This window comes from Alteribacillus iranensis (assembly GCF_900113025.1).
In the GTDB taxonomy this organism is placed as follows: Bacteria; Bacillota; Bacilli; order Bacillales; family Marinococcaceae; genus Alteribacillus_A; species Alteribacillus_A iranensis.
Genome location: NZ_FONT01000009.1, coordinates 1 through 56,607, shown reverse-complemented (window position 1 = coordinate 56,607; position 56,607 = coordinate 1). Strand labels below are relative to the sequence as shown.

Genomic DNA, 56,607 nt, shown 5'->3' with positions numbered 1-56,607 from the left:
TTAAAAGACCCGAAACGTCCAATAGGCTCCTTCATATTCCTCGGCCCTACTGGAGTAGGGAAAACGGAATTGGCAAGAGCAGTATCGGAAACATTGTTTGGTGATGAAGATTCTGTCATTCGTATAGATATGTCTGAGTATATGGAGAAGCATGCTACGAGTCGTCTTGTTGGTTCACCTCCAGGATATGTTGGATATGAGGAAGGCGGCCAATTAACGGAAAAAGTTCGCCGGAACCCGTATTCAGTCATATTGCTGGATGAGGTAGAAAAAGCACATCCGGAAGTATTTAATATTTTACTTCAAGTATTAGAAGATGGTTTCCTTACTGACTCAAAAGGACGTCGAGTAGATTTTCGAAATACGGCAATCATCATGACTTCTAATGTGGGGGCAAGCCTCTTAAGAAGAAGTAAGTCTGTTGGTTTCGCTACCCAAAACGAGGAAGAGAATTTCCAAGATATGCGTGACAAAGTGATGGGTGAACTGAAGAATACATTCCGCCCTGAATTTTTAAACCGGGTAGACGAGATTATTGTCTTCCACAGCCTAGAGAAGAAGCATATTAAAGAAATCGTTTCTTTAATGGCAGAAGAATTGAGAAAGCGTCTATCGGAACAAGGTATTGACTTTGAATTAACAGAGGAAGCGAAAGAAAAAATTTCGGATGAAGGCTTTGACCCTGAATATGGAGCTCGTCCACTGCGTCGCGCGTTGCAGCGCCATGTCGAGGATCGTCTTTCGGAAGAATTGCTCCGTGGAAGTATTCAAAAAGGAGACACAGCTATCATTGATACCGAAAATGGTGAATTTGTCGTCCGCGCAAAATCAGGAGCCAATGCTTAATTAAAACAATCAAGCAGGAGATTCTGTAACTACGTACAAGTGCTGTCCGAGTGGAAGAATACATCTTCTTGGACAGCTTCTTGTGCATAGGATGGAATTCGACAGTTTTCGCCAGCGTGAGTGAAGAGAGCGGCTATTATTATATCTCATTCGACAATCTTCCGTGCTTTTGTTTACAGATAAGGTAAATAAACATTTTTAGCGGTCGTTATCTAGCCTCAGTGCCCAGCCGCACAGGAGGATCAGAGGTGATTGATCTTTTGCTGAAATTGACACGTTATGTGTGTGAGGCAATAGTCATCATAACTTGTGCAAGTTAGGGCGCTTGCGTTTTTCCTGTGGTCAACTTTGAATGTAGTTTGCATAAGGTAGAGAGAGGGAAAATTTATGGCGAAGCAAAAAACAAAATTTGTCTGCCAGGAATGTGGTTATGAATCGAGAAAGTGGATGGGACGATGTCCTGGCTGCCAAGCGTGGAATACAATGGTGGAAGAATTAGAAACATCCTCTAAACCGAAGAAGGGTGCTGTAGCAGCTGCACGTTCTTTTGGTGAACCTGGGGCGAGAAAACCTCAATCGATCACAAAAGTTACCGGGGGCGAGGAACCGAGAATCGATACCTCTCTTCCAGAATTAAATCGGGTACTAGGAGGAGGAATGGTTCCAGGATCACTTGTATTAGTGGGAGGGGATCCAGGAATTGGTAAATCGACGCTGCTTCTTCAAGCGTCTGCCTTATTAGCCTCAAAATACCATAATGTGCTTTATATATCTGGTGAGGAATCATTAAAACAGACAAAACTCCGTGCGGACCGAATGAATATTAATGAAGAAAGTCTTTACCTCCTCGCTGAAACAAATATGGCACTTATTGAACGAGCCATTGAAGAAATGAGCCCGTCTTTGGTAGTGATCGATTCTATTCAAACGGTACATCATGACGACATAACGTCAGCTCCCGGCAGTGTTGCTCAAGTGAGGGAATCCACATCTATGTTCATGAAATTGGCTAAAAGTCGCGGGATCGCTATATTTATAGTTGGTCACGTGACGAAACAAGGTTCAATTGCTGGTCCAAAAATGCTCGAACATATGGTGGACTCGGTTTTATACTTTGAGGGAGAACGTCATCATACTTATCGGATTCTAAGAGCTGTAAAAAACCGTTTTGGTTCAACAAACGAAATAGGAATCTTTGAAATGAAAGAGTACGGTTTGCAGGAAGTAAAAAATCCTTCGGAAATTTTTTTAGAAGATCGCACAAAAGGTACCTCCGGATCTATTGTGGTGGCATCGATTGAAGGGACCAGGCCGGTTCTTGTAGAAGTGCAAGCATTAATAGCCCCCACGAGCTATGCTAATCCAAGGAGGACCGCAACAGGGATTGATCATAATCGTATTGCCTTGCTTATGGCTGTTTTGGAAAAACGGTTAGGCATGCTGCTTCAAAATCAAGATGCTTATTTAAATGTAGCTGGAGGTGTGAAGCTAGATGAGCCTGCGATAGATTTAGGTCTAGCTGTAAGTATCGCATCCAGTTTTCGGAACTACACAACCGACCCAGGGGATGTCGTTATTGGGGAAGTCGGACTTACGGGGGAAATTAGGCGTGTAGCACGAATAGAAGAGAGAATTCAAGAGGCAGCAAAGCTTGGTTTTACTCGAGCCATCATACCAGCTAAGAATTTAGAGGGATGGACACCTCCGGGGGAAATAAAAGTAATTGGCGTAACGGAGCTGGAGGAAGCATTAGAGGTCGTTCTTCAAGGACGGGTCGCACCTGATAATTGGTAAAATGTTACAAATAGTTCACGAATTGATAAAAAAATCATTAAAACTATGACTTTTTGTAAATACTTTGCTACATTTGTTTTACGGTGAGGACTTAACAATTGTTTAAGGTAATATAGGGTTTTTAATTAACAGGAGATGTCTATACTGGAGAAAGGAGGTGCTGACGCGTGTTAAAAAGGATTGTTCAATTATTTTTTATATTGGCTGGAACAACACTAGGATTCATCTTTATACCGGAATTTATATCATTATTTAATTTTAATTCAGTTCCAGGATGGCTGGGCAGCCCATATATAGGGGCCATTCTTGGCGCAGCTTTGATGTACTTTGCTACGTTCTGGCTAGCAGATTACATTGTAAATGGAATGAAGCTAATGGAAGAAACAATTGTTAAGGCACCAGTAGCAGATGTTTTGTTTGGTACTCTTGGATTAGTTGCTGGTTTAGTGGTTGCATTTTTAATAAGTATTCCTCTTAATTCAGTGAGCTTTCCTGTCATCAGTTCTGTTTTACCGATATTCGTAACATTTTTTCTTGGCTATTTCGGTTTTCAGATTGGATTTAAAAAACGAGATGAGTTAATGAATTTATTTCCAGCAAGCCGGGCAGCGATGAAAAAGAAAGAAGAGACCACCCCTACTTCAGAACGTCCAAAAGTTAAAATTCTTGATACAAGCGTGATCATTGATGGACGTATTGCCGACATTTGTCAAACAGGGTTTATCGAAGGAACTCTTGTCATTCCAGGATTTGTACTCGAGGAACTACAGCATATTGCTGATTCATCGGATGTGCTGAAACGTAACCGCGGCCGTCGTGGGCTTGATATCTTGAAACGTATCCAAAAAGAATTGCCGATTAAGGTAGAAATATACGAAGGCGATTTCGAAGATATTCAAGAGGTAGATAGTAAGCTTGTTAAGTTGGCAAAAATCCAAAACGGGATGGTTGTCACCAATGATTTTAATTTAAATAAAGTATGTGACTTGCAAGGGGTGGATGTTTTAAATATTAATGACCTTGCAAATGCCGTGAAGCCTGTAGTCCTCCCTGGAGAAGAGATGAACGTTCAGGTCATCAAAGATGGGAAAGAACAAAACCAAGGCGTCGCTTACCTGGATGATGGAACGATGATCGTAGTGGAAGGCGGTCGAAGTCATATCGGCAAAACAATAGATGTAGTAGTAACAAGTGTGCTGCAAACGAGTGCAGGCCGAATGATATTTGCAAAACCAAAACTAATGGAGAAGGCATTGTAATGGTAACAAACCCCTGCCGGTGATAACATCCCACTGACCAGGGGTTTCTTTCTTTTCTGAGAGAAACTCTTCCAAACGTTGCCTCTGTATAGGGATAACGTGTATGATAAAAGAGCTTACGATAAATATAAAGGATAAGGATTTGAATGATGGAGTATAGTGTGATTATTCCAGCAGCCGGCCAAGGCAAGAGAATGAAAGCAGGAAAAAATAAACAATTTCTTACCATAGAAGGACAACCGCTTATTGTCCATACTGTAGCCATTTTTGCGAATGATCCTGTTTGTAAACAGATCGTAGTTGTTGCAAGTCCATCCGACCTTGCCGATATGGAAGATTTGCTTGATAAGTGGAGGCTAAAGAGTGATAAGGTTACCATTGCCTTAGGAGGAGCAGAGCGGCAGGATAGCGTATATTCCGGCTTAAAAAAACTAGCCACTCCTACTACTGTCATTCTCGTCCATGATGGGGCGCGCCCTTTTGTTACGAGAAAAGATATCTACAAGCTGACCGAAACTGCTTACGAAAACGGAGCCGCGGTACTAGGCGTTCCCGTAAAAGATACTATAAAAACAGTAAGCGATGGGATGATACAACAGACGCTGGATCGTAATACATTATGGGCGATTCAAACACCGCAAGCATTTCATTATGACATGTTGGTAAAGGCTTATGAAGAAGCCAATAACACTTCTTTCTATGGTACTGACGATGCAAGTCTGGTAGAACGGCTAGGCAGTAGAATACATATCACAGAAGGAAGCTATGATAACATTAAGATTACAACTCCAGAAGATATACCGGTAGCGAAGGCAATATTAAACAAACGGAAAGAGGAACAAAAAAATGAGGATAGGACATGGATTTGATGTACATCAACTGACAGAAAACCGTCCATTGATAATTGGCGGGATCAAAATAGATCATCCGAAAGGCTTAATGGGTCATTCTGATGCCGACGTCTTACTTCACGCTGCATCCGATGCCTTATTGGGAGCTGTCGGCAAAGGGGACATTGGGAAGCATTTCCCAGACACCGATCCAGCATACAAAGGTGCTGATTCTGCACAACTGATGAGAGAAGTTTTTACAATGGTGAAGAAAGAAGGATGGCAGCTAGGTAATATGGATTGCACTATATTAGCCGAAAAGCCTAAAATGGCACCATACATTCACGATATACGTCAATCGATAGCTAGTATCCTAGACGCAGACCTTACGCAAATTAATGTGAAAGCAACCACTACTGAAAAATTAGGATTTACTGGGAGAGAAGAAGGAATCGCCGCGCATGCGGTAGTACTGCTGCTCCCTAAAGAAGAATAGATAAATAAATGGAAGGTGTTATCATGAGTGAAGAAGTAAGGGTTCGGTTTGCTCCTAGTCCGACAGGACATTTACATATAGGAGGAGCGCGGTCAGCATTATTTAACTATCTGTTTGCAAGAAGCCAAGGCGGCAAGTTTATCATTCGTATTGAGGATACAGACCAAGCAAGAAACATCGAAGAAGCGACAGATAAGCTGCTTGACAGTTTGAAATGGTTAGGTATTGATTGGGATGAAAGCATCGATATCGGAGGGCCTCACGAGCCGTACCGTTGCATGGAACGTATCGATATCTACAAAGAATACTTACAGAAGCTATTGGATTCAGGAAAAGCATATTATGATTACATGACGGAAGAAGAGCTTGAAAAAGAAAGACAAGAACAACTTGCCCGTGGAGAAGCTCCTAAATACAGCGGGCGAGACCGTGATCTCACAGAAGAACAAAGACGAGAATATGAACAGCAAGGAATTAAACCGGTCGTTCGATTTCGTGTACCGGAAGGGCAGAGTGTCTTAATTGAAGATGCCATACGTGGGGATGTTACGTTTGATACCGATGATATAGGTGATTTTGTCATTGCGCGTAAAGATGGCATTCCTACTTATAATTTCGCTGTAGTAGTAGATGATCATCTAATGGGAATTTCTCACGTCATTCGGGGAGAAGAGCACCTTTCAAACGCTCCGCGACAGGCTTTGGTGTTTGAAGCATTTGGCTGGGAAAAGCCGATGTTTGCACATGCTTCTCTTATTTTAAACCCGGATAGGCAAAAAATGAGTAAGCGAGATGAATCCATTATTCAATTCGTCGAGCAATATAAAGAACTCGGTTACTTACCAGAAGCGTTAGTTAACTTTCTTGCCCTTCTAGGGTGGTCTCCAGTGGGGGAAGAAGAGATTTTTTCTATCAAGGAATTAGAAGAGCAATTCTCGCTAGAAAGAGTGTCGAAAGCACCGGCTATTTTTGATACAGACAAGCTTGCATGGATGAATAACCAGTATGTCAAAGAAGCAGATGCAGAGAGGTTAACGAATCTAGCTATTCCGCATCTTCAAAAAGAAGGCCGTCTTCCGGAAGAGTTAACCGAGGAACAATATGAGTGGACGAAAAAGCTTGTTAGCCTCTATCAAGAGCAAATGCACTACGCGGCAGAAATTACTGAATTAACATCATTGTTCTTTAAAACGGAAATAGATTATAATGAAGAGGCGAAAGAAGTATTGAGCGGTGAACAAGTACAAGAAGTGCTGGAACACTTCTCAAAAGAGCTGGAAGAACTTTCAGCATTTGAGCCTGCTGAAATAAAAGCAGCTACCAAAGCTACGCAAAAAGCGACAGGCCAAAAAGGGAAAAAGTTATTTATGCCTATACGCGTAGCAGTCACCGGGCAAACGCATGGCCCGGAACTGCCGCATGCTATCTCTCTTTTAGGAAAAGAAGTAGTACAGACACGCTTAAGACAGGCAGTAAATCAATCATAATTATTAACATGATAAGTACAAATCATAGAAGGGAAAAAGTAGGGATACGATTCCTGTACAGAGAGAACCACGGATGCTGAGAGTGGTTTCTGGACACGTATTCTGAACATGCCTCCCTGAGTTCCCTGTTGAACGAGTGAGTAGGCAGGGGCGGTTGGCAGCCGTTATCTGTCAGGAGAGAAAAGGGGAATTGTCTATACCGATAGCCCTTTTAAACAGAGTGGAACCGCGCCTATAAAGCGTCTCTGTGCACAGATCGTGCATGGGGCGCTTTTTTTATACGTGAAGAAATAGAGACAGATCCTTCAAAAAGAAAATATGTACGTATATTTGTTTTCAGTGACGTGTGAAAGGGAGAGGAGTGAGTAGAGTGTGGAAGACATTTAAAAATGATATCAACGTTGTATTTGAAAGGGACCCGGCGGCAAGAAGCAAGTTTGAAGTCATTACGACCTATTCAGGCGTTCACGCGATATGGGCACATCGTATCGCTCATTGGATGTGGAAGAGAAAAATGTATTTTCTCGCTCGGCTGCTTTCACAAATCAGTCGTTTTTTTACAGGTATCGAAATCCATCCGGGAGCGGTGATAGGTCAACGGTTATTTATCGACCACGGGATGGGTGTAGTAATTGGAGAAACATGTGAAATTGGAGACGATGTGACAATTTATCAAGGAGTAACGTTAGGTGGGACGGGAAAAGAGAAAGGGAAGCGCCATCCAACGATTGAAGATAACGTGTTAATTGCCTCTGGAGCTAAAATCCTCGGTTCTATGACCATCGGAGCCCATTCACGTATTGGAGCAGGGTCGGTCGTATTAAAAGAGGTACCTCCAAATTCTACCGTAGTCGGTATTCCTGGAAAAATTGTCGTTCAAGACGGGGTAAAAGTGAAACAGGACTCCCTTGCTCACCATATGTTACCGGATCCAGTTAATGATAAATTTAATGAATTAGAAAAAGAAATAGCCTCACTAAAAAGGGAGCTCGAAGCATACAAAAATAATATCAAGCATGAGGAAAGGATAGATAAACGATGAGTATTCATCTCTATAACTCATTGACTCGTAAAAAAGAAAAGCTTGTCCCCCTGCAGGAAGGAAAAATTAAAATGTATGTGTGCGGTCCCACAGTTTACAATAATATTCACATTGGGAATGCACGGCCAGCCATCGTATTTGACATGGTCAGGCGTTATCTGGAGTACCGAGGCTATGATGTATTTTTTGTTTCTAACTTCACAGATGTCGATGACAAAATTATTAAAGCAGCGAGGGAGCTGAAAGAAGAAGTTCCCAAAGTAGCAGAGAGATTTATCCATGCTTATTTCCAGGATACAGAAGCATTAGGAGTGAAAAAGGCGGACCTGCATCCACGGGTGACAGAGACGATGCCAGATATCATTCAATTTATTGAAGCTCTTATCCAAAAAGGATATGCATACGAGGCAGAAGGAGATGTCTATTTCTCTACTAAGTCCTTCAAAGAGTACGGAAAATTATCATCGCAATCCATCCATGAATTGCTTTCGGGGGCGAGGGTGGAAATAGGCGAAAAGAAACAAGATCCTTTGGATTTTGCGCTCTGGAAACAAGCAAAAGAAGGTGAAATTTCTTGGGATAGCCCTTGGGGGAAAGGTCGGCCAGGATGGCACATAGAGTGCTCCGCTATGGTGAAAAAGTACCTGGGAGACACAATCGACATACACGCTGGAGGACAAGACCTTGCATTCCCTCACCACGAGAACGAAATTGCCCAATCGGAGGCGCTAAATGGCCAGGAAATGGCAAAATACTGGATGCATAATGGCTATATACAAATTAATAACGAAAAGATGTCGAAGTCACTAGGTAACTTTGTATTGGTTAAGGATATAATAAAAAAACACCGGCCGGAAGTCGTTCGTTTTTTCATGCTTCAAGCTCATTATCGGAGCCCCTTAAATTTTAATGAGGAATTATTAGAAAGTGCGAAGAATGGCCTTGAACGTATTCAGAGTACGACTGATAATTTGAAACACCGCTTAGCACATAGTGCCGATTTAGGGGGAGAAAAAGAAGAATGGGCAGAGAAAGTAAAAGAGCATAAAGCTGACTTCATCAAAGAAATGGACGATGATTTTAACAGTGCGAATGGAATTAGTGTTCTGTTTGACCTTGTGAAAGAGGCAAACAAATATTTACAAGAACAACAGTCTTCTAAAGAAGTGTTACAGTTTTTTATTCATACTATTCGTGATATCGGAGCAGTACTGGATATTCCAATTGAGACAGAAGAAGAAATAATGGATGCAGAAATAGAAACACTGATTCAAGAGAGAATCGAAGCGCGAAAAAATAGAAACTTTTCTCGAGCGGACGAGATAAGAGACATGTTAAAAGAGAAAGGGATCATTCTTGAGGATACTCCACAGGGAACCAGGTGGAAAAGGGAGCAGTAATCATGATTAGCAAACAATCGTACGGTAAAGTAGATGTTAAGCAGCTTAACGCTCTTGCTTTAGCATATATGGGGGACTCTGTGTATGATTTGTATATCCGCCAGCATCTCATCTTATCGGGCAGAGTTCGCCCTCACCTCCTTCATCGCAGTGCAGTTACGTTTGTCTCTGCTTATGCCCAAGCAAAGGTGTTACATACATTAATCGAAGAAAATTGGCTGACGGAAGAAGAAGAAGCAGTGATGAGGCGTGGGAGAAATGCCAAATCAGGCACTATTCCCAAAAACACCGACCAGGGAACATACAGGTATAGTACTGCATTTGAAGCCGTGATAGGATATTTGTATCTCTTAAATAAAGAGAAACGTCTGGAAGAGATGATTTCTTATGCAATTGACATCATAGAGAGGAATGAGAAGAATGAGTGAAGAATGGATATCCGGTAAAAATCCTGTGCTTGAAGCGATGCGTTCTGGCAGGTCAATCAATAAGATTTGGGTAGCAGAGGGAGCAAGCAAAGGACAGATGAAGCAGGTATATCAGCTGGCAAAAGAAAATGGAATTATCATACAGCAAGCTCCCCGTAAAAAACTGGATGAACTCTCTAATTCTCAACATCATCAAGGAGTGGTTGCTTCTGTTGCTGCTTATCAATATGCAAACATTGAAGATATGTTAGAAGCGGCTGCTAGGAAAAAGGAAGACCCTTTTATCATTTTGCTAGATGAAATTGCCGACCCCCATAACCTTGGTTCTATTTTACGGACTGCTGATGCTGCTGGTGTTCATGGAGTAATTATTCCAAAAAGACGGGCAGTGGGTCTTACTCAGACGGTAGCGAAAGCTTCTACTGGGGCCATCGAGCATGTCCCGGTGGCTCGGGTGACTAATATAGCCAGGACGATGGATGAACTGAAAAAACAAGGGCTCTGGTTTGTTGGAACCGATGCCTCTGCTGATGATGATTTTAGATCGTGGTCGGCGGACATGCCGATAGGGCTGGTGATCGGCAGTGAAGGCAAAGGGGTGAGCCGACTAGTTAAAGAAAAGTGCGACATACTGTTAAATATACCCATGGTCGGCAAGGTAACATCTTTAAATGCTTCTGTTGCCGCTAGTTTGTTAATGTATGAAGTTTACAGGAAGCGCCACCCTTTAGGAAGTGAATAATATGAAAGATATATTGCTAGTTGACGGATACAATATGATCGGCGATTGGCCAGAGTTAAAAAAAATAAAAGACCATGATCTAGCTGAGGCTCGTGATCTGTTAATCGAAAAGATGGCAGAGTATCAAGCATTCAAAGGCTGGGAGGTGAAGGTAGTTTTTGACGCCCACATGGTCCCGGGTCTTGGTAAAAACTATAATAATCATTTAGTAGATATTATCTATACCCGGGAGAATGAAACGGCAGATGAAAGGATTGAGAAACTGGTAGGGGAGCTAAAAAACATTGAGACCCGAATCCATGTAGCTACTTCTGATTATGCTGAACAGACATTAACGTTTGGAAGTGGAGCTTTGCGTAAATCAGCTCGGGAGCTTCGGATTGAGATGCAAGTAGTCGAAAAAAACATAGCGAAAGAAGTAGAACAACAAAGTGCGCAAGAAAAGTTGTCAAACTTTCCCCTTTCAGAGGAAATGGCTGAAATTTTTGACAAATGGCGTCGAGGCCACCGTTGAGCGGTTGACGCTTCTATAAGCGGTGCTATATAATGTAATTACCAACATATTACAACGCAATTATAATCGTACAATCAGTCGAGGGCGGAGGGATTGTATTGAGTCTAGACCTCAAAGAAACAGAGCATCAGTACTTAGATAAAGCCGAAGACGAAATTCTTGTAGAAAAGGTACGTTCCGGTGACAGCGCTTCTTTGGAATTTTTGATTAACAAGTACAAGAACTTTGTCCGGGCCAAAGCAAAATCATATTTTTTAATTGGCGGGGATCATGAAGATATTGTACAGGAAGGAATGATAGGACTCTATAAGGCAATTAGAGACTATCGGGGGGACAAGCTTTCGTCATTCAGAGCTTTTGCCGAGCTATGTATAACCAGGCAGATCATTACCGCAATTAAGACAGCTACGAGACAAAAGCATATGCCTTTAAATTCTTACATATCTTTGGACAAGCCTCTCTATGATGAAGAGTCCGAACGTACATTATTAGATGTACTTTGTGGTTCCAGAGTGAGTGATCCTGAAGAGCTGTTTATTAATCAAGAACAAGTGGATGACATTGAAGGGAAAATTAGAGAGATACTAAGTGAACTTGAACAGAAAGTGCTGATGTTATACTTGGACGGGAGGTCTTACCAAGAAATATCCGGTGAGCTAAACCGCCATGTAAAATCGATCGACAACGCTTTACAACGTGTCAAGAGGAAATTAGAAAGGCACGTTGAAGTGCGAAGTATCGTGTCTTAATTGTTGTCTTAATATTTCAAATTGAGAAGCATCCTTCGCGTGAGAGGGTGCTTTTCTGTGGATATAAAGCATTTTTTCGGCGTATAGTGTGAAATTGACACCTTTTTTTCATTGTGATAAGGTAAGGAAGCGTATGCAGAGACATATTTTACTGCAGGAGGTACTCGATGCGGAGTAAAGTAATTATGGCATGTTCCATATGCCATTCACGAAATTATACAACTGAAAAAAATAAACAAACTGTAACAGACCGCATTGAGATGAAGAAGTTTTGCAAACACTGCAACACTCACACCCTTCATCGTGAAACAAAATAAGCGGTTGTTTTTTTATTAGATAAGAAAGTACATTGCGGAGTGTTAGTTTCGGCGTCTGGCCGTTCGAAGGCTCATTAGAAGGAAGAATCTTTTGCTAAGGATGCCATGTCCTGCGTATAACATAAACGTTTTTCACTTGAGGTGGGGCGTGTTGGGATAAGGTCTTTTTCTTTTGTTGCTTTCTATTCTCCTCTTCATTTCCGGCCAACAGGGTGAGGGAGAAACTAGTCGCGGCTCAGCAAGATGCTTTCCGCTTTTCGTATAATGGAAATTTGAGAGATGGTGTAAAGCCACGGTCGTAAAAAATCGTAGGTTTCTCAAAGTGTACTCGTTTCAAATGGAGGAAGAGAAAGTCGTTTATTGTGTAATGGCTAAATGGAGGTGGCCTGGTATGGCTGAAGGTACAAAGAATCCTGCAAGGTTTCTTCGAGACGTAGGAAAAGAATTAAAACGGGTAAGTTGGCCAAACCGTAAGGAGTTAACGAAATATACGATTGTAGTTATTATTACGATCATATTTTTTGTTGTCTTTTTTGGCGTAGTGGATCTCTTGCTATCAGAACTTGTTAGGATCTTCCTTGATTAGGAAGCGTTAAGGCTCGAACAGGAGGAGGGAAGGACGTATAGTCCGGACAATAATGGAAAAGAATTGGTTTGTGGTTCACACATACTCCGGTTATGAGAACAAAGTAAAGACAAACCTCGAAAAGCGTGTAGAATCGATGGAGATGACGGATAAGATCTTTCGTGTACTAGTCCCTGTCGAAGAAGAAACTGAGGTAAAAAATGGCAAGAGCAAATCGGTTACAAGAAAGGTATTTCCTGGATATGTCATCGTACAAATGATTATGACAGACGATTCTTGGTATGTCGTTCGAAACACCCCGGGTGTAACCGGATTTGTAGGTTCATCTGGTGCAGGTTCAAAACCGACCCCTCTTTTACCAGATGAAGTGGATAATATTCTAGAAAAGATGGGAGAGGGAGAGCCGGTACCTCAAGTCGACTTGCACCTCAAGGAATCAGTCAAAGTAAAAGAAGGCCCGTTTGCTGATTTCACAGGAACCATTGAGGATATCAATGCAGAGAAACAAAAAGTGAAAGTGCATGTCAATATGTTTGGTAGAGAAACTCCTGTCGAACTGGAATTTCATCAAGTTGAAAAAATTTAATTAGTGAAGCATGTGTGTTTCAATCAATACTTGCAGATCCTTTAGGAAAATGATAAGATTTTAATGTTTGTTACTCAGAAACAAATGCAGAGGGGTATACCCTTTTTAATGAGTGGGAGGACGACATGTCCGACGAACCACATCACGGACTAAGGAGGTGTGTCGCGTGGCTAAAAAAGTCGAGAAAGTAGTAAAACTTCAAATCCCTGCTGGAAAAGCAAACCCAGCACCGCCAGTTGGTCCGGCTCTCGGACAAGCAGGTGTGAATATCATGGGATTCTGTAAAGAATTTAACGCTCGTACTTCCGATCAAGCAGGCATGATTATTCCTGTAGAGATCAATGTATATGAAGACCGTTCCTTTGATTTTATTACGAAGACACCGCCAGCTGCCGTTCTATTGAAAAAAGCAGCAGGAATAGACAGCGGTTCTGGTGAACCCAACCGTAATAAAGTTGCAACGGTAAAACAGGACCAAGTACGTGAAATTGCAGAAACGAAAATGCAGGACTTGAACGCTGCTGACGTGGAAGCTGCAATGCGTATGGTCGAAGGTACTGCACGCAGCATGGGTATCACGATAGAAGAATAATGATGTTTGTTTTGAGGTTGCGACTTCCGCTTCGTAAGAACGGTTGATATATTCGCAACCTTTTAATAGTGGGAGGTCTGACCGCTAAAACCACAACCGAGGAGGAAATGAAATTGGCTAAAAGAGGTAAAAAATATCAAGATGCTGTTAAGCTTATTGATGCTGAACAACAATATAACGCTGAAGAAGCGATAGAGCTCGTAAAGAAAACGTCCATTGCTAACTTTGACGAAACAGTTGAAGTAGCTGCGCGTCTTGGCGTTGACCCTCGTAAAAATGACCAGCAGATTCGCGGAGCTGTAGTTCTTCCGCATGGAACTGGTAAGACACAACGTGTTCTTGTTTTTGCAAAAGGGGATAAAGCGAAGGAAGCAGAAGCGGCTGGAGCTGACTACGTTGGCGAAGAAGACCTAGTCAACAAGGTTCAGCAGGGCTGGTTTGACTTTGATGTTGTCGTTGCCACTCCTGATATGATGGCGCAAGTTGGTAAGCTGGGTAAAACGCTTGGACCAAAAGGTCTCATGCCGAACCCTAAAACAGGTACAGTTACAATGGATGTTACAAAAGCCGTTGAAGAAATCAAAGCAGGTAAAGTAGAATACCGGGTTGACAAGGCTGGTAACATTCATGCGGCCATCGGGAAAGTCTCTTTCGACACAGATAAGTTGGTAGAGAACTTTAATACAATTATCGACACATTAGTGAAGGCTAAACCATCAGCTGCGAAAGGCACGTACATGAAGAATGTAGCTGTCTCTTCCACAATGGGGCCTGGCGTTAAAGTTAGCACAGCAACTCTGAATTTAAAATAAATGTTTGACGAATTGTTTAAGAGACGCTATACTAGATAGCGGTGCTTAACGTTCCTAATAAGTAAATAGATGACGTATACCGCAGACAGCAGGTGCGCCATGCGCTTAATTTCCTGCCGAGGTAGTTTTCGATAAACTCCTTTTATTAAAGGGGTACTTGTGCGAGAACAAAACCTTCGTGTCTGGGGACATGAAGGTTTTTTTATGAGGATGAGAACTTCCGTCCTGTTTGCGGCATGCCAGATATCAGAGCAGGAGGTGTGATAATGAGCAAAGTAATCGAACAGAAAGAACAAGTAGTACAAGAGATTGCGGAAAAACTAGAAAATAGTGTTTCTACTGTCGTAGTAGATTACCGTGGTCTTGATGTATCTGAAGCTACTGAGCTTCGTAAGCAGCTCCGTGAAGCTGGTGTCGATTTCAAAGTGTATAAAAACACAATGGTTCGACGAGCTACTGAAAAAACGAATCTTACAGATCTAGATGAATATCTCGTGGGACCGACTGCCGTGGCTACTAGCACGGAAGATGTGGTGGCGCCGGCGAAAGTGTTGAATAACTTCGCTAAAGACCATGAGGCTTTAGAGATCAAAACAGGTGTTATCGAAGGGCGCGTTGCCTCTCTTGAAGAGATTAAAGAACTCGCTTCTCTTCCGTCTCACGATGGATTGGTTTCCATGCTTCTCAGTGTTCTTCAAGCTCCTATCCGCAACTTTGCATTGGCTTCTAAAGCAGTTGCTGATCAAAAAGAAGAAGAGGGCGCTTAAGTTATTAGCAGTATGTAACGTTTCGATAGATATAAAATAATAATTTTAAGGAGGATCCACAATGAGCAAAGAACAAATCATTGATGCGATTAAAGAAATGTCCGTTCTTGAACTGAACGACCTTGTAAAAGCAATTGAAGAAGAATTTGGTGTGACTGCGGCTGCTCCAGTAGCTGTTGGTGGCGCTGCACCTGCAGAAGGTGGAGAAGAGCAAACTGAATTTGATGTTGTATTGGAAGAAGCTGGTTCTTCTAAAATCAACGTTATCAAAGTGGTGCGTGAAATCACTGGACTCGGACTTAAAGAAGCAAAAGCACTTGTTGACGGTGCACCTGACACAATTAAAGAAGGTGCTGACAAAGAAGAAGCTGAAGAAATCAAAGGCAAGCTTGAAGAAGCTGGCGCTAAAGTGGAACTTAAGTAATTTTACAAAAAGAGCTTTCTCTCAGGAGAAAGCTCTTTTTATCGATTGCGATATACGAAAACCAGAAAGAATGATAAGTAGAAGATAAGTGGTTGGGTACCACTATCCGCGGCTGTGGATACGGGAAGGGTGATAGGATGGGCGGCCATTACTTTGATGAAAATCCCGAAAAAGAAAGCAAAGAGCGTTTGATAACAAACAACCTTCGAGGCAGGGAAATGACTTTTATTAGTGATCAAGGTGTTTTTTCGAAAAACAATATTGATTATGGCAGTCGGTTGTTAATTGAATCATTTCAGTGGCCGGATGTCCAAGGGGACATAGCTGACATCGGTTGTGGGTACGGTCCAATCGGGCTGACGTTAGCGAAAGAAACGGAAAATACTGTTTGGTTGGCGGATGTTAATAAGCGGGCTCTTGCTTTGGCAGAAAAAAACGCCGCTCAGCTAGGGTTACACCATACAAAAGTAATCGAAAGTGATTTGTTCGAAGCACTCGTTGGAAGAACATTTGCTGTGGTGGTGTCTAACCCTCCAATTAGAGCGGGCAAGGCAACGGTTCATCGTTTATTTGAGGAAGCGTTTGAACATCTTTGCCACAACGGGGAATTGTGGATCGTTATCCAAAAGAAACAAGGGGCCCCCTCTGCGCTTGAGAAGTTGAAAACCTTGTTCGGACGAGTAGATACAGTGGAGAAAAAGAAGGGTTATTATATTTATCGCGCAACCAAATGTTGACCCTGTCCTATGTTTGTGTTATAGTCTTATAATGCATATAAGTATCCTCAGGGGCAGCGTGTATATGCCAGATTCACCATTATATAGGGTATAGGTATAAAAGTACAGAATCTGGAAAAAATAATATAATCAGACATAAAGATGGAAAATAGTGGTTCTTATTAAGAGGCCATTTTTTTCTTTGTATGGAAACCCTGACATGAGCGCGAGCCTTGTTATTAACGTTATTTTATCATCCAGGAGCCAAAAATGAAACAGCGCCTGGCTGTATCATAGGTACTTTTGCTGATGTATTTGGCAACCGCCATATGTATATTGCCTGTTCTATGTGAACAGGTGGACATTTATACGATATTGAAAGGGTGACTCAGTTGACAGGTCAACTTATTCAGTTTGGACGCCACCGCCACAGAAGAAGTTATGCAAGAATCAATGAAGTTCTGGAACTTCCTAACTTGATTGAAATTCAGACGGCTTCTTATCAATGGTTTCTTGATGAGGGCATACGCGAAATGTTTCAAGACATTTCTCCTATTGAAGATTTCACGGGAAATCTAGTTCTGGAGTTTATTGACTACAGCCTTGGTGATCCCAAATATTCTATTGACGAATCCAAGGAAAGAGACGTCACTTATTCCGCTCCGTTACGCGTGAAAGTCCGGCTTATGAACAAAGAAACCGGTGAAGTGAAGGAACAAGAAGTTTTCATGGGGGACTTTCCTCTCATGACGGACACGGGTACATTTGTGATCAACGGCGCCGAGCGTGTTATCGTCTCGCAGCTTGTTCGTTCACCAAGTGTTTACTTTAATGAGAAGATGGACAAGAACGGGAAAAAAGGCTATACAGCAACAGTCATACCTAACCGGGGAGCATGGCTGGAGTTAGAGACTGATGCAAAGGACATTGTATATGTACGGATCGACCGTACAAGAAAAATTCCTGTAACTGTTCTTTTGCGGGCACTTGGATTCGGGTCTGATCAAGAAATCATTGATTTGCTTGGAGAAGATGAGTACTTACGCAACACACTGGAGAAGGACAATACAGACGGAGCTGAGAAAGCACTCTTAGAGATTTATGAGCGTCTCCGCCCTGGTGAACCTCCTACAGTGGAGAGTGCAAAAAATTTACTATACACACGCTTTTTTGACCCGAAACGCTATGACTTTGCAAATGTCGGCCGTTATAAGGTGAATAAAAAGCTGCATATTAAAAACCGTCTGCTTAATCAACGGTTGGCCGAAACCCTTGCGGACCCAGAGACTGGGGAAGTGCTGGCAGAAGAAGGAACGATCCTTGACCGCAGGACACTGGACCGCCTCATTCCTTACTTAGAGGAAAACGTAGGCTTTAAGAGATATTCTGTGGTTGGGGGCGTGATGGAAGAAACAGACTTAAACGTACAGTCTATTAAAATTTACGCTCCGAATGATCAGGAAGAATCATCCCCTCTTCAAGTTATCAGTAATGGGGTAGTGGATCGTGATATTAAAAATATTACTCCGGAAGATATTATCGCTTCTATTAACTATTTCTTTAATTTACTTCACGGAGTAGGTCTCACAGATGATATAGACCACCTTGGAAACCGCCGACTTCGCTCGGTAGGTGAATTGTTGCAGAACCAATTTAGAATTGGTCTGTCCCGGATGGAAAGAGTGGTACGGGAACGGATGTCCATCCAAGATCCAAGTGCTATCACTCCGCAGGCATTAATTAATATTCGCCCGGTAATTGCGTCTATTAAAGAGTTTTTCGGTAGCTCTCAGCTCTCTCAATTTATGGACCAAACAAACCCATTAGCAGAACTGACACATAAACGCCGCTTGTCTGCATTAGGACCAGGTGGATTAACAAGAGAACGGGCCGGCTTTGAAGTGCGGGACGTGCATTATTCCCACTACGGACGTATGTGCCCGATTGAAACGCCGGAAGGGCCTAATATTGGGTTGATTAACTCTTTGTCCTCCTACGCTAGGGTGAATCGATTTGGTTTCATTGAAACAGCCTATCGTCGTGTGGACCATGAGACCGGAGTAGTCACTACGGAATGTGATTACTTGACAGCCGATGAAGAAGATAATTATGTCGTAGCTCAGGCAAACGCAACTCTTAATGATGACGGGACATTTGCGGATGATCAGATCATCGCCCGTTTTCGCGGAGAAAACACCATTGTTCCGAAAGAAAAAATTGACTATATGGACGTTTCCCCTAAACAGGTCGTTTCAGCTGCGACGGCATGTATTCCTTTCTTAGAGAATGACGACTCCAACCGTGCACTTATGGGAGCGAACATGCAGCGTCAAGCAGTACCTCTTCTTGAGCCGGAAGCACCTCTTGTTGGTACGGGTATGGAGTACGTATCTGCTCGTGACTCAGGAGCGGCAATCGTAGCTAAGACAGATGGAGTGGTAGAACGCGTCACCGCTCGTGAAGTATGGTTGCGCCGTATTGAGTTAGTAGATGGGCGTGAAGTAGAGACGGATATAGATAAATATAGATTTTCTAAATATATTCGCTCTAACCAAGGGACTAGTTATAATCAGCGGCCGATTGTTAGTGAGGGAGACCGGATCAAAAAAGGAGAAGTACTTGGTGACGGACCTTCGATGGATAAAGGCGAAATGGCACTTGGTCGTAACGTATTAGTAGCCTTCATGACGTGGGATGGCTATAACTACGAGGATGCGATTATTCTTAGTGAGCGTCTAGTAAAAGATGATGTGTATACATCTATTCATATAGAAGAATACGAGTCAGAGGCTCGCGATACTAAATTAGGGCCGGAAGAGATCACTCGGGACATTCCAAACGTGAGTGAAGAAGCTCTCAAAGATTTAGACGATCGCGGCATTATCCGTGTCGGTGCTGAAGTGAAAGATGGAGATATTCTTGTCGGTAAGGTAACACCGAAAGGAATGACAGAACTGACAGCGGAAGAAAGATTGCTTCATGCCATCTTTGGTGAAAAGGCACGAGAAGTACGCGACACGTCCTTACGTGTACCACACGGAGCGGACGGCATTGTATTGGATGTAAAAATATTTAACCGGGAAGATGGGGATGAGTTGCCACCAGGTGTGAACCAACTCGTTCGTGTGTATCTTGTGCAGAAGAGAAAAATCCATGAAGGCGACAAAATGGCAGGTAGACACGGAAACAAAGGTGTTATTTCTAGAATTCTCCCAGAAGAAGATATGCCTTACTTGCCAGATGGAACGCCTGTCGATATTATGTTGAACCCGCTCGGTGTGCCGTCACGAATGAATATTGGTCAGGTGCTTGAACTCCATCTTGGAATGGCTGCTCGTGAATTGAATCTTCACATGGCTACTCCGGTATTTGATGGGGCGAATGAAGAAGACGTGTGGAGCACACTTGAAGAAGCCGGAATGGCACGTGACGGTAAGACTATTCTTTACGATGGTCGGACGGGAGAGCCATTTGACAGCAGGGTTTCTGTTGGTGTGATGTATATGATTAAGTTAGCCCACATGGTTGATGATAAGTTGCATGCACGTTCTACTGGACCTTATTCACTAGTTACACAGCAGCCTCTCGGTGGTAAGGCTCAATTTGGTGGACAGCGCTTTGGAGAAATGGAAGTATGGGCGCTCGAAGCTTATGGAGCAGCGTACACGCTTCAAGAAATCTTAACGGTTAAATCGGATGACGTGGTTGGTCGTGTTAAAACGTATGAAGCTATTGTAAAAGGAGAAAACGTTCCGGAACCGGGAGTTCCTGAGTCGTTTAAAGTGTTAATTAAAGAGCTTCAGAGCCTTGGTATGGACGTAAAAATGCTGTCTAGTACAGAAGAAGAGATAGAAATGAAAGAACTTGATGACGAAGAGGAACAATCGGGCAGCAAGTTAAATTTGAAAATGGAGTCCAGTGAAGTTTGAAAGGGAGGTTGACCCTTTGATTGACGTAAATAATTTTGAATACATGAAAATAGGCCTCGCATCACCGGATAAGATCCGGTCCTGGTCTCGTGGGGAAGTAAAAAAGCCTGAAACTATCAACTATCGTACGCTGAAACCTGAGAAAGACGGCTTGTTTTGTGAAAGAATCTTTGGCCCTACTAAAGACTGGGAATGTCATTGTGGGAAGTATAAAAGAGTGCGCTACAAAGGTGTAGTGTGTGACCGTTGTGGAGTAGAAGTAACCCGTGCGAAAGTGAGACGCGAAAGAATGGGGCATATTGAACTGGCTGCCCCTGTCTCTCACATTTGGTACTTTAAAGGGATCCCTAGCCGTATGGGTCTCGTTCTCGACATGTCACCACGCTCATTAGAGGAAGTTATTTATTTTGCATCGTATGTTGTTACGGATCCAGGTGAAACACCGCTGGAATATAAACAACTGCTTTCTGAAAAAGAGTATCGCTCTTATTATGATAAATACGGGAGAGGTTTTTCCGCACAAATGGGTGCAGAAGCAATTCGCAAATTGCTTCAAGACATTTCTCTTGATAAGGAAGCAAAAACCCTAAAAGAAGAGTTGGAGACGGCACAAGGTCAACGTCGAACTCGCGCAATCAAGCGCTTGGAAGTTGTGGAATCCTTCCGTAATTCTGGAAACCATCCTTCTTGGATGATTATGGACGTTCTTCCGGTCATCCCTCCAGAACTACGCCCTATGGTCCAGCTGGACGGCGGACGATTTGCTACATCTGACTTGAACGATTTATACCGTCGAGTGATCAATCGGAACAATCGTCTAAAGCGACTACTTGATCTTGGAGCACCTAGTATTATCGTTCAAAACGAAAAGCGGATGCTTCAGGAAGCTGTGGACGCGCTTATTGATAACGGACGCCGTGGACGTCCAGTTACAGGTCCTGGTAACCGGCCGTTAAAATCTCTTTCCCACATGTTAAAAGGGAAACAGGGAAGATTCCGTCAGAACTTACTTGGTAAAAGGGTGGACTATTCAGGCCGTTCTGTTATCGTGGTTGGCCCCAGTTTGAAAATGTACCAGTGCGGGCTCCCGAAAGAAATGGCTCTAGAGCTGTTTAAACCTTTCGTTATGAAAGAGTTGGTAAGCAGAGGATTGGCTCACAACATAAAAAGTGCCAAGCGAAAAGTAGAGCGCGTTCATCCAGAAGTATGGGATGTCCTAGAAGAAGTGATTAAAGAACATCCGGTGCTGTTGAACCGTGCGCCTACTCTGCACAGGCTTGGTATACAAGCGTTTGAGCCGATCTTAGTGGAAGGCCGTGCAATCAAGCTGCATCCTCTTGTGTGTACCGCTTATAATGCTGACTTTGACGGCGACCAGATGGCGGTCCACGTACCATTATCAGCAGAAGCACAAGCAGAAGCACGGATACTAATGCTAGCTGCCCAGAACATTCTGAACCCGAAAGACGGAAAACCGGTTGTTACTCCATCTCAAGATATGGTGCTCGGTAACTATTATCTTACGTTAGAGAGAGCTGGAGCCGTTGGAGAGGGCACTGTCTTTAAAGATACAAATGAGGCACTGACTGCTTATCACAATGGATATGTCCATCTACACAGCAGAATTGCTTTGCCGGTATCATCTTTAAGCAAGACAAACTTTACAGAAGAGCAGAGTAAACAGTTGTTACTCACTACTGTAGGGAAGCTTATTTTTAATGAAATATTACCAGAATCCTTCCCCTACATTAATGAACCGACAGCTTCTAACTTGGAAACTGCTCTTTCTGATAAATATATTGTTTCGACAGATGCAGACGTGAAAAAAGAATTTGAAAAAAGAGAGCCTGTCCCTCCGTTTAAGAAAGGATTTCTCGGAGACATTATTGCTCAAGTCTTTAAAGACTTCCAAATCATTGAAACATCAAAAATGTTGGACCGCATGAAGGATTTAGGTTTCTACTATTCAACCAAGGCGGGTATCACGGTGGGTATCTCTGATATCGTCGTTCTTAGTGATAAGCAAGAGATACTTGACGAAGCGGAAGAAAAGGTCGCCCGTGTCATGAAACAGTTCCGTCGTGGTCTCATTACAGAAGAAGAGCGTTATGGCAAGGTTATCTCCATTTGGAGTGAAGCAAAAGACACCATTCAAGATAAATTGATGGGAAGTCTCGAAAAGACAAACCCAATCTTTATGATGAGTGACTCAGGTGCAAGGGGTAACGCATCTAACTTCACACAGCTTGCTGGTATGCGTGGTCTGATGGCGAACCCGTCCGGGCGCATCATTGAGCTTCCAATTAAATCCAGCTTCCGAGAAGGTCTGACTGTATTGGAATACTTTATTTCCACTCACGGTGCGCGTAAAGGTCTTGCGGATACTGCCTTGAAAACAGCGGACTCAGGTTATTTAACAAGAAGGCTCGTGGATGTTGCTCAGGATGTTATTGTGCGTGAAGACGACTGTCATACAGACCAAGGACTTGAAGTATATGCGTTAAGAGAAGGAAATGAGCTCATAGAAAGTCTTCAAGACCGCCTCACTGGGCGCGTAGTCTTTAAGACAGTTCGCCATCCTGAAACAAAAGAAGTATTGGCTAAAAAAGGCGAATTAATTGATACAGATAAAGCGAGAATAATTGAGGAAGCAGGCGTGGAAAGAGTTACCATACGCTCTGTGTTCACTTGTGATACGCGTCACGGGGTGTGTAAGAAGTGCTACGGTAAAAACTTGGCTACTGGCGCGGACGTGGAAGTTGGAGAGGCAGTTGGTATTATTGCAGCTCAATCGATTGGTGAGCCAGGTACACAGCTCACTATGCGTACATTCCACACAGGTGGCGTAGCAGGAGATGACATCACACAAGGTTTACCTCGTATTCAAGAGTTGTTTGAAGCGCGTAATCCGAAAGGTCAAGCGGTCATTACAGAACTGGCCGGAGAAGTTACAGATATAAAAGATCATCAAGATAAAAAAGAGATAACGGTACAAGGTAAGCTTGAGTCACGCTCATACACAACCCCTTACGGAGCTCGTATGAAAGTGGATGTAGGAGACAAAGTGGCAGCGGGTGATCCGCTCACTGAAGGTTCTATCGATCCGAAAGAATTGTTAAAAGTGACAGGCTTGCAAACCGTTCAAGAATATCTCTTGAAAGAAGTTCAAAAAGTTTACAGCATGCAAGGTGTTGAAATTGGTGATAAACACGTTGAAGTAATGGTTCGCCAAATGCTTCGCAAGATCCGGGTAGTAGATTCTGGTGAAACAGAAGTATTGCCGGGAAGCTTGGTTGAAGTGCATAACTTTGACACTGCAAATGAAAATGTCTTACAAGAAGGCAAAAAGCCTGCAGTGGGGCATCCGGTTATTCTCGGTATCACCAAAGCCTCGCTCGAAACAGATTCATTCCTATCTGCGGCTTCTTTCCAAGAGACAACCCGTGTTCTTACGGATGCCGCAATTAAAGGAAAGCGCGATGAACTTCTTGGCTTAAAAGAAAATGTCATCATCGGTAAGTTAGTGCCGGCAGGTACTGGTATGCAACGATACCGGTCGCTGCAAGCGCAAAAGGTAGGCGAGGAATCAGAAGAAGGCACAGAAACAGAAGAGTTTATCGAACAAGAATAAAAGAGTATTGACATCTTTTTCACGTGGTGATAAGCTTTTTAGGTGTGCCTAACACCCTGTGCTTTGGAGGATATAGAATGTCTTATGAAAAAGTGTCACAGGCGTCTAAGGTTTTAATTGGGACGAAGCAAACATTAAAAGCTTTGGAATCAAACTCCGCAGATGCAGTAATTGTCGCTGATGATGCAGAGAGCAAGGTTATCGGTAAAGTACTCCTTGCAGCGGAAGCCAAAGGAGTTTCGATTTACAAAGTAGATTCCATGAAAAAACTTGGGAAAGTTTGCGGGATCGATGTCGGAGCAGCAGCGGTTGCATTGAAAAAGCAATGATGTTTTTGCTGGTAGGTGCTTTCCTACCGGCAAAAACTTTACTTTTGCTTCGAAACGAACCACCTGGAACGGTGGTCTTAAAAAAAGCGAAAGAAAGGAGGAAACAAGATGCCTACAATTAACCAACTGGTACGTAAAGGACGCAAGGATAAAGTCAAAGGTTCTGACTCCCCTGCATTGAACCGTGGCTACAACAGCCATAAAAAGGTTCCAACAGACCAAAACTCTCCGCAAAAACGTGGAGTTTGTACACGTGTTGGTACAATGACGCCGAAGAAACCAAACTCTGCATTACGTAAATATGCTCGTGTTCGTCTAACTAACCAGATCGAAGTGACAGCTTACATCCCTGGGATTGGACACAACCTGCAGGAGCATAGTGTGGTTCTTATTCGCGGAGGACGTGTTAAAGACCTTCCGGGTGTTCGTTACCATATCGTTCGCGGTGCTTTGGACACAGCTGGTGTACAAGACCGAAAAACAAGCCGTTCTAAATACGGTACCAAGCGTGATAAAAAGTAAGCATAGCCTTTGATGAAATAAAAGAGGCTATCGAAAAGATCACCACTTAATTAGTGACTTTTTGAGCCGTCTCTATCTATATAAATATTTTTGAAAGGAGGGTAACACATGCCTCGTAAAGGACCTGTACCTCGCAGGGATGTTTTGCCTGATCCAATTTACCATTCTAAACTGGTTACTCGTTTGATTAATCGTATTATGCAGGATGGGAAAAAAGGTAAGGCGCAAAACATTCTTTATAAAGCATTTGAGTTAGTTCGTGAACGTTCCGGTGAAGAGCCAATGGACGTATTCGATCAAGCAATGAAAAATGTCATGCCTGTACTTGAAGTTAAAGCCCGTCGTGTAGGTGGTGCTAACTATCAGGTACCAATCGAAGTAAAACCAGACCGTCGCACTACACTTGGTCTTCGTTGGATTGTTAGCTATGCACGTCTCCGTGGTGAGAAAACAATGGAAGAGCGTCTTGCTAACGAAATCCTCGATGCTGCCAATAACACTGGTGCTGCCGTGAAGAAGCGTGAGGATACGCATCGGATGGCGGAAGCTAACAAAGCGTTCGCTCATTATCGCTGGTAATCTGTAGAAGACAAAACAGTAGCTTATAACCTTGTAATCCAAATTCTCAGTATGGAAGAAAGGAGAAAAAAGTACATGTCACGAGAATTCTCCTTAGAAAAGACTCGTAACCTAGGCATCATGGCTCACATTGATGCCGGTAAAACTACAACAACTGAGCGTATCCTATACTATACTGGCCGCATCCATAAGATAGGGGAAACCCATGAAGGGGCCTCTCAAATGGACTGGATGGAACAGGAACAGGAGCGCGGGATCACGATCACTTCCGCTGCCACAACGGCTCAGTGGAAAGACCATCGAATTAATATTATCGATACTCCAGGGCACGTCGATTTCACAGTGGAGGTAGAACGTTCCCTTCGTGTTCTTGACGGGGCAGTAACCGTATTAGATGCACAATCAGGGGTAGAACCACAGACTGAGACAGTGTGGCGTCAGGCTACTACTTATCATGTACCTCGAATTGTGTTCATCAATAAAATGGATAAAGTAGGAGCAGACTTTATTTATGCCTGCGGGACGCTGAAAGAACGATTAGGCGCAAATGCTCAACCTATCCAGCTCCCTATCGGTGCGGAAGATAACTTTGAGGGAATTATTGATCTTCTCGAAATGAAAGCCTACTACTATACGGATGACTTAGGAACTCGCACAGAAGCTCGTGATATTCCTGAAGAGTATCAAGCTCAAGCAGAAGAGTATCGTGAAAAACTTCTTGAAGCAGTTTCTGAGTTCGACGAAGATTTGATGATGAAGTACCTCGAAGGCGAAGAAATAGAGATTTCCGAACTAAAAAATGCTATCCGAAAAGCAACCCTTACTGTTGATTTTTATCCAGTTCTTTGTGGTTCTGCTTTTAAGAACAAAGGTGTACAGCTAATGATAGATGCAGTAATTGACTACTTGCCATCTCCTTTAGATGTGCCTCCAATCAAAGGGACACTTCCTGATAGCGAGGAAGAAGTAGAGCGCAAAGCTGACGATAATGGTCCTTTCTCTGCACTTGCTTTTAAAGTAGCAACCGACCCTTATGTTGGTAAACTTACTTTCTTCCGAGTGTATTCGGGTAAGCTGGATTCTGGTTCTTATGTACGCAACTCTACAAAAGACAAGCGTGAACGTGTAGGCCGGATTCTTCAGATGCATGCCAATTCACGGGAAGAAATTGCCACTGTTTATTCTGGGGATATTGCTGCGGGTGTAGGCCTTAAAGATACTGGTACAGGTGATACACTCTGCGACGACAAAAACAGAGTTATTCTGGAATCTATGGATTTTCCTGATCCAGTTATTTCTCTTTCGGTTGAACCGAAGTCAAAAGCAGACCAGGATAAAATGGGGGTAGCTCTTGGCAAACTAGCAGAAGAAGACCCTACCTTCCAAACAGAGACGGACACTGAAACTGGACAAACGATCATTAAAGGAATGGGTGAACTTCACCTTGACATCATCGTGGATCGTTTGAAGCGTGAATTCAAAATTGACGCTACAGTGGGTGCTCCTCAAGTTTCCTATCGTGAAACGATCCGTCAAGCTGCTAAATGTGAAGGGAAGTTTGTACGTCAGTCCGGTGGACGTGGACAATACGGTCACGTATGGATTGAATTTGAACCGAATGAAGAAGGCGCCGGCTTTGAATTTGAAAACAAAATTGTCGGTGGTGTGGTTCCTCGTGAATACATCCCATCTGTACAACAAGGTGTAGAAGAGGCTCTTCAAAATGGTCTTTTAGCTGGATATCCAGTGATTGATGTGAAGGCTACACTATTTGATGGTTCCTACCACGATGTCGACTCTAACGAGATGGCATTTAAGGTAGCAGCATCTATGGCACTACGGAAAGCAAAAGAACTTTGTAATCCTGTGCTGCTTGAACCAATGATGAAAGTGGAAGTTGTCGTTCCTGAAGAATACATGGGAGATGTGATGGGTGACATTACTTCCCGTCGCGGACGTGTAGAAGGAATGGAAGCTCGTGCTAACACACAAGCGATAAAAGCGTTCGTTCCACTTGCTGAAATGTTTGGATATGCCACAAACCTTCGTTCCAACACACAAGGACGAGGAAACTACACCATGTTCTTCGATCACTATGAAGAAGTACCAAAAAGTGTATCTGAAGAAATCATCAAGAAAAACGCTGGTGAATAATTTATCGTAAAAGATTGTCTCTAATTTTGTTTTATTGTAAGCTAAGGAAGGTGACCCTGGTATTGGTGAACCTTTCTGGCTTCCATATAATTTACCTGTATTAAGGGAGGAAATGAACAATGGCGAAAGAAAAGTTTGATCGTTCCAAAACACATGCCAACATTGGTACTATTGGACACGTTGACCACGGAAAAACTACTTTAACTGCAGCTATCACTACAGTTCTTAATAAAAAATATGGTTCCGGTGAAGCTAGAGCATACGATTCTATCGACGGTGCACCTGAAGAGCGTGAGCGTGGAATCACTATTTCTACTGCACACGTAGAGTACGAAACAGAAACTCGTCACTATGCACACGTTGACTGCCCAGGTCACGCGGACTATGTTAAAAACATGATCACTGGTGCTGCGCAAATGGACGGGGCTATCCTCGTTGTATCTGCTGCGGACGGCCCAATGCCACAAACTCGTGAACATATTTTGCTTTCTCGTCAAGTAGGTGTTCCTTATATCGTTGTTTTCCTAAACAAAGTAGATATGGTAGACGACGAAGAACTCCTCGAGCTTGTTGAAATGGAAGTTCGTGATCTTCTTTCTGAATATGACTTCCCTGGAGACGATGTACCTATTATTGCAGGTTCTGCCTTGAAAGCACTAGAAGGCGACGAAGAATACGAAAACAAAATCCTAGAATTGATGCAAGCAGTGGATGATTACATCCCAACACCAGAGCGTGACAAAGATAAGCCATTCATGATGCCTGTAGAGGACGTATTCTCCATCACAGGTCGTGGTACAGTTGCGACTGGCCGTGTAGAACGTGGTGTTCTTAACGTTGGTGACGAAGTTGAAATCATCGGTATCGATGAAGACGCGAAGAAGACAACTGTTACTGGTGTAGAAATGTTCCGTAAGCTTCTTGACTATGCAGAAGCTGGAGACAACATCGGTGCACTTCTCCGTGGTGTAGACCGTGAAGAAATCAAGCGTGGACAAGTGCTTGCTAAGCCAGGATCTATCACTCCACACACTAAATTCAAAGCGGAAGTTTATGTACTTTCTAAAGAGGAAGGCGGACGTCACACTCCTTTCTTCTCTAACTATCGTCCACAATTCTATTTCCGTACAACGGACGTAACTGGTGTTATCCAGCTACCAGACGGAGTAGAAATGGTTATGCCTGGAGATAACGTAGAAATGACAGTAGAACTTATTTCACCAATCGCAATTGAAGATGGAACAAAGTTCTCTATTCGTGAAGGCGGACGTACTGTAGGCGCAGGCGTTGTTTCTACTATCGAACAGTAATTAATCATCTATAAGAAACCCCGTCGCTTGACGGGGTTTTGTTGTTTAGCGAATTGAATAAGCTATTCACTTGTGGATGCTTACTGTTGCCGATTGGCGAGCGCTTTGCGTTTTTGTAACATCGTGTCTAGCACGAAAGCCTGGTTGCTTGGATGTTCATTATATTTACCCACGATCTTCAGGGTGGTTTATGGCGAAAGTGACATCATTCTTCTTGGTTATCGAAGGCACTCTTTTACTTCTCAGTAAATAGAACAAAATGGTGCCAACCCTTGGAAAAGCTTATTTTTTTTAAAAAGATCCTTGCAATTGCTCGCCTCAATCCTTATAATAGTAAAGGTGTAATCACGACACTTCACCGATTACATCATTTTTCATGTGGTTGGAGATGTCGTGAGTGAGGCGATGAAGCGAAAGGTTGCCGATACGCCAGGCCCCTTTGCCATGGTCGGTGTTCGGGAAAATTTTCGCTGAGTATGTCTGTAAAATCGGACGAAAAGGAGGGCTTTATATGGCAAATGAAAAGATTCGTATTCGTTTAAAAGCGTACGACCACCGCGTACTTGATCAGTCTGCTGAGAAAATTGTAGGTACAGCAAAACGTTCAGGTGCTGATGTGTCGGGACCAATTCCACTACCGACAGAAAAGTCGGTGTACACGGTTCTTCGAGCGACTCACAAGTACAAAGATGCTCGTGAACAGTTTGAAATGCGTACACATAAACGTCTAATCGATATTCTCAGCCCAACACCTCAAACGGTTGATGCGCTAATGCGTTTGGATCTGCCGTCTGGTGTGGACATTGAAATTAAACTTTAATGAAGAAATGAAAATAAATTATTAAAATATATTCAGGAGGTGTGACTGATGGCCAAAGGAATCTTGGGAAGAAAAATAGGCATGACCCAATTGTTTAATGAAAATGGTGAATTGCTTCCGGTCACAGTCATCGAAGCTGAGCCGAATGTAGTTCTTCAAACAAAAACATCAGAATCTGATGGGTATGATGCTATTCAGCTTGGTTTCCTTGACAAGAAGGAATCACGTGCTAATAAACCAGAAAAAGGGCATGCTTCAAAGGCTGATGCCAAGCCCAAGCGCTACGTCGTTGAAATCCGCGGTGCGGAAAGCGGAGAATATGAAGTTGGTCAAGAAGTCAAAGTTGATTCATTTGCAGAAGGAGACGTTGTAGATATTACAGGGACTTCAAAAGGGAAAGGTTTCCAAGGTGCCATTAAGCGCCATAACCAATCTCGTGGGCCAATGAGCCACGGTTCCAGATATCATCGTCGTCCTGGTGCAATGGGACCGGTTGACCCTAGTCACGTTCTTAAAGGTAAAAAGTTACCTGGACGCATGGGTGGTAAAACGGTTACTGTACAAAATTTAGAGATTGTGAAAGTGGATCCGGAACGTAATCTGCTCATCGTTAAAGGGAATGTTCCTGGAGCTAAGAAAAGTGTTGTAACTATAAACAGCGCTGTTAAAAACACAGCGAAATAAAGGTTAAAGGAAAGGAGGCTCCAACATGCCTAAAGTAGCGTTATTAAACCAGACCGGCTCTAAAGTTGGCGATATTGATTTACAAGATACCGTTTTTGGCATTGAACCAAATGAACATGTACTGCACAGTGCGGTAATAGCACAGCAGGCTTCTTACCGCCAAGGTACTCACCAAGTGAAAAACCGCTCGGCTAGAAACGGCGGCGGACGTAAACCATGGCGACAAAAAGGAACTGGGCGTGCACGTCACGGCTCTATTCGTTCTCCTCAATGGGTTGGAGGTGGAGTTGTTTTCGGACCGACTCCTCGTCAATATGGATACAGACTCCCTAAAAAAGTACGCCGTCTAGCAATTAAATCTGCTTATTCTCAAAAGGTGAAAGAGGATAACGCAGTAGTAGTAGACAATTTGCAACTTGAACAGCCAAAGACAAAAGAAATGGTAAATATTCTTTCCGGTCTTTCTGCGGATAATACAGCTTTGATTATCACAGCTGATTACAATCAAGAAGTTGCACTTTCTGCACGTAATATACCAGGAGTAACCTATACTACTGCCGATAGAGCATCCGTGTTAGAAATCATGAAACACGATAAGCTTATTATCACTAAAGAGGCAGTGGAGAAGGTAGAGGAGGTGCTCGCATAATGAACGCACGTGATGTGATTAAGCGCCCCGTTATAACTGAACGTTCTGCTGATCTCATGGATGGAAAAAAATACACGTTTGAAGTTGACGTGAAAGCGAACAAAACACAAATTAAGCAGGCAATCGAAGAAATTTTTGAAGTGAAAGTTTCTAAAGTAAACACACTCAACAAAAAAGGGAAATTCCGTCGTTTTGGGCGTTATCATGGTTACAAGCCAAATCGTAAAAAAGCTATCGTAACCCTTACTGCTGACAGTAAGGAACTTGAATTTTTCGAAGGCGTTTAAACCAACAAGTGAAGGAGGGAAAACACAATGCCTATTAAGAAGCATAAGCCGACATCTAATGGCGAACGCCATATGTCTAGTCAAACGTATGAAGAAATCACAACTGACAAACCTGAAAAGACGTTGCTGCGTCCATTAAATAAAAAAGCCGGTCGTAACAACCAAGGTCGTATTACCATGCGTCACCAAGGCGGAGGTCATAAGCGTCAATATCGTGTAATTGACTTCAAGCGTGATAAAGATGGCGTACCAGGACGTGTTGCTACGATTGAATACGATCCAAACCGTTCTGCAAACATCGCTCTTATTCACTATCAAGATGGTGAGAAACGGTATATCTTAGCTACTAAAGGGATGAAGGTAGGGCAAACCGTTGTATCAGGCCCTGATGCTGATATTAAACCAGGTAACGCTTTGCCGTTAACGAACATTCCTGTAGGTACTATCGTTCATAATATAGAATTGAAACCAGGCCGCGGTGCTCAGCTTGTACGTTCTGCAGGAGCGGAAGCCCAAGTGCTTGGTAAAGAAGGAAAATATGTTCTTGTTCGTCTGCGCTCAGGTGAAACACGCTTGATCTTGGCAACTTGCCGTGCAACTGTAGGTCAAGTAGGTAATGTAGAACATGAACTTATTAATGTAGGTAAAGCTGGACGTTCTCGCTGGCTTGGAAAGCGCCCAACTGTTCGTGGTTCTGCGATGAACCCAAGCGATCACCCACATGGTGGTGGTGAAGGTCGCGCACCAATCGGTCGCGTTTCTCCAGTTTCTCCTTGGGGTATGCCTACTGTTGGATATAAGACTCGTAAGAAGAATAAAGACACAGACAAATACATTGTCAGACGTCGCCGTCGTAAAAAGTAACTGGTTGATCTGCGGTTCTTAGGAGCCGCATGGCAATCATGAAGGGAGGCTTTCTCATGGCTCGTAGTTTGAAAAAAGGACCTTTTGTAGATGACCACTTGATGAAAAAAGTGGAAAGCTTAAATGAGAATGACGATAAAAAAGTTATCAAAACATGGTCACGCCGTTCCACTATCTTCCCTGATTTTATCGGGCACACTATCGCAGTTTATGATGGTAGAAAACACGTACCTGTATACATTTCAGAAGATATGGTAGGCCATAAACTAGGTGAATTCGCACCTTCTAGAACTTTTAGAGGTCACAAGAACGACGATAAGAAAACGAAACGGTAAATAGAGGGGAGGTTCTCTACATGCAAGCTAAAGCAGTAGCTAAACAAGTACGTATTGCCCCTCGTAAGGCGCGGTTAGTCATTGACCTCATTCGGGGCAAAGACATTGGTGAGGCAGTTGCTATTTTGAAAAATACGCAGCGTGCAGCTTCACCGATTATCGAGAAAGTTATTTATTCTGCCGTAGCTAACGCGGAACACAACTACGAAATGGAACCAGAAAACCTATACATCAGTGAGGCATTCGTTGATGAAGGAATTACACTGAAACGTTTCCGTCCGCGGGCAATGGGTCGTGCAACACGTATTAATAAACGTACAAGCCACATCACTGTTGTGGTATCAGAAAAGAAGGAGGGATAATGCGTGGGTCAAAAAGTACATCCTTTAGGTCTTAGAGTTGGTGTTATCCGCGATTGGGATTCAAAATGGTACGCGGAAAAAGATTATGCTGATTTACTTCACGAAGACGTAAAAATTCGTGAGTATATTGAAAAGCGTCTTAAAGATGCTTCTGTAGCCAGAATAGAAATCGAACGCGCAGCGAAGCGTGTAAACATTACTATCCACACTGCGAAGCCTGGTATGGTTATCGGTAAAGGTGGTTCAGAAGTAGAAGCGTTGCGTAAAGCACTAAACAACTTGACAGGAAAACGAGTGCATATCAACATTTCTGAAGTGAAACAAGCTGATTTAGATGCTCGTTTAGTGGCTGATAACATTGCTCGTCAATTGGAAAATCGTGTTTCTTTCCGCCGTGCAATGAAACAGTCCATTCAACGTACTATGCGTGCTGGCGCAAAAGGTATTAAAACAGAAGTTTCCGGTCGTTTAGGCGGTGCGGATATCGCTCGTAATGAAAGCTATAATGAAGGAACTGTTCCACTACACACCTTGCGTGCTGATATCGACTATGGTACAGCAGAAGCAGATACAACGTACGGGAAGCTTGGTGTGAAAGTTTGGGTTTACCGTGGAGAAGTCCTTCCTGCGAAAGGTTCGAATAACGAGGAAGGAGGAGAATAGTTATGTTGATGCCAAAACGTGTAAAGTTTCGCCGTGAACATCGTGGTCGCATGAAAGGCCGTGCGAAAGGCGGTACAGAAGTATCATTTGGTGAGTATGGTTTACAGGCTGTTGAACCGTCCTGGATCACTAACAGACAAATTGAAGCAGCTCGTATAGCAATGACTCGTTATATGAAGCGTGGCGGTAAAGTTTGGATTAAGATCTTTCCAGACAAACCTTACACTGCTAAACCTCTTGAAGTACGTATGGGTTCCGGTAAAGGTGCGCCTGAAGGCTGGGTAGCTGTTGTGAAACCAGGGAAAATTATGTTTGAAATTGCAGGTGTTTCTGAAGAGGTAGCTAGGGAAGCACTTAGACTCGCGTCACACAAGCTTCCAATCAAAACGAAGTTTGTAAAACGTGAAGAAGTGGGTGGTGAGGCAAATGAAAGCTAATGAACTTAGAAATCTGACCACAGCTGAAATCGAAGAGCAAGCGAAAACATTAAAAGAAGAACTTTTTAACTTGCGTTTTCAGCTTGCTACTGGTCAATTAGATAATCCTGCCCGCATTCGCAACGTCCGCAAGGATATTGCCCGTGCCAAAACTGTTTTACGTGAACGTGAACTCGGGATTAACAAAGCTTAGATTTGGGAGGAGGTTCAGAGACTATGGCTGAACGCAACCAGCGTAAGGTTTACACAGGACGTGTGGTATCCGACAAGATGGATAAAACGATCACTGTCGTTGTTGAGACCTATAAAACAGACGCTCTTTATGGAAAAAGAGTACGATACTCAAAGAAACTAAAAGCACATGATGAAGAGAATAAAGCGAAAAAAGGCGATATCGTAAAAATTATGGAAACTCGCCCGCTATCCAAAGATAAACGCTTCCGTCTCATCGAAATTGTAGAAGAAGCTGTAATCATCTAACTATCTTTCTCTTGGGAAGGGAGGTTGAAGAGCTATGATCCAACAGGAAAGTCGACTTAAAGTAGCTGACAACTCTGGTGCACGTGAAGTACAATGCATCAAAGTATTAGGCGGCTCTGGCAAGAAAACTGCAAATATCGGCGACATGATCGTCTGTTCTGTAAAAGAAGCAACACCAGGTGGCGTTGTTAAGAAAGGTGAAGTCGTTAGAGCGGTGATTGTTCGTTCTAAAAGCGGTTCCCGCCGTCCGGACGGTTCTTACATCCGTTTTGACGAAAACGCGGCTGTTATTGTACGGGATGATAAAAGTCCGCGAGGCACTCGTATTTTCGGACCTGTAGCTAGGGAATTACGTGAAGGACAATACATGAAGATTGTTTCACTAGCTCCAGAAGTACTTTAATAATATAACGGTCATGTATGACTAAGGAGGTGCGATGATGTCTCAACCAAAGCTCCACGTAAAAACAGGAGATAAAGTGAAAGTTATTACTGGTAAGGATAAAGGCAAAGAAGGCGTTATTCTTCAAGCTTACCCAAGCCAAGAGCGTGTTTTGGTAGAAGGGGTAAATATTGTGAAGAAACATGCTAAGCCATCCCAAGAGAATCCACAAGGTGGAATTCTAAATCAAGAGGCACCCATTCACGTATCAAACGTTATGCCTCTCGATCCGAAAAGTGGGGAACCTACCCGAGTAGGTTTTAAATTTGAGGACGGCAAAAAGGTGCGCATCGCTAAAAAATCTGGCGAACCTCTTGATAAGTAAGACAGGTGAGGAAAGGAGGTCAACTTAATGAACGCTTTAAAAGAGAAATATAAAAACGATATAGTCCCTCATTTACACAATAAATTTGATTACGATTCTGTAATGGGAGTACCCAAGCTTGAGAAAGTCGTTATTAACATGGGTGTAGGAGATGCGGTTCAAAACCCGAAAGCACTTGATAAAGCGGTGGAAGAACTAGCTGAGATTAGTGGACAAAAGCCTTTGATTACGAAAGCTAAGAAATCTATTGCAGGATTTAAGCTGCGTGAAGGCATGCCTATCGGTGCTAAAGTTACGCTTCGTGGCGATCGCATGTATGATTTCCTTGAGAAATTAATTCATGTTTCTCTACCACGTGTTCGTGACTTCCGCGGTGTTTCTAACAAGGCTTTTGATGGTCGTGGAAACTATACGCTTGGAGTTAAAGAACAATTAATTTTCCCAGAAATTGAGTATGACAAAGTTGACAAAGTACGAGGCATGGACATCGTTATTGTGACGACTGCAGAGAACGATGAAGAGGCACATGAATTGTTGTCTCAAATGGGAATGCCATTTCAAAAATAAATTACGAAGGAGGGAACACAGGCCTTGGCAAAAAAATCAATGATCGCCAAACAACAACGTGCCCAGAAGTTTAAAGTGCGCGAATATACTCGTTGTGAACGTTGTGGACGTCCTCACTCTGTAATTCGTAAGTTTAAACTTTGCCGAATTTGTTTCCGTGAACTTGCTCACAAAGGACAAATTCCAGGCGTAAAAAAAGCCAGCTGGTAACCCTGATTGAGGGAAGGAGGTAAATCAACATGGTCGTGACTGATCCAATTGCAGATATGCTGACTCGTATTCGTAACGCGAACACTGTACGTCACGAGAAATTAGAACTTCCTGCTTCTAATCTCAAAAAAGAAGTTGCAGAGATTTTGAAGAGAGAAGGATTCATTCGTGATGTAGAAAGCATTGAAGATAATAAACAAGGTATTCTCCGTATCTTCCTTAAATACGGAGTTGACAATGAGCGTGTCATTACTGGCCTAAAGCGCATTAGTAAGCCTGGCCTGCGTGTCTACGCAAAAGCAGATGAACTTCCACGTGTATTAGGTGGACTTGGTATTGCAATTATATCGACATCAAAGGGTGTCATGACGGATAAAGAAGCACGGAAACAACAAGTTGGCGGCGAGGTACTCGCTTACATTTGGTAATTTTACGTGCAAGAATGGAGGTGCAAACGAATGTCCCGTATTGGTTTAAAACCTATTGAAATTCCAAAAGATGTAACTGTTACAATGGACGGCAATACTGTTACAGTGAAAGGTCCAAAAGGTGAGTTGGAGAGAGATCTTCATCCAACCATTAAAGTAAACCTCGGTGAAAGTGAAATCACTTTCGAACGCCCATCCGATCATAAAGAGCATCGTTCTCTTCACGGTACAACAAGAAGTATTGTGAACAACATGATTGAAGGCGTAACGAAAGGGTTTGAAAAATCCTTGGAACTTGTTGGTGTTGGTTATCGCGCATCCAAGTCTGGAAACAAACTTGTCCTGAACGTTGGGTATTCTCACCCAGTCGAAATCGAACCACAAGACGGTATTGAAATCGACGTTCCTTCCAACACCAAAGTGGTGGTAAAAGGCATTAATAAAGAACTTGTCGGTGCTACTGCGTCTAACATTCGTGCTGTTCGTACTCCTGAACCTTATAAAGGTAAAGGAATTCGCTACGAAAATGAATATATTCGCCGTAAAGTAGGTAAGACCGGTAAGTAACACTAGGTAACGGTTACGAAAGGAGGAGCGTTTCATGGCCACTAATTCTACAAAGTCTAAATACCTTAAGCGTAAAAAGCGTCATCTAAGTATCCGGCAAACGGTAAAAGGAACAACAGAGCGCCCACGTTTGAGTGTATTTCGTTCTAGCAAACACATCTATGCTCAATTAATTGATGACGAAAAAGGAGAAACAATCGTTTCTGCTTCCACATTAGATAAAGATGTGAATGTTGATCACGGGGGTAACGTAGAAGCAGCAGCTAAAGTCGGTGAACTCATTGCTAAGCGTGCTTCTGAAAAAGGTCATACTTCCGCAGTGTTTGATCGCGGTGGATTTGTATACCACGGAAGAGTAAAAGCTTTAGCAGATGCAGCTCGTGAAAATGGATTAAATTTTTAAGACGTAAGGAGGGAAAAGAATGCAACCTATCGATGCTAGCAAGCTTGATGTAGAAGAAAGAGTAGTTGCTATCAACCGGGTGGCTAAAGTAGTGAAAGGTGGACGCCGCTTTCGCTTCGCAGCTATTGTTGTAGTAGGTGACTCTAACGGTCACGTCGGTTTAGGCATAGGGAAAGCACTGGAAGTACCAGAAGCAATTCGTAAAGCAGTAGAAAATGGGAAGAAAAACATGGTTGAAGTACCACGTGTAGGAACGACTATTCCACACGAGATCGTTGGAAAGTATGGAGCAGGAAAAGTATTGTTGAAGCCAGCAGCTGAAGGTACCGGGGTAATTGCAGGCGGACCAGTTCGTGCGGTTCTTGAACTCGCGGGAATTAATGATATCCTCTCCAAGTCCCATGGTTCGAACAACCCTATTAACATGATTCGCGCTACTCTTCAAGGACTTACTGAGCTGAAAACAGCTGAAGAAGTTGCTAGATTACGTGGTAAGAGCGTTGAAGAATTGTTAGGATAAGGAGGGATATGAGATGGCGAACAAAGTAGAAATCACCCTCACACGCAGTCTTATTGGTCGCCCGGAAGACCAAAGAGTTACTGTTAGAACGCTTGGTCTCCGGAAAGTGAATCATAGTGTGGTTAAAGAAGATACTCCAGCTATTCGGGGAATGATTAATAAAGTTTCTCATCTATTAACTGTTAAAGAAATTGATGCGTAACAAGACATCGATGTGATAGGAGGTGGCAATATGAAGCTCCATGAATTAAAACCTAATAAAGGATCTGTAAAAGAGCGCAACCGTGTTGGACGCGGACCAGCTTCAGGAAACGGTAAAACATCAGGTCGCGGCCATAAAGGACAAAAGGCACGGTCAGGCGGTGGTGTTCGTCCTGGTTTCGAAGGTGGACAGAATCCAATTTACAAACGCCTTCCGAAACGAGGTTTTACAAATCCGGCACGTAAAGAATTTGCTGTCGTGAACGTTGAAACGTTAAACCGTTTTGATGCAGGAGCGGAAGTTACGCCAGAGCTTCTTTTGAAAGAAGGCGTGATCAGCAAACGTAAAGACGGCGTGAAGATTCTAGGAAACGGTTCTCTTAATAAGGAACTTACCGTTAAAGCGAACAAGTTCTCTGCTTCCGCGGTTCAAACGATTGAAGCGGCTGGAGGAAAAACTGAGGTGATCTAATGTTCCGCTCTATCCTCAACATTTTTCGTGTGAGTGATTTAAGAACAAAAATCTTATTCACTCTATTGATGTTAGTAATCTTTCGAATCGGGAGCTTTATTCCGGTTCCTGGCTCTAACCGTGACGTCTTGAATTTTCAAGATCAGGCTAATGCATTTGGATTTCTCAACACGTTCGGAGGAGGAGCGCTTTCGAATTACTCCATCTTTGCAATGGGTGTTATGCCCTACATCACAGCTTCAATCGTTGTGCAATTGCTCAGAATGGATGTCGTTCCTAAGTTTACAGAATGGGCGAAGCAAGGAGAGGCGGGACGTCGTAAGCTTGCACAGTTTACACGGTATTTTACCGTCATTCTTGCTTTTGTTCAGGGTTTAGGAATGTCCATTGGCTTCAATAACCTATTCCCTGGCCTCATTCCAGATCCAAGTATTCCAAAATACATGTTTATTGCTCTAGTGATGACCGCTGGTACGGCATTCTTAATGTGGCTCGGTGAACAAATTACAGCCAATGGGGTTGGAAATGGTATTTCTATTCTTATATTCGCAGGTATTGCAGCTGGAATTCCGAATGGACTTAACCAGATTTATGCGACTCAAATTGAGGATGCAGATCAGCTCTTTATGGGAATTGTAACGGTTCTGTTACTTGCTGTTGCTGTGCTCGCAATTATCGTTGGCGTCATTTTTGTACAGCAGGCACTGCGCAAAGTGCCAATTCAGTACGCAAAACGACTTGTCGGTCGCAGTCCGGTAGGTGGACAGTCCACTCATTTACCTTTAAAAGTTAATTCAGCTGGTGTTATACCAGTAATTTTTGCCTTATCTCTCTTTATTTTTCCGCCCACGGTGGCTGGTTTTGTTGGAGAAGATCAACCTGTTGCTAGATGGGTTATTCAAAATTTTGATTACACCCAGACGGTTGGTATGATTGTATACGCTGCTTTGATTATCGGATTTACCTACTTCTACACATTTGTACAGGTTAATCCGGAACAAATGGCAGATAACTTAAAAAAGCAAGGCGGATATATTCCGGGCATTCGCCCTGGAAAAACAACGGAGATTTATATTCGAAGAATCCTCTATCGTTTAACTTTCGTTGGGGCGCTTTTCCTTACTGTTATTTCGATCATACCTGTTTTTTTCACAACACAGATGGGTCTCCCTCAAACGATCCAAATTGGCGGAACTGGTTTACTCATCGTTGTTGGTGTTGCTCTTGATACCATGAAACAGATAGAAAGCCAGTTAATTAAGAGAAGCTATAAAGGCTTTATAAAATAAATCAACAAGAAACAGAGCACTTGCGATTGGCTGAAATCGGTCCAATGGAGGAGATATCATGAATTTGATATTAATGGGGCTTCCTGGTGCCGGGAAAGGCACACAAGCCGAAAAGATCGTAGCAAAATATAACATCCCGCATATATCTACCGGTGATATGTTTCGTGCAGCAATTAAAGATGAAACAGAACTAGGTAAAAAAGCGAAGTCTTTCATGGATGCGGGTGAACTTGTGCCAGATGAGGTAACGGTAGGTATTGTAAAAGAACGACTGGGCAAGGATGATTGTAAAAAAGGTTTTCTTCTTGATGGATTCCCTCGGACGGTTGCTCAAGCGGAGGCTTTAGAAGATATTATGTCTTCTTTAGATAAAAAGCTAGATTACGTATTGAATATTGACGTTCCTAGAGAAAAGCTTGAAGAACGTCTTACCGGCCGGCGTGTGTCACCGGTATCAGGAAGAACGTATCACATTGTATACAATCCTCCGAAAGAAGAAGGTATCTGTGACGTGGATGGAAGTAAGCTTGTACAAAGAGACGACGACAAGCCAGAGACAGTAAAGAAACGTTTGGATGTTAATATCGAACAACAACAGCCTTTAATTGATTTTTATCAGGAAAAAGGTTATCTTCGTAATATCGATGGAGACAGAGATATAAATAAAGTGTTCGATGATATTGATGAACTGTTGAAAGGACTTCATGCATGATTATTTGTAAAACGGATCGTGAACTCGAGATAATGCGTGAGGCAGGAAGAATTGTAGCTGAAACGCATAAGGCCCTGGTGCCTCATATTAAACCGGGTATTACAACAGAGGCGTTAAATGATATCGCTGATAAGACGATTCGCCAATTTGGTGCAACTCCATCATTTAAAGGCTATAATGGGTTTACTGGCAGTGTTTGTGCTTCAGTAAATGAAGAGTTGGTACATGGAATTCCGGGCAGCCGAGAGTTACAAAAGGGGGATATCATCTCGATCGACATTGGTGCTAATTACAAAGGGTATCATGGTGATTCCGCCTGGACGTATCCGGTTGGGGACATTTCAAAAGAAGACCAGCGTCTATTGGATGTGACGGAAGAATCGCTTTATAGAGGTTTAAAAGAGGCGAAACCAAAAGGACGTTTGTCAGACATCTCCCATGCTATTCAAACCTATGTAGAAGCTAACGGGTTCTCTGTCGTCCGCGAATATGTAGGGCATGGTGTGGGGCAGGACTTGCATGAAGATCCGCAAATTCCGCATTTTGGTCCACCAGGGAAGGGGCCGCGTCTCAAACCTGGGATGGTACTGGCGATAGAACCAATGGTCAATGCGGGAGAGCGCTATGTGCATACTCTTTCTGATAAATGGACAGTGGTTACGACTGATGGCAAAAACTGCGCTCATTTCGAACACACCATTGCGATAACAAGTACAGGTTATGAGATTTTAACAAAAGCCTGACATTAAAGGTGATAGTAAAATGAGTGAAGCTGAATCTACGCCGGAAGTCGGTCAGATCGTGCATATTAAACGTGGACGGGACGCTGGGAATTTTGCGATTATTATCGGTATAGTAGATGAACGCTTTATACTCCTAGCTGACGGGGAAAAGCGTAAGTATGATCGGGCAAAGAAAAAGAACATTCATCACGTAGAGCTTTGTTCGTATATATCCGATGAAGTCAAGCGCAGCATAGAAGATACCGGACGTGTAACCAATGGTAAAATCAGGCATGCTCTTGTCTCTTATAGAAAAGAGCACCCAGAATTACTGAAGGAGGGAAAGTAAATCCATGGCCAAAGATGATGTGATTGAAATGGAAGGAACAGTTCTTGAGCCACTTCCAAATGCCATGTTTCGTGTAGAACTCGAAAATGGCCATAAAATTTTAGCTCATGTTTCTGGGAAAATTCGTATGCACTTCATTCGAATCCTTCCTGGAGATAAAGTGACTGTGGAAATTTCACCCTACGATTTATCCCGCGGGCGTATTACGTACCGTTACAAATAAACCGATAAAAAATGATGTTCATAAGTCCGTGCTACGTACTCTCGCATGTACTCCGCGCAGTTAAGGAGGTAAATGGACATGAAGGTAAGACCATCCGTCAAGCCAATGTGTGAAAAGTGCAAGGTCATTCGCCGAAAAGGTTCGGTAATGGTTATTTGCTCTAACCCAAAACACAAACAAAGACAAGGATAAAATTAAAGGAGGTGCTCATAGATGGCACGTGTAGCAGGTGTTGATATTCCGCGCGACAAACGTATTGCTATCTCCCTTACGTACGTGTATGGGATTGGTAAATCTCTTGCGCTGGAAATCTTAAAAGAAGCAAATGTGAACGAAAATACACGCGTTCGTGATCTCACAGAAGAAGAACTCGCGAGAATCCGCAGCGTTATGGACAACTATACCGTTGAAGGTGACCTTCGTCGAGAAAAGTCTCTGAATATCAAACGTTTGATTGAAATCGGAAGTTATCGTGGTATCCGTCACCGTCGCGGTTTGCCGGTGAGAGGACAAAACACAAAGAACAACTCTCGTACTCGTAAAGGCCCGCGTCGTACAGTAGCGAACAAGAAAAAATAACAGGTAAAGGAGGTAGCAAACTATGGCTAAAACGAAAAACACTCGTAAACGTCGTCAACGTAAAAATATTGAATCCGGTGTAGCGCATATTCGCTCTACTTTCAATAACACAATCGTGACGATCACAGACACACAGGGAAATGCGATTTCCTGGGCTAGTGCTGGTGGACTTGGTTTCAAAGGTTCTCGTAAATCTACACCATTTGCTGCTCAAATGGCAGCAGAAACTGCAGCAAAAGCGGGCATGGAGCATGGATTGAAGACAGTGGAAGTAGCTGTTAAAGGACCAGGAGCAGGCCGTGAAGCAGCAATTCGTTCTCTACAGGCTGCTGGACTTGAAGTAAGCGTCATTCGCGATGTGACTCCAGTTCCTCATAATGGCTGCCGTCCGCCGAAACGTCGCAGAGTATAACCCGCAGGAGTATAGTTTTTCCTGAAATGTCAATAATGGGTAAGGAATGCATATGGTCGGGACCCCCTTACGCATTGTTGACGAGTAAGGTCCACAAAAGTGTCGGGAACTGCCAATGCAAAATTCCGGAGAACAGAAAACTGATGTTTAGCCGGAGTTTGGACGTTTTCAAGGAGGGTATACTGCATAATGATCGAAATCGAAAAGCCTAATATTGAAACGGTTGAGTTAAGCGAGGACGTCAAATACGGAAAATTTGTCGTAGAACCGCTCGAACGCGGATATGGCACTACTTTAGGTAACTCCTTGCGTCGTATCTTATTATCCTCCCTTCCAGGAGCAGCTGTAACTACAGTTCAAATCGATGGAGTTCTCCATGAATTCTCTACTATCGAAGGGGTAGTGGAAGATGTTACTACGATCATTTTGAACTTAAAGAAGCTGGCCCTGAAGATATACTCCGATGAAGAGAAAGTTCTTGAGATTGATGCGCAGGGCGAGGGTGTTGTCACCGCTAGAGATATTACCCATGACAGTGACGTTGATATTTTGAATCCGGATTTGCATATCGCTACGATGACGAGTGGAGCCAACCTTCATATGAGGTTAACAGCTAAACGCGGCCGTGGCTATGTTCCGGCAGAAGGGAACAATAGTGATGATCTGCCAATCGGTGTTTTGCCTGTTGATTCCATTTATACCCCAGTGTCACGGGTGAACTATCAAGTAGAGAATACTCGTGTCGGTCAAATTACGAACTACGACAGGCTAACATTAGATGTTTGGACAGATGGGAGCATTCGTCCGGAAGAGGCTGTATCACTCGGTGCAAAGATTATGAATGAACATCTGAATATCTTTATTGGATTAACAGATCAAGCACAAAATGCCGAGATTATGGTGGAAAAAGAAGAAGACCAGAAGGAAAAAGTGCTTGAGATGACCATTGAAGAATTAGATCTATCTGTTCGTTCCTATAACTGTCTCAAACGTGCTGGGATTAATACGGTGCAAGAACTTACTCAGAAATCAGAAGAAGATATGATGAAAGTTCGAAATCTGGGACGAAAATCTCTCGAAGAAGTACAAGAGAAATTAGCTGAACTAGATCTTGGTCTTCGTAAAGATGATTAAATGACACTTACCGATTAGTGTCTCTAAAAAGGAGGGGAATATACATGTCTGCATACGCAAAGCTTGGACGTGACAGCTCAGCACGTAAGGCATTGTTCCGCGATTTAGCGACAGATCTTATCATCAATGAACGTATTGAAACAACGGAAGCAAAAGCGAAAGAATTGCGCTCTATTGTTGAGAAGATGGTAACTCTTGGCAAACGTGGAGATTTGCATGCCCGTCGTCAAGCTGCTCAATTTATTCGTAAGGAAACGGCTGATGAAGAAAGCGGCAAAGATGCGGTTCAAAAGCTTTTTGATGACATCGCACCACGTTATGAAGATCGTCAAGGTGGTTATACACGTGTCCTAAAACTTGGACCTCGTCGTGGAGACGCGTCTGAAATGGCGATTATTGAATTTGTATAAGCGTTTCGACGTTTATACTTTCTTTTCGTAAGGGCAAGTTAAATATTTTCATCTGAGGGCAGGACTATACCTTTTAAAGGATTAGGTCTGTGCCCTTTTTTTATATACTTCTCCCACCTAATGACTCTAGAGTCACTCTATCGGAAAAGGTGAGACGACGAGGACAACTCACTACCGGCAGGTGATTGCTCGGTACCCACCAGTCTTCCAACTCTTGTGTAATAAACGTCAACTTATTATAATAACTATGTTAACGTTTTTGACTATAGAGAGAAACAGGTGAAACCCCATGACAGCTGTGTCTTTTAATCATGTCTCTTTCCGTTATGAGGAAGAGTCAGATTGGGTTCTTGAAGATGTGAATGCTGAAATAGAAGAAGGAGAATGGGTATCTATTATAGGCCCAAACGGTTCAGGAAAATCTACACTCTCTCGGATGTGTAATGGGTTATTATCTCCAGTGGAGGGCGAGGTTTTCATCGAAGGTAAACCAGTTCGTCCAGGAGAAGAGCTCGCGCTTCTTCGGCAAAAAGTTGGAATGGTTTTTCAAAACCCGGACCATCAATTTGTCGCTCCCACGGTGAAAGATGATATCGCTTTTGGGATGGAGAACGCCGGTGTTCCTAGAAATGAAATGGTAGAGAGAATAGAAAAAGCGGCAATGCAAACAGGCATTGAAAAGATTTTAGACGCTGAGCCTCATCGTTTATCTGGAGGACAGAAGCAAAGGGTAGCCATCGCAGGGACATTAGTATTACACCCCACATTATTAATATTAGATGAAGCCACTTCTATGCTCGATCCGCAAGGAAAAAGAGAAGTAATGAATATCCTTAAAGATCTTCACCGTCGTGATCGTATCACTATTCTCCATGTGACTCATGACTTGCGTGAAGCGGCGATAGGAACTCGCATCTGGCTGATGAGATTTGGAAACATTGCAATAGATCTGGATAGCAATACAATGCTTGACCAGATGAATCAGTTTGACACGAACGACATTCCGCTTCCCTATGAATTTCATTTACTTCAGGAATTGAGGCGGAGACACTGCAAAGAAGAGGCTGGTTTGGTTAAACGGTATATAAGGGATGGCATTGCCTTATGAGAATAGTATTTGAGAAAACAAGCTATACATACATGGAGAATACCCCTTTGGAGAAAAGAGCATTACACGAGGTCTCGACCACCTTTCCTAGTGGGGAAATCATAGCAGTGATCGGTAGAACAGGCTCAGGGAAATCCACGCTCGTTCAACACATCAATGGCTTACTCCGACCAAGTCAAGGGAAGGTAACGATAGGCGAAAGAACAGTGGATCCGAAGACGAAGAAAAAGCAAATTCAAAAACTGCGTGAAAATGTCGGTATGGTCTTTCAATACCCGGAACACCAGCTGTTTGAGGAAACAGTAGAAAAAGATATCATCTTTGGTCCGCTCAATGCCGGGACGTCTGAACAACAAATAAAAAAACAAGTGCCTATGCTCATTCAACGAGTAGGTTTGGATGAGTCACTGCTTCATCAGTCCCCGTTTCATTTGAGTGGGGGACAGATGCGCCGAGCGGCCATTGCCGGCGTCTTAGCGATGAATCCTCAAGTATTAATTTTAGATGAGCCTACCGCTAGCCTGGATCCCAAAGGAAAGCAAGAAATCATCGAATTATTGAAAGAGTGGCATGAAGAGAAGCGTCTCACGATTATCATTGTTACTCATGATATGGAGGAAGTTGCTGACATTGCGAGCCGGGCAGTGGTCATGCATGACGGCAGGATAGCAATGGAAGGGCATGCCCAAGAAATTTTTGAACAACAAGGGAGGCTGGAAGCATTAGGATTAGACCTCCCTCCACGTTTAAAAGTTTTAAGTTATATTAGCGTGAAAACAGGAGTTCCTTTCTCTAGCTGGTCTCTTTCTCCAGAGAAAGCAGCCACAGAGGTGAATGCATCTAGGAAGGGAAATAAGGATGTTTAAACATATCATTATTGGCCAATACTTACCTGGCAATTCCTTTCTGCACCGCATGGATGCTCGAGCTAAGTTAATCGCCGTTTTATTGATGATAATGGTTATATTTTTAGCAGATACATGGAGAGGGTACGGTGCAGTAACAGTGGGAACAGTAGGAGTTTGGATGATCTCAGGAGTTCCCCTTCGCTATATTTTAAAAGGAATGTACCCGATACTCATTTTAATAGTTGGTACTTTTCTTCTGCATGCCTTTCTTACGCAAGAAGGAGAAGTGATTGCGACAGTGGGCGCTTTCTCTGTTTACAGCGGAGGGATCGAGCAAGGACTGTTTATTGGACTGAGATTGTTTTTTCTTGTATTAGTGACATCGTTATTAACGCTGACAACAAGTCCGATAGATTTAACAGATGGTTTGGAACAGATGCTCCAGCCGTTAAAACGCTTTGGCGTTCCTGCTCACGAGGTAGCGTTAATGATGTCCATTGCTATCCGATTCATCCCGACATTATTTCAAGAAGCCGAGAAGATAATAAAAGCCCAGACAGCTAGAGGCGCCAAATTCAATAGTGGAAGTATGAAACAAAGAACACAAGCTATGATATCCCTTCTAGTACCTTTGTTTATAAGAGCTTTTAAACGCGCAGAAGATTTAGCACTTGCTATGGAGGCGAGAGGGTACAATGGAGGAGAAAAGCGCACAAAGCTTCGAGCGCTGACCTGGAGACGAAAAGATACGATAGCGTGTCTCATAGTCGCAGTGTCAGCAGTGCTTTTGTTTTTCTTCCAGAGATAGGGAGGGTAAAGATGCAAAGAATAAAGGCGGTCGTCAGTTATGATGGAACCGATTTTTCAGGTTGGCAAGTACAGCCTGAAAAACGCACAGTCCAAAGTGAGATAGAGAAAGCACTTACTAAGATACATAAGGGTTCTCATGTAGAAGTAACGGCCTCTGGGAGAACCGATGCATCGGTCCATGCCCTCGGCCAAGTTATGCATTTCGACACTCCCTTATGCATACCAGACGAAAAATGGCCGAAAGCAATAAACAGTCACTTACCGGAAGATGTATATGTTTTGGCGGCTGAGCGTACAACGGCAGATTTTCACGCTCGATTCGATGCTATCGAAAAAGAGTATATTTATCGTGTGCAGACGAACAGTCAACCAGATATCTTTCGACGTCGGTACACTTTATTTTATCCTTATCCATTGAATATAGAGAACATGAAGCAAGCCGCAGAACATTTGGTAGGAACACATGATTTTACTTCGTTCTGTGCGTCGGGGACCGATGTAAAAGACATGGTCCGGACAGTTTACAAGATAGATATACTAGAGGATAGGGATGAACTGCAGTTTGTTCTTAGAGGAAATGGCTTTCTTTATAACATGGTTCGTATCATGGTAGGTACGTTGCTCGAAGTGGGCAGAGGAAAAAAGGCCCCTCATGATATAAGTGAGTTATTAGCAGCAAGAGATAGAGGAAAAGCGGGCAAAACAGTGCCGGGTCATGGACTGTTCCTTGCAGAAGTAAAATATAAAAACCGAGTTTCTTCAAACTATGCGTAAAGGTGCAGGAAGCGCACTTTTTCCTTATTGACATTTGCTCACCGTTATTATATGATGTTACTTGGCATTTCACGTCCCACTAGCCCCGGGATCGGAAATGATGAACGAAATAATAAGACAACGTATAAATAGACAAATGGATACATGAATTCTAGGAGGGACACTCATGCGCACAACCTATATGGCTAAGCCAAGCGAAATAGAGCGTAAGTGGTTTGTAATTGACGCAGAAGGCCAAACGTTAGGGCGTCTGTCCAGTGAAGTAGCAGCTCTTCTTCGTGGAAAGCACAAGCCTCAATATACCCCGCACATTGACACGGGAGATAACGTAATTATTATTAATGCTGAGAAGATTAAACTTACTGGTAACAAACTTCAAGACAAGATGTACTATCGTCACAGTCATTATGCAGGCGGATTGAAAGAAACTCGCGCTTCTGAAATGCTTGCTAAAAAGCCAGAACAAATTATTGAACTTGCAGTAAAAGGTATGCTTCCTAAAGGCTCACTTGGACGTAAACAAGCGAAGAAATTACACGTGTACGCCGGATCGGAACATAAGCAACAAGCACAACAGCCAGAGAAGTACGAACTTCGCGGCTAATTTAGAGGGAGGGAATTATTTTGGCACAAGTCCAATACTACGGTACAGGCCGTCGTAAAAACTCTGTCGCCCGCGTTTTCGTCGTGCCTGGCGACGGCAAAATCACAGTAAACAATCGTGACATTGATGAATATTTTAACCTGGAAACATTAAAGCTCGTTGTAAAACAGCCTCTCAGTGAAACTGGCACAGAAGGTCAGTACGATGTGAAGGTAAACGTAAATGGTGGAGGTTTCACAGGACAAGCAGGAGCGATCCGTCACGGAATTGCTCGCGCGTTGCTTGAAGCAGATCCTGATTTCCGTAAACCGCTCAAAGAAGCAGGTTTTCTTACTCGTGATGCTCGTATGAAAGAACGTAAGAAATACGGACTCAAGTCTGCACGTCGTGCACCTCAGTTCTCTAAGCGTTAATATAATTGTTATGACCTCTTCCCGAAAAATGGGGAAGAGGTTTTTTTATGTTGAAATTTGTTAGAACCCTCTTTTCTTCTTTACTGCCTCCTTTTTCCCCAAATTGAGTTATATACAAAATTATCACTACTATAAAAGGTAACAACTATATTATTTCATGGATTTGAGTACTTGCTTCAGCTGACTTTTAGCAGTCCGTTTCCTTGGTGGGGTATTGTTACTCGGTATTCGTCCATCGAGGAAAGGTGGAATATGAAAAAAATAAAAAAATCCATTTTATAAAAAGAATATTTTTCTTAATATATAGTTGATAATGATTTTCAATATCAAAAAGAGCAGTCCATCTTTTATAAGATAATGGAAAATGAAACGGAGGGGATATTCCGAAAGAGTTTTAAACCAACTCGTACTCACTTAGTGAAAAATACATTCAGGTAAGGGATATCTTAAAAGGGGGATACCTATGGATGACAGAAAGTGTTTATATCCAAGTTTTTTGTGTTTAATGGCACTCATTATTTGTAGTACTTCAGTCTTTCTTCCGGGAGAAACCGATGCTGCGATATATTCTGTAAGTGATGAAAGCCAAAAAAGTGAAAATAATGATATAGTCAATTATCATGAATCTTTTAGAAATAGAATACTTATCGAAGTAGCAAACTCTGCTCTTAAAGCTGCCTCTCAGCACAAAGAAATGATTGCCGCAAGAAGAGGGTTGGCTATAATGGATGTTACACCTTTAAGTAATGATGGTCGTTATTTAGAAATCACATTTAATAAACCAATTAAGACCATTGACAAGTTTAATATCAATATTGTTAATAGACGATCTCATCAAAGGCACGGGGTGGAAGAAATTCAAGTCATAGAAGATGGATATAAAGCAATTTTAACGCTTTATCAGTCAGCGGGCTTAAAAAGATTAACCGATTACTCTATTGAAATATTGATCGACAATGAACCTATAACTCATCAGTTACACTGGACGAAATTCATAAATAAGGCGAAAATCAATCATTTAAGTGTGGAAGACATTAAAGATCGAACGATTATCATCCAAGATGAAAAAGGTGAAAGAAAAGTTGTGAAAGTTCCAGAGACAATAGACTTTGATTTTGTGAATGCATACAATAAAGAACTCACGATTGAGGTTAACGGGGACAATGAAATGGTAGCATTTAAAAATCTCTCAAAGGATAAGAAAATAAAAAGAAAAAAAGCCTTTATTGGCCAATATGAACTTAATGAACGAATGCTTGTTGGTCAAATAGAAAATAATATAGCTTCTGGTTCTAATCAAGTGATTGATTTAGATAACTTTATTATTGTTAAAGATCATCAATTAATAGAGCCAACAGAGATTCAAGCAGAAGATGTATTACTCTTTAACGACAAGGAGAAAGTGGCGGAAGTCTATAATCAGATGATAGTTGGAAAAATAGAAAATATTTTCGACCGGTCAATAGAAATAAGTGGTGAGAGCTATGACTATGAAGGCTACCTTATTATGGAGAATGGAAAACTTAAACATTTCACTTCTAAAGTAGCAGAAGATATCAAGGGGCATGTGACTCTTTATTTAGATCCTAATGATAACATCGTGTTCGTATCAAAAAATAAATAGTATGAATGTGAGATGGGAGGACTACGTATTGTATGACGAAAACACCACATTTTCGTAATGCAAAGAGTGGTAGTGTGCAAATGAAAACCAGCGTTCTTTTTAAAAAACTAAATAGTAGTGCCGATGTGCGAACAGAAGATTGTTTAGCGATCATACAGAAATACATTGACGAGCATTATTATGAGTGCATTGAAATAAATGATTTAGTGAAATTATCCAGGTTAAACACCAGTTTGTTTTATTATAAATTCAAAAAACATACGGGTTTTACTCCTCTGCAATACATTACTCATAAAAGAATAAATAAAGCGAAACATCTGTTACTATCTACATCAATGAAGATATATGATGTAGCTCATGCAGTTGGCTACAAAGACAGTTATTATTTTAGCCGAATGTTTAAACGAATGGTTGGTGTTTCGCCGCAAAAATTTAAGCATTTAAAGATAAGAGAGACAAAATCCCGGGTTCGGTCTTGATCACTCTTCCTTTAGATAGAGGCTGTAATATACTATCCCCCTAAAACCTTCGTCTTATAGTGGTTATTTTTTCTATGGCCTGTTCCTTACTTGCGCATTACTGCTGGTAAACACCGGCTGTATGTGAGCATGTGATGAACACATACTACATACCGAAGGGGGAGGTTTTATGGGGACAGTAGTTGCGTTGGAACCTCATCGTATGAAAAAAGAGTGGGAGGAAGAGAAAAAATTATTAAAAGAGATAAACGTTCAAGAACTCCAGATGTCAGCTAAAAAAATATTTGTCCCAGTTTTAGATACGTTTCACTTTTCCTATTCGTTCTTAGAAGAAGCTTGTATGGACTTAGCGTTAGAAGCTTTTTTATCCGGAGGTAAATTTAGTAAATATGTTGTAGATAATACACTGCCTTTTCGTTATAAGATCCAGGCTGCTGTGTTTATAAAAAATATAGCAAATGAGCTGTATACGTTTATGAGTGGCTGGGTAGAAGAACCGACCATAAACGAAGAACAGCTAAGATCAGCTGTAGAAGAATTTGTCACATTCTGGTGGCATAAAGGATTAGAAGCTGGAACGAAAAGACGGAGATTAGGCTTTAAATAGAGCATAATCATCCCGCTCCTTCATATATATAAAACAAGCTATGCAGGAAAAAGGAGCGGGACATTTATGAAAAAATGGCTCGGAGCTGCCATTATAATTATAGTTTTTTCAAGTGCAGTTTTTATTATTCAGGATCAATTATTAACGAAGGATTCATCTGGTGGTTGGAATACGCCGATTTCAGGAAAAGTGTTTATTTTAGACCCAGGCCATGGCGGGGTAGACGGCGGAGCTACAAGCAAAGATGGATTTCAAGAAAAAGAAGCAGCACTTGAAGTAAGTTTGATGCTTCGTGAATATTTACAGGAAGCAGGAGCTATTGCGATCATGACCCGAGAAGGAGATTATGATCTCTCTGGGGATGAGGTGCGGGGATACAGCAAACGAAAAACAGCGGACCTCCACAAGCGAGCGGAAATTATTAATGAAAGCGGAGGGGACATGTTTATCAGCTTGCATTTAAATGCCATTCCTTCTCCTCGGTGGAGTGGAGCCCAAACATTTTATCATCCTCGGGTGCCTACAAATGAACATACAGCAAAATTAGTTCAAGAACAATTGGTGGATAATTTGGCTAATACAAATCGACAAGCACAATCCATAGAAGGGGTTTTTATTTTAGAGCAAGCCGATATTCCGGGAGTACTTGTTGAAATTGGATTCTTATCTAATCCGGCAGAAGCTCAAGCACTACAAACAAGAGAGTATCAGAATAAAATTGCTGTTTCCATTTATGAGGGCCTTCTTCGGCACTATAGCGAATACCCTATGCACGAAGATTGAAATATACAGCGCTTTCGGGGTATGCTATAGAAAGATTAAATTAGTGCCGTAAGGATGGTGTCCGTATTGTTAACTGAGGAAAAAGTACTTGAGGCTTTAAAAGAAATAAAAGACCCGGACCTCCAGAAAAGTATTGTAGATACAGGAGGCATTAGAGAACTTAAGATAAAAGAAGATAATGTCAGCCTTAAAATTGCATTGGCAAAGACCGGGACAGCAGAACAAATGCAGCTTCAGCAGCAAGTAGTACAAGCCGTGAAAAATGCCGGTGCAGATTCTGTTGGACTTCGATTTGATAATTTAACCGATGAAGAAATTGAGAAAGCGGGCGGAGTGAAGTCAAATCAAGGCTCTTCTTTACTTTCAGAAGATAGCACTACTGAATTTATTGCAATTGCCAGCGGTAAAGGTGGAGTTGGGAAATCCACGGTATCTGTCAACGTGGCTACGTCACTCGCACGAATGGGGAAAAAGGTCGGGATTATTGATGCCGACATATACGGCTTTAGTGTACCGGATATGATGGGGATTGAACAGCGGCCAACAGTGAAAGCGGAGCGCATCTATCCCGTCGAGCGTTTCGGTGTAAAAGTAATTTCGATGGGCTTTTTTGTAGAAGATAATGCGCCAGTTGTGTGGCGTGGTCCCATGTTAGGTAAGATGTTGAATAACTTCTTTTCAGAAGTGGAATGGGGCGAGCTCGATTACTTAATTCTAGACCTTCCTCCAGGTACAGGTGACGTCGCACTCGATATTCACACGATGCTTCCTGAATGTAAAGAGATTATAGTAAGCACCCCGCATCCGACCGCAGCATTTGTTGCAGCTCGTGCTGGCGGTATGGCTATAAAAACAAACCATGAGATATTAGGTGTTATTGAAAACATGTCTTATTTGGAGAGTAAGGTCACCGGCGAAAGAGAATACGTATTCGGACAAGGCGGTGGTGAACGGTTATCAGAAGAGCTGAAGACAGAGCTGTTAGGTCAAATCCCACTCGGTCAGCCGGAAATTGATGAAGACGATTTTGCGCCGTCAGTGTATGATGCTGATCACCCTATTGGCAAAATCTACGGTGAAATCACGAAACGAATTACTGAGAAAGTTGGGAAATAAAAACATACACTCTGCTTAAATAGGATTGGTTTTTTCGAGAAGATTCTCTGTTCTTTGTGATGAAAGGGCTGTGGACCAAACAGAACGATACGTAGTCATTCATCCACTATTGAGGACAATGTAACGGCTCGGAACTCCGGCTAAATTGGGGTGCCTAAATGTTAGATTTCCCTAACGTAATAAAAATGAACGCTGCCATGCTGAAGAGAAATCTTCTGCATCGCAGCGTTTTTCATTCATGGTACCTTTTATGAGCCGCCTCCTTCCTGGTTACCGCCAGATTCACTGCCGCCTTTTTCTTCTTTACTCATTTGTTCTTCGGCAACTTTTCCTAAAACCTCACTAATCTTCGCCTTAAAATGTGGGCTTTCAAACGCTTCAGTCATAACTGTCATCACTTGTTGGCGATACTCCTTACTTTTTAAAAGCTCAAGGATAGCTTTCTCCATCTCAGGGTCTTTCATAACGTCCATCATCATCGTCTGATATTCTGGATCTTTCATTAGTCCTTTGAGAAGTTTTTCGTTTTCTTTTTGCATACTTTCAGCAAATGTTTTCGTGAACTCAGGATCTTTCATAATTTCTTGCCAGAATGCTTTTCCTTTTTCAGACGTTAGTGTCGTTTCTATGGTTTTTTTTACAGTGGGTTCATCTATAATGAGATTCTCTCTCAGCTTTTCATCTTTTAAAATTTCACGCATAGCACTTTTGCCGTCATCACTCTTTAACAAATCAATCATCATCTTTTTTGTGTTCTCATAATCGGTGTCACCAGAGCCTTGATTTTCTGCCTGAGCAGCACATCCAAACAAAAAACTGATGCAAACAAGAAGAGCCAAACTTAATTTTATATAACGCATCATGAGGAATGCGCTCCTTTCTTACGTTTCTCTGAGTGATATTGTTTATTTTGGGACAGATGTGAAAAATTATTCACAACAAGATGCTTGTATAGATTTTTAACAGTTAGGTTGGTAAAATCAATACGATAGGATGACGAACGACGAGGAGAGCGATTGACTTTGAATTCAAGGAAACTCGTATATTTATTTTTTACTACCTTAGTTATCGGTGCTGCAGCCGGAACGATAACAGGTGTTTTACTTGATACGGAGACATACTTTAGTGGTGGGTTTTTAAATTTCTTATTTGGAACTTTATGGATGTTTGGTATATGTGCTGCGATTAGTCTCGTTGCTCAAATGGGCTTTTTTGCATATTTAACGTTTCACCGATTAGCACTTGGACTATTTAAGTCAGTTCGACTTTGGAACTGGGTTCAGGCTGTCCTCGTGGTATTTGTGTTTTTTGATTTGATTTATTTACGCTACATCGCGTTTGCTTCGGAAGACGAGACACTTTGGGGTTATATGGTAATGCCTGTTTTACTGTTAGTTTTTTCATTAATAGTGGCGTATCAAAAACAGAAGGAAACGAATAAAGAGACATTTTTATCTGCTTTATTCTTTATGTATGTCATCACGACGATTGAATGGATTCCGGCATTAACAGTAAATGCTGTGAATGAATCAAAATGGTTATGGATTTATCTGGCACCTCTTTTGACTGCAAATACATGGCAGTTGCTAACGCTACATCGACTGACAAGAGAGCCAAATAAAAAATAGGTTTATTTACACAAGTACCAGGGGCCGTTTATGAAAGACGACCCCTGGTTTTTACGTATTGGACATCCACTAATTTATTTCTTGTACCGAGCCATCTGCTTGGGATATAAGCTCTTCTAGTTCCACAAATTGATAACCTTCTGCCTGTACTTTCTCGATAATTTGAGGCAAGGCTTCACCTGTTTGTTTAGCGGAGTCGGAAGCGTGTAGTAAAACGACGTCACCTGGCTGAATGTTTCTCGTAATACTAGTTACAATGGTATCGACCCCGGGGTTTTTCCAATCGTCTCCCCCGATACTCCAATGGATGGTGTCATAGCCAAAACGATCTATGATTTCTAAGACCTCTTGGTTAATGTCGCCGTGAGGGGGGCGAAAAAAAGTTACATCCTCTTCCGTAACATCTTTTATCTTCTTGTGACTTAAATTTAAATCTCTTACTATTTCTTCATTATCCATTCTCGGATAATGTTCAAAACGATAGCCGTGATTACCGAGAGTATGTCCATCCTCAACCATTCGTTCCACAATGTCAGGGTGTCGTTCTGCCCACGCTCCTGATATAAAGAAAGCTGCTTTTATATCATGGTCTTTCAGGGTGTCGAGTATAGGAATGGCCCTCTGTTCTCCCCAGCTAATATTAAATGTTAACGCTATTTCTTTTTCATCAATCTCTGCCCTGTAAAAAGCAGCGGGCCCATCTTTCGTAGAAAATACAGGTAAGAAGGATTGATTGAGTAGTAGCCCTCCAGTCAACACACATAGTATTAAGACGAGGAGGAAATAGAATTTGCTGTTTTTACTACGAATAAACCACACTTTTTTTGCCACTTCATCCCTCTCCCTTCAGATGTCTCTTGGCTAATATGTATGTAGAAGAGGACAAGATATGTGTAAAATATAAGAGCCGCTGGAGGAAATGATCTTTTAAAAATCACTTTAAAAAAAATTGTTGACTCTTGGAGAGGATAATGTTAAATTATTAAATGCGCCTCAAGAGAGAGTGCTTCGCTAAGCAAGCGGAAGGCGCAAAAAAAGTTATTGACATCATTAAGTAACGGTGTTATTATTAATAAGTCGCCGGAGAGAACGGCGAATGAATGGTTGTCCTTTGAAAATTGAATGAAAGTCAAGCGTCTGTTAATTTCTTTATAAAAGAAACAAAGCGAGCAATCGCTTTACAGCTTGTATCAAATAATCCAATTTTATGGAGAGTTTGATCCTGGCTCAGGACGAACGCTGGCGGCGTGCCTAATACATGCAAGTCGAGCGCGGGAAGCAGGCAGATCCCTTCGGGGTGACGCCTGTGGAACGAGCGGCGGACGGGTGAGTAACACGTGGGCAACCTGCCTTAGAGACTGGGATAACCCCGGGAAACCGGGGCTAATACCGGATAATCAAAAGAATCGCATGATTCTTTTGTAAA

Annotated in this window: 72 protein-coding genes, 1 rRNA gene and 2 other annotated features (1 of these 75 only partly in view); of the genes, 71 read left to right on the top strand and 2 right to left on the bottom strand. The window is 42.5% G+C overall.

What is annotated here, in order from left to right; translation table 11 throughout:
• The 69 genes from clpC to BM095_RS14780 form a co-directional block, all read left to right on the top strand.
• Positions 1-846 carry the end of an ATP-dependent protease ATP-binding subunit ClpC gene (clpC, locus tag BM095_RS15120; protein WP_091663764.1) on the top strand. Its footprint begins 1,605 nt before the window's first position, so 846 of the gene's 2,451 nt are visible here — the last part of the coding sequence; the start codon falls outside the window, past its left edge; the stop codon is at positions 844-846.
• Positions 847-1,233: 387 nt separating this feature from the next.
• Positions 1,234-2,640 carry a DNA repair protein RadA gene (radA, locus tag BM095_RS15115; RefSeq protein ID WP_091663761.1) on the top strand — a complete coding sequence of 469 codons (1,407 nt, stop codon included), beginning with the start codon at positions 1,234-1,236 and terminating at the stop codon, positions 2,638-2,640.
• Positions 2,641-2,807: 167 nt separating this feature from the next.
• On the top strand, positions 2,808-3,899 hold the full coding sequence (locus tag BM095_RS15110) for a PIN/TRAM domain-containing protein (RefSeq protein WP_091663759.1): 1,092 nt from the start codon (positions 2,808-2,810) through the stop codon (positions 3,897-3,899).
• Positions 3,900-4,048: 149 nt separating this feature from the next.
• Positions 4,049-4,768, top strand: a complete 720-nt coding sequence (ispD, locus tag BM095_RS15105; protein ID WP_091663786.1) for a 2-C-methyl-D-erythritol 4-phosphate cytidylyltransferase — start codon at positions 4,049-4,051, stop codon at positions 4,766-4,768.
• The gene (gene ispF / locus BM095_RS15100) at positions 4,746-5,225 is read left to right on the top strand and encodes a 2-C-methyl-D-erythritol 2,4-cyclodiphosphate synthase (protein WP_091663757.1); all 480 of its coding nucleotides are present in this window, start codon (positions 4,746-4,748) and stop codon (positions 5,223-5,225) included. The genes ispD and ispF overlap by 23 nt, the downstream gene beginning before the upstream one ends.
• 23 nt (positions 5,226-5,248) lie before the next feature.
• Entirely contained in the window at positions 5,249-6,712 is a 1,464-nt protein-coding gene (gene gltX / locus BM095_RS15095) for a glutamate--tRNA ligase (RefSeq protein ID WP_091663783.1), read from the top strand.
• A 16-nt stretch (positions 6,713-6,728) separates the two neighbouring features.
• Positions 6,729-6,962 (top strand) — a binding site (T-box leader).
• Positions 6,963-7,082: 120 nt separating this feature from the next.
• Positions 7,083-7,754: a serine O-acetyltransferase gene (cysE, locus tag BM095_RS15090; RefSeq protein ID WP_091663754.1), complete on the top strand. Its 672-nt coding sequence runs from the start codon at positions 7,083-7,085 to the stop codon at positions 7,752-7,754.
• Positions 7,751-9,154 (top strand): cysteine--tRNA ligase, encoded by a 1,404-nt coding sequence (cysS, locus tag BM095_RS15085; RefSeq protein WP_091663752.1) that lies wholly within the window; start codon positions 7,751-7,753, stop codon positions 9,152-9,154. The genes cysE and cysS overlap by 4 nt, the downstream gene beginning before the upstream one ends.
• 2 nt (positions 9,155-9,156) lie before the next feature.
• Positions 9,157-9,582, top strand: a complete 426-nt coding sequence (locus tag BM095_RS15080; protein ID WP_091663749.1) for a Mini-ribonuclease 3 — start codon at positions 9,157-9,159, stop codon at positions 9,580-9,582.
• Positions 9,575-10,324, top strand: a complete 750-nt coding sequence (rlmB, locus tag BM095_RS15075; protein WP_091663746.1) for a 23S rRNA (guanosine(2251)-2'-O)-methyltransferase RlmB — start codon at positions 9,575-9,577, stop codon at positions 10,322-10,324. The genes BM095_RS15080 and rlmB overlap by 8 nt, the downstream gene beginning before the upstream one ends.
• Position 10,325: 1 nt before the next feature.
• The gene (locus BM095_RS15070) at positions 10,326-10,838 is read left to right on the top strand and encodes an NYN domain-containing protein (protein ID WP_091663743.1); all 513 of its coding nucleotides are present in this window, start codon (positions 10,326-10,328) and stop codon (positions 10,836-10,838) included.
• A 98-nt stretch (positions 10,839-10,936) separates the two neighbouring features.
• Positions 10,937-11,587 (top strand): RNA polymerase sporulation sigma factor SigH, encoded by a 651-nt coding sequence (sigH, locus tag BM095_RS15065; protein ID WP_091663740.1) that lies wholly within the window; start codon positions 10,937-10,939, stop codon positions 11,585-11,587.
• Positions 11,588-11,754: 167 nt separating this feature from the next.
• A complete protein-coding gene (rpmG, locus tag BM095_RS15060; protein WP_091663738.1) occupies positions 11,755-11,904 on the top strand; it encodes a 50S ribosomal protein L33 in 150 nt (49 codons plus the stop codon).
• Positions 11,905-12,295: 391 nt separating this feature from the next.
• Positions 12,296-12,490: a preprotein translocase subunit SecE gene (gene secE / locus BM095_RS15055; RefSeq protein WP_091663735.1), complete on the top strand. Its 195-nt coding sequence runs from the start codon at positions 12,296-12,298 to the stop codon at positions 12,488-12,490.
• 52 nt (positions 12,491-12,542) lie between these two features.
• On the top strand, positions 12,543-13,076 hold the full coding sequence (gene nusG / locus BM095_RS15050; RefSeq protein WP_091663733.1) for a transcription termination/antitermination protein NusG: 534 nt from the start codon (positions 12,543-12,545) through the stop codon (positions 13,074-13,076).
• 166 nt (positions 13,077-13,242) lie between these two features.
• Positions 13,243-13,668, top strand: a complete 426-nt coding sequence (rplK, locus tag BM095_RS15045) for a 50S ribosomal protein L11 (RefSeq protein WP_091663730.1) — start codon at positions 13,243-13,245, stop codon at positions 13,666-13,668.
• 68 nt (positions 13,669-13,736) lie between these two features.
• The gene (gene rplA, locus BM095_RS15040; protein WP_091663727.1) at positions 13,737-14,480 is read left to right on the top strand and encodes a 50S ribosomal protein L1; all 744 of its coding nucleotides are present in this window, start codon (positions 13,737-13,739) and stop codon (positions 14,478-14,480) included.
• A 61-nt stretch (positions 14,481-14,541) separates the two neighbouring features.
• Positions 14,542-14,692, top strand: a sequence feature (ribosomal protein L10 leader region).
• A 54-nt stretch (positions 14,693-14,746) separates the two neighbouring features.
• Entirely contained in the window at positions 14,747-15,247 is a 501-nt protein-coding gene (gene rplJ, locus BM095_RS15035) for a 50S ribosomal protein L10 (RefSeq protein ID WP_091663724.1), read from the top strand.
• A 61-nt stretch (positions 15,248-15,308) separates the two neighbouring features.
• On the top strand, positions 15,309-15,671 hold the full coding sequence (gene rplL / locus BM095_RS15030) for a 50S ribosomal protein L7/L12 (RefSeq protein ID WP_091663720.1): 363 nt from the start codon (positions 15,309-15,311) through the stop codon (positions 15,669-15,671).
• Positions 15,672-15,808: 137 nt separating this feature from the next.
• Entirely contained in the window at positions 15,809-16,408 is a 600-nt protein-coding gene (locus BM095_RS15025) for a class I SAM-dependent methyltransferase (RefSeq protein ID WP_091663717.1), read from the top strand.
• A gap of 371 nt (positions 16,409-16,779) precedes the next feature.
• On the top strand, positions 16,780-20,316 hold the full coding sequence (gene rpoB, locus BM095_RS15020; protein WP_091663714.1) for a DNA-directed RNA polymerase subunit beta: 3,537 nt from the start codon (positions 16,780-16,782) through the stop codon (positions 20,314-20,316).
• 16 nt (positions 20,317-20,332) lie between these two features.
• The gene (rpoC, locus tag BM095_RS15015; RefSeq protein WP_091663711.1) at positions 20,333-23,947 is read left to right on the top strand and encodes a DNA-directed RNA polymerase subunit beta'; all 3,615 of its coding nucleotides are present in this window, start codon (positions 20,333-20,335) and stop codon (positions 23,945-23,947) included.
• Positions 23,948-24,024: 77 nt separating this feature from the next.
• Complete coding sequence (locus BM095_RS15010) at positions 24,025-24,276, top strand: 50S ribosomal protein L7ae-like protein (protein WP_091663708.1); 252 nt, start codon at positions 24,025-24,027, stop codon at positions 24,274-24,276.
• A gap of 108 nt (positions 24,277-24,384) precedes the next feature.
• Positions 24,385-24,798, top strand: coding sequence for a 30S ribosomal protein S12 (rpsL, locus tag BM095_RS15005; RefSeq protein WP_091663706.1), 414 nt, complete (start codon positions 24,385-24,387; stop codon positions 24,796-24,798).
• Positions 24,799-24,906: 108 nt separating this feature from the next.
• Positions 24,907-25,377 (top strand): 30S ribosomal protein S7, encoded by a 471-nt coding sequence (gene rpsG / locus BM095_RS15000; RefSeq protein WP_091663703.1) that lies wholly within the window; start codon positions 24,907-24,909, stop codon positions 25,375-25,377.
• 75 nt (positions 25,378-25,452) lie between these two features.
• On the top strand, positions 25,453-27,531 hold the full coding sequence (fusA, locus tag BM095_RS14995; protein ID WP_091663700.1) for an elongation factor G: 2,079 nt from the start codon (positions 25,453-25,455) through the stop codon (positions 27,529-27,531).
• Positions 27,532-27,650: 119 nt separating this feature from the next.
• On the top strand, positions 27,651-28,841 hold the full coding sequence (tuf, locus tag BM095_RS14990; protein ID WP_091663697.1) for an elongation factor Tu: 1,191 nt from the start codon (positions 27,651-27,653) through the stop codon (positions 28,839-28,841).
• A gap of 511 nt (positions 28,842-29,352) precedes the next feature.
• Positions 29,353-29,661 carry a 30S ribosomal protein S10 gene (rpsJ, locus tag BM095_RS14985; RefSeq protein ID WP_091663694.1) on the top strand — a complete coding sequence of 103 codons (309 nt, stop codon included), beginning with the start codon at positions 29,353-29,355 and terminating at the stop codon, positions 29,659-29,661.
• Positions 29,662-29,709: 48 nt separating this feature from the next.
• Positions 29,710-30,345, top strand: a complete 636-nt coding sequence (gene rplC, locus BM095_RS14980) for a 50S ribosomal protein L3 (RefSeq protein WP_091663691.1) — start codon at positions 29,710-29,712, stop codon at positions 30,343-30,345.
• A gap of 25 nt (positions 30,346-30,370) precedes the next feature.
• Positions 30,371-30,994 (top strand): 50S ribosomal protein L4, encoded by a 624-nt coding sequence (rplD, locus tag BM095_RS14975; protein ID WP_091663689.1) that lies wholly within the window; start codon positions 30,371-30,373, stop codon positions 30,992-30,994.
• Positions 30,991-31,281, top strand: a complete 291-nt coding sequence (rplW, locus tag BM095_RS14970) for a 50S ribosomal protein L23 (protein WP_091663686.1) — start codon at positions 30,991-30,993, stop codon at positions 31,279-31,281. Before rplD ends, rplW begins: the two co-directional genes overlap by 4 nt.
• 27 nt (positions 31,282-31,308) lie before the next feature.
• The gene (gene rplB / locus BM095_RS14965; RefSeq protein ID WP_091663684.1) at positions 31,309-32,145 is read left to right on the top strand and encodes a 50S ribosomal protein L2; all 837 of its coding nucleotides are present in this window, start codon (positions 31,309-31,311) and stop codon (positions 32,143-32,145) included.
• 56 nt (positions 32,146-32,201) lie between these two features.
• Positions 32,202-32,480 carry a 30S ribosomal protein S19 gene (gene rpsS / locus BM095_RS14960; RefSeq protein ID WP_091663681.1) on the top strand — a complete coding sequence of 93 codons (279 nt, stop codon included), beginning with the start codon at positions 32,202-32,204 and terminating at the stop codon, positions 32,478-32,480.
• A gap of 20 nt (positions 32,481-32,500) precedes the next feature.
• Positions 32,501-32,842: a 50S ribosomal protein L22 gene (gene rplV / locus BM095_RS14955; protein WP_091663678.1), complete on the top strand. Its 342-nt coding sequence runs from the start codon at positions 32,501-32,503 to the stop codon at positions 32,840-32,842.
• 3 nt (positions 32,843-32,845) lie between these two features.
• Entirely contained in the window at positions 32,846-33,505 is a 660-nt protein-coding gene (rpsC, locus tag BM095_RS14950) for a 30S ribosomal protein S3 (protein WP_091663675.1), read from the top strand.
• Between the two features lie 2 nt (positions 33,506-33,507).
• The gene (gene rplP / locus BM095_RS14945) at positions 33,508-33,942 is read left to right on the top strand and encodes a 50S ribosomal protein L16 (RefSeq protein WP_091663673.1); all 435 of its coding nucleotides are present in this window, start codon (positions 33,508-33,510) and stop codon (positions 33,940-33,942) included.
• Positions 33,932-34,135, top strand: coding sequence for a 50S ribosomal protein L29 (gene rpmC / locus BM095_RS14940; RefSeq protein ID WP_091663670.1), 204 nt, complete (start codon positions 33,932-33,934; stop codon positions 34,133-34,135). The genes rplP and rpmC overlap by 11 nt, the downstream gene beginning before the upstream one ends.
• Positions 34,136-34,158: 23 nt before the next feature.
• Positions 34,159-34,422: a 30S ribosomal protein S17 gene (rpsQ, locus tag BM095_RS14935; RefSeq protein WP_091663667.1), complete on the top strand. Its 264-nt coding sequence runs from the start codon at positions 34,159-34,161 to the stop codon at positions 34,420-34,422.
• A gap of 34 nt (positions 34,423-34,456) precedes the next feature.
• A complete protein-coding gene (rplN, locus tag BM095_RS14930) occupies positions 34,457-34,825 on the top strand; it encodes a 50S ribosomal protein L14 (RefSeq protein ID WP_091663665.1) in 369 nt (122 codons plus the stop codon).
• Between the two features lie 37 nt (positions 34,826-34,862).
• Positions 34,863-35,189 (top strand): 50S ribosomal protein L24, encoded by a 327-nt coding sequence (gene rplX / locus BM095_RS14925; RefSeq protein ID WP_091663662.1) that lies wholly within the window; start codon positions 34,863-34,865, stop codon positions 35,187-35,189.
• Between the two features lie 27 nt (positions 35,190-35,216).
• Entirely contained in the window at positions 35,217-35,756 is a 540-nt protein-coding gene (gene rplE / locus BM095_RS14920; RefSeq protein ID WP_091663660.1) for a 50S ribosomal protein L5, read from the top strand.
• Between the two features lie 24 nt (positions 35,757-35,780).
• Positions 35,781-35,966, top strand: coding sequence for a type Z 30S ribosomal protein S14 (locus BM095_RS14915; protein ID WP_091663657.1), 186 nt, complete (start codon positions 35,781-35,783; stop codon positions 35,964-35,966).
• A 29-nt stretch (positions 35,967-35,995) separates the two neighbouring features.
• Positions 35,996-36,394 carry a 30S ribosomal protein S8 gene (gene rpsH / locus BM095_RS14910; protein WP_091663654.1) on the top strand — a complete coding sequence of 133 codons (399 nt, stop codon included), beginning with the start codon at positions 35,996-35,998 and terminating at the stop codon, positions 36,392-36,394.
• Between the two features lie 30 nt (positions 36,395-36,424).
• A complete protein-coding gene (gene rplF, locus BM095_RS14905; protein ID WP_091663652.1) occupies positions 36,425-36,961 on the top strand; it encodes a 50S ribosomal protein L6 in 537 nt (178 codons plus the stop codon).
• A gap of 34 nt (positions 36,962-36,995) precedes the next feature.
• Positions 36,996-37,364, top strand: a complete 369-nt coding sequence (rplR, locus tag BM095_RS14900) for a 50S ribosomal protein L18 (RefSeq protein ID WP_091663649.1) — start codon at positions 36,996-36,998, stop codon at positions 37,362-37,364.
• A gap of 19 nt (positions 37,365-37,383) precedes the next feature.
• Positions 37,384-37,884 (top strand): 30S ribosomal protein S5, encoded by a 501-nt coding sequence (gene rpsE / locus BM095_RS14895; RefSeq protein WP_091663646.1) that lies wholly within the window; start codon positions 37,384-37,386, stop codon positions 37,882-37,884.
• 13 nt (positions 37,885-37,897) lie between these two features.
• Entirely contained in the window at positions 37,898-38,086 is a 189-nt protein-coding gene (gene rpmD, locus BM095_RS14890; protein WP_091663644.1) for a 50S ribosomal protein L30, read from the top strand.
• A 30-nt stretch (positions 38,087-38,116) separates the two neighbouring features.
• Entirely contained in the window at positions 38,117-38,557 is a 441-nt protein-coding gene (gene rplO / locus BM095_RS14885) for a 50S ribosomal protein L15 (protein ID WP_091663642.1), read from the top strand.
• On the top strand, positions 38,557-39,846 hold the full coding sequence (gene secY, locus BM095_RS14880; protein ID WP_091663639.1) for a preprotein translocase subunit SecY: 1,290 nt from the start codon (positions 38,557-38,559) through the stop codon (positions 39,844-39,846). Before rplO ends, secY begins: the two co-directional genes overlap by 1 nt.
• 58 nt (positions 39,847-39,904) lie before the next feature.
• Positions 39,905-40,558, top strand: coding sequence for an adenylate kinase (locus tag BM095_RS14875; protein WP_091663637.1), 654 nt, complete (start codon positions 39,905-39,907; stop codon positions 40,556-40,558).
• Entirely contained in the window at positions 40,555-41,301 is a 747-nt protein-coding gene (gene map / locus BM095_RS14870; protein WP_091663634.1) for a type I methionyl aminopeptidase, read from the top strand. The genes BM095_RS14875 and map overlap by 4 nt, the downstream gene beginning before the upstream one ends.
• Before the next feature lie 19 nt (positions 41,302-41,320).
• Positions 41,321-41,629: a KOW domain-containing RNA-binding protein gene (locus BM095_RS14865; protein WP_091663632.1), complete on the top strand. Its 309-nt coding sequence runs from the start codon at positions 41,321-41,323 to the stop codon at positions 41,627-41,629.
• 4 nt (positions 41,630-41,633) lie between these two features.
• Entirely contained in the window at positions 41,634-41,852 is a 219-nt protein-coding gene (gene infA / locus BM095_RS14860; protein ID WP_091663629.1) for a translation initiation factor IF-1, read from the top strand.
• Between the two features lie 78 nt (positions 41,853-41,930).
• The gene (gene rpmJ, locus BM095_RS14855) at positions 41,931-42,044 is read left to right on the top strand and encodes a 50S ribosomal protein L36 (protein ID WP_091663627.1); all 114 of its coding nucleotides are present in this window, start codon (positions 41,931-41,933) and stop codon (positions 42,042-42,044) included.
• Between the two features lie 21 nt (positions 42,045-42,065).
• Entirely contained in the window at positions 42,066-42,431 is a 366-nt protein-coding gene (gene rpsM, locus BM095_RS14850; RefSeq protein ID WP_091663624.1) for a 30S ribosomal protein S13, read from the top strand.
• Positions 42,432-42,453: 22 nt separating this feature from the next.
• Positions 42,454-42,843, top strand: coding sequence for a 30S ribosomal protein S11 (gene rpsK / locus BM095_RS14845; RefSeq protein ID WP_091663622.1), 390 nt, complete (start codon positions 42,454-42,456; stop codon positions 42,841-42,843).
• A gap of 189 nt (positions 42,844-43,032) precedes the next feature.
• Positions 43,033-43,977 carry a DNA-directed RNA polymerase subunit alpha gene (locus BM095_RS14840; protein WP_091663619.1) on the top strand — a complete coding sequence of 315 codons (945 nt, stop codon included), beginning with the start codon at positions 43,033-43,035 and terminating at the stop codon, positions 43,975-43,977.
• Positions 43,978-44,021: 44 nt separating this feature from the next.
• The gene (gene rplQ / locus BM095_RS14835; protein WP_091663616.1) at positions 44,022-44,387 is read left to right on the top strand and encodes a 50S ribosomal protein L17; all 366 of its coding nucleotides are present in this window, start codon (positions 44,022-44,024) and stop codon (positions 44,385-44,387) included.
• A gap of 289 nt (positions 44,388-44,676) precedes the next feature.
• Entirely contained in the window at positions 44,677-45,495 is an 819-nt protein-coding gene (locus BM095_RS14830; protein ID WP_091663613.1) for an ATP-binding cassette domain-containing protein, read from the top strand.
• Complete coding sequence (locus BM095_RS14825; RefSeq protein ID WP_091663610.1) at positions 45,492-46,361, top strand: energy-coupling factor transporter ATPase; 870 nt, start codon at positions 45,492-45,494, stop codon at positions 46,359-46,361. Before BM095_RS14830 ends, BM095_RS14825 begins: the two co-directional genes overlap by 4 nt.
• Positions 46,354-47,151: an energy-coupling factor transporter transmembrane component T family protein gene (locus BM095_RS14820; RefSeq protein ID WP_091663607.1), complete on the top strand. Its 798-nt coding sequence runs from the start codon at positions 46,354-46,356 to the stop codon at positions 47,149-47,151. Before BM095_RS14825 ends, BM095_RS14820 begins: the two co-directional genes overlap by 8 nt.
• 11 nt (positions 47,152-47,162) lie before the next feature.
• A complete protein-coding gene (truA, locus tag BM095_RS14815) occupies positions 47,163-47,927 on the top strand; it encodes a tRNA pseudouridine(38-40) synthase TruA (protein WP_143083240.1) in 765 nt (254 codons plus the stop codon).
• Positions 47,928-48,093: 166 nt separating this feature from the next.
• Positions 48,094-48,531: a 50S ribosomal protein L13 gene (gene rplM / locus BM095_RS14810; protein ID WP_091663604.1), complete on the top strand. Its 438-nt coding sequence runs from the start codon at positions 48,094-48,096 to the stop codon at positions 48,529-48,531.
• Positions 48,532-48,551: 20 nt separating this feature from the next.
• Positions 48,552-48,944, top strand: coding sequence for a 30S ribosomal protein S9 (gene rpsI, locus BM095_RS14805; protein ID WP_091663601.1), 393 nt, complete (start codon positions 48,552-48,554; stop codon positions 48,942-48,944).
• Between the two features lie 463 nt (positions 48,945-49,407).
• A complete protein-coding gene (locus BM095_RS14800; RefSeq protein ID WP_091663599.1) occupies positions 49,408-50,568 on the top strand; it encodes a hypothetical protein in 1,161 nt (386 codons plus the stop codon).
• Positions 50,569-50,600: 32 nt separating this feature from the next.
• Positions 50,601-51,047 carry a helix-turn-helix domain-containing protein gene (locus tag BM095_RS14795; protein WP_091663596.1) on the top strand — a complete coding sequence of 149 codons (447 nt, stop codon included), beginning with the start codon at positions 50,601-50,603 and terminating at the stop codon, positions 51,045-51,047.
• Between the two features lie 169 nt (positions 51,048-51,216).
• Positions 51,217-51,654 carry a DUF2521 family protein gene (locus BM095_RS14790; protein WP_091663594.1) on the top strand — a complete coding sequence of 146 codons (438 nt, stop codon included), beginning with the start codon at positions 51,217-51,219 and terminating at the stop codon, positions 51,652-51,654.
• A gap of 66 nt (positions 51,655-51,720) precedes the next feature.
• The gene (cwlD, locus tag BM095_RS14785) at positions 51,721-52,437 is read left to right on the top strand and encodes an N-acetylmuramoyl-L-alanine amidase CwlD (protein ID WP_091663591.1); all 717 of its coding nucleotides are present in this window, start codon (positions 51,721-51,723) and stop codon (positions 52,435-52,437) included.
• Between the two features lie 66 nt (positions 52,438-52,503).
• The gene (locus tag BM095_RS14780) at positions 52,504-53,553 is read left to right on the top strand and encodes an Mrp/NBP35 family ATP-binding protein (RefSeq protein WP_091663588.1); all 1,050 of its coding nucleotides are present in this window, start codon (positions 52,504-52,506) and stop codon (positions 53,551-53,553) included.
• Between the two features lie 248 nt (positions 53,554-53,801).
• Here BM095_RS14780 and gerD read toward each other — a convergent pair whose 3' ends face one another.
• Positions 53,802-54,416, bottom strand: coding sequence for a spore germination lipoprotein GerD (gene gerD, locus BM095_RS14775; RefSeq protein ID WP_177194844.1), 615 nt, complete (start codon positions 54,414-54,416; stop codon positions 53,802-53,804).
• Positions 54,417-54,575: 159 nt separating this feature from the next.
• Here gerD and BM095_RS14770 point away from each other — a divergent pair, with 159 nt between their 5' ends.
• A complete protein-coding gene (locus BM095_RS14770) occupies positions 54,576-55,181 on the top strand; it encodes a KinB-signaling pathway activation protein (RefSeq protein ID WP_091663585.1) in 606 nt (201 codons plus the stop codon).
• A gap of 69 nt (positions 55,182-55,250) precedes the next feature.
• On the opposite strand, the gene pdaB is transcribed toward BM095_RS14770, so the two are convergent.
• Positions 55,251-56,012 (bottom strand): polysaccharide deacetylase family sporulation protein PdaB, encoded by a 762-nt coding sequence (pdaB, locus tag BM095_RS14765; protein ID WP_091663583.1) that lies wholly within the window; start codon positions 56,010-56,012, stop codon positions 55,251-55,253.
• Positions 56,013-56,385: 373 nt separating this feature from the next.
• On the opposite strand from pdaB, the gene BM095_RS14760 reads away from it, so the two are divergent.
• Positions 56,386-56,607 (top strand): 16S ribosomal RNA (locus tag BM095_RS14760); the annotation flags it as partial.

Coding starts and splice junctions, on each gene's coding strand:
- radA (WP_091663761.1), top strand. CDS start 1,234: ATGGCGAAGCAAAAAACAAAATTTGTCTGCCAGGAATGTGGTTATGAA.
- ispD (WP_091663786.1), top strand. CDS start 4,049: ATGGAGTATAGTGTGATTATTCCAGCAGCCGGCCAAGGCAAGAGAATG.
- ispF (WP_091663757.1), top strand. CDS start 4,746: ATGAGGATAGGACATGGATTTGATGTACATCAACTGACAGAAAACCGT.
- gltX (WP_091663783.1), top strand. CDS start 5,249: ATGAGTGAAGAAGTAAGGGTTCGGTTTGCTCCTAGTCCGACAGGACAT.
- cysS (WP_091663752.1), top strand. CDS start 7,751: ATGAGTATTCATCTCTATAACTCATTGACTCGTAAAAAAGAAAAGCTT.
- BM095_RS15080 (WP_091663749.1), top strand. CDS start 9,157: ATGATTAGCAAACAATCGTACGGTAAAGTAGATGTTAAGCAGCTTAAC.
- rlmB (WP_091663746.1), top strand. CDS start 9,575: ATGAGTGAAGAATGGATATCCGGTAAAAATCCTGTGCTTGAAGCGATG.
- BM095_RS15070 (WP_091663743.1), top strand. CDS start 10,326: ATGAAAGATATATTGCTAGTTGACGGATACAATATGATCGGCGATTGG.
- rpmG (WP_091663738.1), top strand. CDS start 11,755: ATGCGGAGTAAAGTAATTATGGCATGTTCCATATGCCATTCACGAAAT.
- secE (WP_091663735.1), top strand. CDS start 12,296: ATGGCTGAAGGTACAAAGAATCCTGCAAGGTTTCTTCGAGACGTAGGA.
- nusG (WP_091663733.1), top strand. CDS start 12,543: ATGGAAAAGAATTGGTTTGTGGTTCACACATACTCCGGTTATGAGAAC.
- rplJ (WP_091663724.1), top strand. CDS start 14,747: ATGAGCAAAGTAATCGAACAGAAAGAACAAGTAGTACAAGAGATTGCG.
- rplL (WP_091663720.1), top strand. CDS start 15,309: ATGAGCAAAGAACAAATCATTGATGCGATTAAAGAAATGTCCGTTCTT.
- BM095_RS15025 (WP_091663717.1), top strand. CDS start 15,809: ATGGGCGGCCATTACTTTGATGAAAATCCCGAAAAAGAAAGCAAAGAG.
- BM095_RS15010 (WP_091663708.1), top strand. CDS start 24,025: ATGTCTTATGAAAAAGTGTCACAGGCGTCTAAGGTTTTAATTGGGACG.
- rpsL (WP_091663706.1), top strand. CDS start 24,385: ATGCCTACAATTAACCAACTGGTACGTAAAGGACGCAAGGATAAAGTC.
- rpsG (WP_091663703.1), top strand. CDS start 24,907: ATGCCTCGTAAAGGACCTGTACCTCGCAGGGATGTTTTGCCTGATCCA.
- fusA (WP_091663700.1), top strand. CDS start 25,453: ATGTCACGAGAATTCTCCTTAGAAAAGACTCGTAACCTAGGCATCATG.
- tuf (WP_091663697.1), top strand. CDS start 27,651: ATGGCGAAAGAAAAGTTTGATCGTTCCAAAACACATGCCAACATTGGT.
- rpsJ (WP_091663694.1), top strand. CDS start 29,353: ATGGCAAATGAAAAGATTCGTATTCGTTTAAAAGCGTACGACCACCGC.
- rplC (WP_091663691.1), top strand. CDS start 29,710: ATGGCCAAAGGAATCTTGGGAAGAAAAATAGGCATGACCCAATTGTTT.
- rplD (WP_091663689.1), top strand. CDS start 30,371: ATGCCTAAAGTAGCGTTATTAAACCAGACCGGCTCTAAAGTTGGCGAT.
- rplB (WP_091663684.1), top strand. CDS start 31,309: ATGCCTATTAAGAAGCATAAGCCGACATCTAATGGCGAACGCCATATG.
- rpsS (WP_091663681.1), top strand. CDS start 32,202: ATGGCTCGTAGTTTGAAAAAAGGACCTTTTGTAGATGACCACTTGATG.
- rplV (WP_091663678.1), top strand. CDS start 32,501: ATGCAAGCTAAAGCAGTAGCTAAACAAGTACGTATTGCCCCTCGTAAG.
- rplP (WP_091663673.1), top strand. CDS start 33,508: ATGTTGATGCCAAAACGTGTAAAGTTTCGCCGTGAACATCGTGGTCGC.
- rpmC (WP_091663670.1), top strand. CDS start 33,932: ATGAAAGCTAATGAACTTAGAAATCTGACCACAGCTGAAATCGAAGAG.
- rpsQ (WP_091663667.1), top strand. CDS start 34,159: ATGGCTGAACGCAACCAGCGTAAGGTTTACACAGGACGTGTGGTATCC.
- rplN (WP_091663665.1), top strand. CDS start 34,457: ATGATCCAACAGGAAAGTCGACTTAAAGTAGCTGACAACTCTGGTGCA.
- rplX (WP_091663662.1), top strand. CDS start 34,863: ATGTCTCAACCAAAGCTCCACGTAAAAACAGGAGATAAAGTGAAAGTT.
- rplE (WP_091663660.1), top strand. CDS start 35,217: ATGAACGCTTTAAAAGAGAAATATAAAAACGATATAGTCCCTCATTTA.
- rpsH (WP_091663654.1), top strand. CDS start 35,996: ATGGTCGTGACTGATCCAATTGCAGATATGCTGACTCGTATTCGTAAC.
- rplF (WP_091663652.1), top strand. CDS start 36,425: ATGTCCCGTATTGGTTTAAAACCTATTGAAATTCCAAAAGATGTAACT.
- rplR (WP_091663649.1), top strand. CDS start 36,996: ATGGCCACTAATTCTACAAAGTCTAAATACCTTAAGCGTAAAAAGCGT.
- rpsE (WP_091663646.1), top strand. CDS start 37,384: ATGCAACCTATCGATGCTAGCAAGCTTGATGTAGAAGAAAGAGTAGTT.
- rpmD (WP_091663644.1), top strand. CDS start 37,898: ATGGCGAACAAAGTAGAAATCACCCTCACACGCAGTCTTATTGGTCGC.
- rplO (WP_091663642.1), top strand. CDS start 38,117: ATGAAGCTCCATGAATTAAAACCTAATAAAGGATCTGTAAAAGAGCGC.
- secY (WP_091663639.1), top strand. CDS start 38,557: ATGTTCCGCTCTATCCTCAACATTTTTCGTGTGAGTGATTTAAGAACA.
- BM095_RS14875 (WP_091663637.1), top strand. CDS start 39,905: ATGAATTTGATATTAATGGGGCTTCCTGGTGCCGGGAAAGGCACACAA.
- map (WP_091663634.1), top strand. CDS start 40,555: ATGATTATTTGTAAAACGGATCGTGAACTCGAGATAATGCGTGAGGCA.
- BM095_RS14865 (WP_091663632.1), top strand. CDS start 41,321: ATGAGTGAAGCTGAATCTACGCCGGAAGTCGGTCAGATCGTGCATATT.
- infA (WP_091663629.1), top strand. CDS start 41,634: ATGGCCAAAGATGATGTGATTGAAATGGAAGGAACAGTTCTTGAGCCA.
- rpmJ (WP_091663627.1), top strand. CDS start 41,931: ATGAAGGTAAGACCATCCGTCAAGCCAATGTGTGAAAAGTGCAAGGTC.
- rpsM (WP_091663624.1), top strand. CDS start 42,066: ATGGCACGTGTAGCAGGTGTTGATATTCCGCGCGACAAACGTATTGCT.
- rpsK (WP_091663622.1), top strand. CDS start 42,454: ATGGCTAAAACGAAAAACACTCGTAAACGTCGTCAACGTAAAAATATT.
- BM095_RS14840 (WP_091663619.1), top strand. CDS start 43,033: ATGATCGAAATCGAAAAGCCTAATATTGAAACGGTTGAGTTAAGCGAG.
- rplQ (WP_091663616.1), top strand. CDS start 44,022: ATGTCTGCATACGCAAAGCTTGGACGTGACAGCTCAGCACGTAAGGCA.
- BM095_RS14830 (WP_091663613.1), top strand. CDS start 44,677: ATGACAGCTGTGTCTTTTAATCATGTCTCTTTCCGTTATGAGGAAGAG.
- BM095_RS14825 (WP_091663610.1), top strand. CDS start 45,492: ATGAGAATAGTATTTGAGAAAACAAGCTATACATACATGGAGAATACC.
- BM095_RS14820 (WP_091663607.1), top strand. CDS start 46,354: ATGTTTAAACATATCATTATTGGCCAATACTTACCTGGCAATTCCTTT.
- truA (WP_143083240.1), top strand. CDS start 47,163: ATGCAAAGAATAAAGGCGGTCGTCAGTTATGATGGAACCGATTTTTCA.
- rplM (WP_091663604.1), top strand. CDS start 48,094: ATGCGCACAACCTATATGGCTAAGCCAAGCGAAATAGAGCGTAAGTGG.
- BM095_RS14800 (WP_091663599.1), top strand. CDS start 49,408: ATGGATGACAGAAAGTGTTTATATCCAAGTTTTTTGTGTTTAATGGCA.
- BM095_RS14795 (WP_091663596.1), top strand. CDS start 50,601: ATGACGAAAACACCACATTTTCGTAATGCAAAGAGTGGTAGTGTGCAA.
- BM095_RS14790 (WP_091663594.1), top strand. CDS start 51,217: ATGGGGACAGTAGTTGCGTTGGAACCTCATCGTATGAAAAAAGAGTGG.
- cwlD (WP_091663591.1), top strand. CDS start 51,721: ATGAAAAAATGGCTCGGAGCTGCCATTATAATTATAGTTTTTTCAAGT.
- gerD (WP_177194844.1), bottom strand. CDS start 54,416: ATGATGCGTTATATAAAATTAAGTTTGGCTCTTCTTGTTTGCATCAGT.